Raw genomic sequence first — 48,553 nt, forward strand, 5'->3', positions numbered from 1 at the left:
ATGATCAGGTTGATAGGTTCGAGGTGGAAGCATGGTGACATGTGGAGCTGACGAATACTAATAGATCGAGGACTTAACCATATAATATGTAGCAATGTTATCTAGTTTTGAAGGAATATGCCTTCATAGTTTGGTGATGATGGCAGAGAGGTCACACCCGTTCCCATACCGAACACGGAAGTTAAGCTCTCTAGCGCCGATGGTAGTTGGGACCTTGTCCCTGTGAGAGTAGGACGTCGCCAAGCAACTAAAAACACAAGTCATTTGACTTGTGTTTTTTTGTATTGTTAAAAAGAATGGGAAAGAAGTAATGGAAATACAAACACGTTGCCCAAGAGTTAATCATATTATATAAAAGATGGGTGTATATTTTTCTGTAAATTGTTAAGGATTAGAAGTATAAAATAGGTTCACTTAAATAGGGAGGGAAGATTATGAAATTACAAAGTGAAGTTTGTATTGTTTGTGAGACAAAAAGAAAAGAAGGTATATATGTTTATAATAATTTAATATGCCATGAATGTGAAAAGGATATGGTGAATACAGAGACAGATGATCCGAAATATATATATTATTTAAAGCAGCTTCGAAAATTAGAAGTATCATATTTTTAAATAGGCATATGCCTATTATTTTTTTTGTTCTGTATAATAGATAGAGAATGAATAATAAGGAAGAGATGTAGATGAATCAAAATCGTATGCCTTTATATGAGGCGTTAATAGAGTTTAAAGAAAGAGGGCCGTTATCCTTTCATGTTCCTGGTCATAAGAATGGTTTAAACTTCCCTCAGGAGGCAATAAGAGAGTTTAAAGGTATTCTATCTATTGATGTAACTGAATTAGCAGGACTAGATGATTTGCATAGTCCGTTTGAATGTATAGATGAGGCACAACAATTATTGGCTGAAGTTTATAATACAAAGAGAAGTTATTTTTTAATTAATGGTTCAACAGTCGGGAACTTAGCAATGATTTTGTCTTGTTGCGGGGAACATGATATTGTTCTTGTACAAAGAAATTGTCATAAATCAATTATTAATGGTTTAAAACTTGCGGGAGCAAATCCCATTTTTTTAGATCCATGGATTGATGAAGCTTATAACGTACCAGTGGGAGTTCGTAATGAAATTATTAAGAACGCAATTGGAAAGTATCCAAATGCGAAAGCACTTATTTTAACGCATCCTAATTATTATGGTATGGGGATGGATCTAGAGGCAAGCATCGCTTTTGCACATGCACATAAAATCCCTGTTTTGGTAGATGAGGCACATGGGGCACATCTATGTTTGGGAGAACCATTTCCGAAGTCAGCATTAACATATGGTGCAGATATTGTAGTTCATTCTGCACATAAAACATTACACGCAATGACAATGGGTTCCTATTTACATATAAATAGTCATTTAGTAGACGAAGATAAGGTTACTACTTATTTAAGTATGCTACAATCTAGTAGTCCATCGTATCCAATTATGGCTTCCTTGGATATAGCACGCTTTACAATGGCGCGTATAAAAGAAGAAGGTCACAGTGAAATTGTTGAGTTTTTACGAAGATTTAAGGAACAATTACGTTCTATTCCCCAAATCACCATTTTAGAATATCCGTTGCAAGATGAGTTAAAGGTCACCGTACAAACTCGTTGTCAGTTATCAGGGTACGAATTACAGTCTGTATTTGAAAAGGTCGGTATATATACAGAGATGGCTGATCCGTACAATGTCCTATTTATTTTACCCTTACAAGTAAATGAGGGATATATGAAGGTTATAGAGATGATCCGAGTAGCATTGCAACATTATGAGGTGAAAGACAACAGGGAATCTATTCGTTATACTTATAATGGTGAATTCTCTCTTTTACCGTATACGTATAAACAACTAGACGGATATGAAACAAAGATAGTATCTATAGAAGAGGCTGTTGGAATGATAGCGGCGGAAATGGTGATTCCGTATCCACCTGGAATTCCATTAATTATGTATGGAGAGAGAATTACTTCAGAGCATAAAGAGCAAATTATGTATTTAGAAAGAGCAGGAGCTCGTTTTCAAGGTAATACGAAATATATGAAAGTGTATGATATAGAAAGTAGGTTTTAGGATGAAGGGATTATTTGTAACAATTGAGGGCCCAGAAGGTTCAGGTAAAACAACGTTAATTAAAAGCTTATTGCCATATTTTGAACAAAAAGCACAGAAGGTAATGGCGACAAGGGAACCAGGCGGTATTGCAATTTCTGAGGATATTAGGACGATTTTACATAAACAAGAATATACGATGATGGAAGCACGTACAGAAGCGCTTCTTTATGCTGCTGCGCGCAGACAACATTTAGTAGAAAAAGTTATGCCAGCACTTAATGAGAACTACCTCGTGTTATGTGATCGTTTTATAGATAGCTCTTTAGCATACCAAGGCTATGCAAGAGGATTGGGTATGGATAAGGTATTTGAAATAAATCGTTTCGCAACAGAGGACTGTATGCCTAGTTTAACAATTTATCTAGACATTGAGCCTGAGGTTGGTTTGGCTCGGATTGAAAAAGATGCAGGACGTGAAGTAAATCGACTAGATATGGAAGATATCTCTTTCCATAAACGTGTGCGCGAAGGGTATTTACAAGTTGTAGAACGTTTCTCGGATCGTATTGTATTGGTAAATGCTGATCAACCGATGGAAAAACTTATAGAAGAAGTTGTTCAGATTATAGAAGATAAATTGTTATAATAGAAGGAAAGAATGAAATAAGTGAGGTATGCATTATGACGAAGACGTGGGAGCAGCTTTCTGCTATACAACCCATCGGTGTAAAAATGTTGATGAATAGCATTGCAAAAGAGCGTATATCCCACGCTTACTTGTTAGAGGGAGGGAAAGGGACAGGAAAGTTTGCGACAGCAATTCAAATGGCAAAGAGTTTCCTCTGTTCTGAGCGGAATGGAGTAGAGCCCTGCCATGTATGTACAAACTGTAAGCGAATTGATTCAGGTAACCACCCTAACTTACATATTGTAAAACCAGACGGATTATCTATTAAGAAGCAGCAAATTCATGATTTACAAGAAGAGTTTTCCAAAACAGGATTAGAGGCAAATAAAAAAATATATATTATTGAGCACGCAGATCGTATGACAGCAAATGCGGCAAATACACTTTTGAAATTTTTAGAAGAACCAAGTAGTGATACAACTGCTATTTTACTTACTGAACAAAGTCATCAAATTTTAAATACGATTTTATCTCGCTGCCAAGTTGTTACGTTTAGACCGTTACCTACGGAATCTTTAATTAGAAGATTACAGGATGAAGGGATTACAGCATCTTTATCGACACTTGCTGCTCAACTTACAAATAGTTTTGATGAAGCTTTAGCTTTATGTAGTGATGAATGGTTTGCACAAGCACGAGCTTTAGTGATAAAATTATGTGAAGCGCTCGAAAAAGATAAAACCTCTATTTTTTTTGTACAAGAAAAATGGGGAAAACACTTTGGAGAGAAAGAACAATTACAGCAAGGTTTAGATATGTTACTCCTTATTTATAAGGATTTATTATATGTTCAACTTGGAGAAGAAGATCGTCTTGTTTTTCATGAGCAGAAAGAGATGTTTGAATCGTTTTCCTATGCTCAGAAGCGCATTGTATCAGCTCTCTTTAATATATTAGAGGCAAAAAATAGAATCAACGCTAATGTAAATGCGCAGCTTGTGTTCGAACAGTTAGTGTTGCGGTTGCAGGAGGGATGACCGTTTTGTATGATGTAGTAGGTGTTCGCTTTAAGAAGGCCGGAAAGGTATATTACTTTGATCCAAACCAGTTCGATATCTCTGAAAATGAGTTTGTCATTGTAGAAACGGTAAGAGGTATTGAATACGGAAAAGTAGTTATTACCAAAAAACAAGTTGATGAAAACGATGTTGTATTACCGCTAAAAAAGGTTATTCGTATTGCAAATGAAAATGATCGTACCATTGTTGAAGAGAACAAACATGCTGCCAAAGAAGCATATCAAGTCTGTCAACAAAAGGTAGTAGAGCATAATCTTGATATGAAACTTGTAGATGTAGAGTATACATTCGATCGTAATAAGATTATTTTCTATTTTACTGCGGATGGTCGGATCGATTTCCGCGAACTAGTGAAGGACTTAGCCGCAATTTTTAGAACAAGAATTGAACTAAGACAAATTGGTGTTCGTGATGAAGCGAAGATGCTAGGTGGTATTGGTCCATGTGGTCGTATGCTTTGTTGTTCTACTTTTTTAGGGGATTTTGAACCTGTATCCATTAAAATGGCAAAGGATCAAAATTTATCATTAAATCCTGCAAAAATCTCTGGTTTATGTGGTCGCTTAATGTGTTGCTTAAAATATGAGAATGATGAATATGAGGCAGCAAAGGAACAACTTCCTGATTTAGATCAACGTATACAAACCCCGCATGGTACTGGCCGTGTTATCGGATTAAATATTTTAGAAAGATTAATTCAAGTGGAACTAGTAGACAAGGAACGGATAGTAGAATATACGTTAGATGAGTTAGTGAATAAAGGGGTCGTTTCGAGTCAAACCACAGATTAATGAGGTGGGTGCTTGTGGAGAAAAAAGATATTTTTGAATCGGTTTCTAGTATGGAAGAGCAAATTGGACATTTATATAAACAGTTGGGAGAGTTAAAACAGCATCTTGCAGAGTTGTTGGAAGAAAACCAGCATATAAAAATGGAAAATAACAATTTGCGACACCGTTTTGAAGAAGTGCAGAATAAAGAAAAACAAAAAACTCAAAAACGTAAAGAAGTGAAGCCGAAAACAGATATTGGTGAAGGCTATGACAATTTAGCGAGACTATATCAAGAAGGTTTTCATATTTGCAATCTACATTATGGAAGTGTACGTAAAGAGGGAGATTGTTTGTTCTGTCTTTCATTCTTAAATAAAAAGTGAAATTACCTTTCCAATTATAATTGGAAAGGTAATTTTTTATACATGAAATAGGGTAGGTTAAGGGTAAGAAAAGGAGCAGTATATGAATTTATATGAAGATGAACGTTTAGATTACTTATTAGCACAAGACATGAAGATTATACAAAGCCCATCAGTATTTAATTTTTCTTTAGATGCCGTTTTACTCGCAGATTTTGCATGGGTACCAATTCAAAAGGGGAATTTACTTGATTTGTGTACAGGTAACGCGGTTGTTCCCCTTCTATTAAGTACAAGAACAAAAGGAAATATTACTGGTGTGGAAATTCAAGAACGCTTATATGATATGGGAGTAAGAAGTGTTCAATACAATGGGTTGGAAGAAAGAATTCACCTCATACATGGAGATTTGAAAGATATGCCAGAGAAACTTGGACGTCATCAATATGATGTTGTTACATGTAATCCACCATATTTTCAAACACCTCAAACTTCAGAGAAAAATATGAATGAACATTTAGCGATAGCTCGTCATGAAATTATGTGTACATTAGAAGATGTTGTATCTGCAAGTAGTCAGTTAGTAAAACAAGGTGGGAAAGTAGCGTTTGTACATCGTCCAGGGCGATTACTAGACATTGTCACATTAATGCGTAAATATAAAATTGAACCAAAGCGTGTGCAATTTGTTTATCCTAAGGTTGGAAAAGAAGCAAATACATTGTTAATTGAAGGAATTAAGGATGGAAATGCAGATTTGAAAATTTTACCGCCTCTCGTTGTATATGAGAACAATAACGAATATACAAAGGAGCTACGTTCAATTTTATATGGAGAAGAATAAGCACTTTTTTTATGTGGTAGAGTGCTCTGATGGAAGTTATTATGCTGGATATACAAACCATATAGAAAAGAGAATTCAGACTCATAATAGCGGCAAAGGGGCTAAGTATACACGCGTCAGGCTTCCTGTCGTTTTAAAATATGTAGAGACCCACGATGATAAGCGTACAGCTATGCAAGCGGAGTATTACTTTAAGCAATTAACGAGAAAACAAAAAGAGGCATATATGCAAAAAGGAGAACGCTATGTGGCAACAAAAAAGCTTTCAACAAAATGAAAAAGGAGTTTTATATTTAGTACCAACTCCTATTGGAAATCTAGAAGATATGACATTTCGTGCAATCCGAATTTTAAAAGAAGTTGATTTAATTGCTGCTGAAGATACGAGACAAACGAAAAAACTTTGTAATTATTTTGAAATTGAAACACCTGTCACGAGTTATCATGAGCACAATAAAGAAGTAAGTGGGAAGAAACTATTAGAGAAATTAGAGGATGGAAAGAATGTAGCACTTGTTAGTGACGCTGGTATGCCGTGTATTTCTGATCCAGGTTACGATATTGTCGTTGAGGCAGTAGCTGAGCAATATCATGTAATTCCGCTTCCTGGAGCAAATGCAGCCCTTACAGCATTAATTGCATCCGGTCTTGAAACAAAGCAGTTTTATTTCTATGGTTTCTTGCAGAGAAACAAAAAGGAACGGAAGATGGAGTTAGAAAAGCTTCGTTATGTACAAACTACAATGATGTTTTATGAAGCACCTCATCGTTTAGATGATACTTTAATTTCGATGCAGGAAGTGTTGGGAAATAGAGAGATTGTATTATGTCGAGAGTTAACGAAAAAATTTGAGGAATTTATTCGAGGAACAATCGAAGAAGCAATTGAGTGGACGAAGCAAAATGAAGTACGTGGTGAGTTTTGTATTTTAGTAGCTGGTTCAACAGAAGAACCTGATCCAGAAGAACAATGGTGGGAATCTCTTTCGGTATATGATCATATTGAATATTATATAAATGAAAAAAGTATGAATTCAAAAGAAGCGATTAAAACAGTCGCTAAAGATCGAGATTTGTCGAAAAGAGATGTATATCAAATCTATCATGTCGATAAAAAATAAGCTTCTCATAATTGAGAAGCTTATTTTGCTGTTTCGATATAATCTTGAAGTTCGTTTAAGATTTGCTCAGCGCCTTCTTTGCTTAAGATGATTTTACCTTCAGCTAAAGAAAGGTTACCGTCAGATACTTCACCAGTTACTTGGCAAGTCATGTTTGGTTTATATTTCTTTAAGATGATTTTTTCGTCATCAACATAGATTTCAAGAGCGTCCTTTTCTGCAATACCTAAAGTACGGCGTAATTCGATTGGAATTACTACACGACCTAATTCATCAACTTTACGAACAATACCAGTAGATTTCATAATTTTTTTCCTCCTAAATAAATAGTTTATAAGTTTCGAGTCTATTTTTAGATTCGTCATTTTTCGACAAAATACCCTATGGACATATGATACCAATCATTTACATTTCCGTCAATTCTTAAATTCTATATTTTTTAAAAAGATTTATAGATTTCTTATTTCTTATATATAATAGATTGAGAGGAAATTCCACAATTATTTACATTATTTTCTGAAAAAATAATAAATTAAAAGTGGATATTGTATATTTTTTTGAAATATGAGCAATAGATGATAAAGATATTGAGCATTAAGACCTAAATTGAAAATTAGGTTGGCGTAAAGAAGATAAGTTAGATTTGGGCTGCTCGTAAAAGCCCAATTAACGTAGGCTAATAATTAGTGGGGAGGAACAAAAACCCTACTGATTAAAGTTTCACTTTATATATGAGTTTTTGATATACTGTTTATAAATACATATGAGGTTATTCGGGAGGTCCAAAACAATGACAGAGGAAAATAAGTCCTTTTATATTACTACCCCAATTTATTATCCAAGTGGAAAATTACACATTGGACATGCTTATACGACAGTAGCAGGAGATGCGATGGCACGATATAAGCGTATGCAAGGTTATAATGTGCATTATTTAACAGGAACTGATGAACATGGACAGAAGATCCAAAAGAAAGCAGAAGAGTTAAATATTACGCCACAGGCATATGTTGATAACATTGTTGCAGGAATTAAAGAGCTTTGGGAGAAGATGGATATTTCTTATGATGATTTTATTCGTACAACTGAAGATCGTCATAAAGATGTTGTCGAAAAAATCTTTAAACAATTAGTAGATCAAGGTGACATTTATCTTGATGAATATGAAGGTTGGTATTCTGTACAAGATGAGACGTTCTATACAGAGCATCAATTAGTAGATCCAATTATGGAAGGCGACAAAGTAGTTGGAGGAAAAAGCCCAGATAGTGGTCATGATGTAGAACTTGTTCGTGAAGAATCTTATTTCTTTAGAATGGGTAAATATGTCGACAGACTATTAAAGTTCTATGAAGATAATCCACATTTCATTCAGCCGGAGTCTCGTAAAAATGAAATGATTAATAATTTTATTAAACCGGGATTAGAAGATTTAGCAGTTTCTCGTACTTCATTTGACTGGGGAGTTCGTGTTCCTGGTAACCCAAAACACGTTATTTACGTATGGGTTGACGCATTATCTAACTATATTACGGCGTTAGGTTATGGAACAGCAAATGAAGAGAAATATAAAAAATTCTGGCCTGCAGATGTGCATTTAGTTGGGAAAGAAATTGTTCGTTTCCATACAATTTATTGGCCGATAATTTTAATGGCATTAGATTTACCTCTTCCGAAGAAAGTCTTTGCTCATGGCTGGATTTTAATGAAGGATGGAAAGATGAGTAAGTCAAAAGGAAACGTAGTAGATCCAGTTACATTAATCGATCGTTACGGATTAGATGCATTACGTTATTACCTACTTCGTGAAGTTCCATTTGGATCTGATGGCGTATTTACACCAGAAGGATTTGTGGAGCGTATTAATTTCGACTTAGCAAATGACTTAGGTAATTTATTAAATCGTACAGTAGCTATGATTGATAAGTACTTTAACGGAGAAATCCCTGCATTTAAAGCAAATGTGACGGAATTTGATGAAACGTTAGTAGCGTTTGCACAAGATACTTTGAAAAAAGTAGAAGAAGCAATGGAGAATATGGAGTTCTCTGTAGCGTTAGGATCTATTTGGCAACTAGTTAGTCGTACGAATAAATATATTGATGAAACACAACCATGGGTATTAGCAAAAGATGAGAATGATCGTGAAAAGTTAGCCTCTGTAATGGCTCATTTAGCAGAAGTACTTCGTCAAACAGGTATTATGCTTATGCCATTCTTAACAGTAGCACCAAGCAAGATGTTTGCTCAGCTTGGCCTTACTGATGAAGCTCATAAATCTTGGGAAAGTCTATCTACAATTGGCTGCATTCCAGCTGGAACAAAAGTAGAAAAAGGAAACCCAATTTTCCCTCGTTTAGAAATGGAAGTGGAAGTAGAGTACATTAAAGAACAAATGAAAAGCTCTGCTCCTAAAGTAGAAGAGAAAAAAGAAGAAGAACCGAAGGCAGAAGAAATTACAATTGATGATTTCTTTAAAGTAGAATTACGCGTAGCTGAAGTACTATCTGCTGAACCTGTGAAAAAAGCAGACAAGCTGTTAAAAATTCAACTAGACTTAGGTACAGAAAAGCGTCAAGTTGTTTCTGGAATTGCAAAATTCTATTCGCCGGAAGACTTAAAAGGTAAAAAGGTTATTTGTGTAACAAACTTAAAACCTGTAAAATTACGCGGTGAATTATCGCAAGGTATGATTTTAGCGGGTGAAGAGAATGGCGTATTGTCATTAGCATCAATTGACCAAAATCTACCAAATGGTACAAAAATCAAGTAATTAAGACAAGAAAAGAGATGTTTCACGTGTAACATGTGTGAAGCGTCTTTTTTCTTTTTACACTCTCTATTTTTGCATTAAGATTGTAGTATTGTTATCGTTAAGTTATTAAAGAACTTATTTTTGTAGAATAAACTTGATTTCAATATAAAAGGAGTTATGTATTATGTTGTTTGATACACATTCACATTTGAATGCAGAGCAATTCGAAGGAGATTTGCAAGAGGTTATTGCCCGAATGAAAGAAGCGGGAGTTACTTATACAGTTGTTGTTGGTTTTGATGAAGTAACGATAAAAAAGGCGATGGAATTAGCTGAAGCCTATGATTTTATTTACGCTGCGGTTGGGTGGCACCCAGTTGATGCAATCGACATGACAGAAGAACATTTAGCTTGGTTAGAAGAACTTGCTTCTCATCCTAAAGTCGTTGCACTTGGAGAAATGGGCTTAGATTATCACTGGGATAAGTCTCCAAAAGAAATACAGAAAGAAGTATTCCGTAAACAAATTGCATTAGCGAAAAAAGTAAAATTGCCGATTATTATACATAACCGCGATGCAACTCAAGATATTGTTGATATTCTAGAAGAAGAGAATGCAGCTGAAGTAGGAGGCATTATGCATTGCTTTAGCGGCAGTGTAGAGGTAGCAGAGCGATGTGTTGATATGAACTTTTTAATTTCGTTAGGTGGACCAGTTACATTTAAAAACGCTAAGAAGCCGAAAGAGGTTGCTACGGAGATTCCATTAGAGAAATTGTTAATAGAGACGGATTGTCCGTATTTAACACCGCATCCATTTCGAGGGAAACGAAATGAACCGAGTTATGTAAAACTCGTAGCAGAAGAAATTGCGAATTTAAAAGGGATTTCTTATGAGGAAGTAGCAGAAATGACAACTAAAAATGCAAAAGTTTTATTTGGTGTTGAATAAAAAAGAATGGGGAAACCTGTTCTTTTTTATTTTGAGAAAAACTAGTAGAAGTGATGAAGAAAATAAATGTGAATGATGAAGTGTTACAATAAGGACAGAGAACAAAGATTTTTCTATTCTATTTTTTAAAATATAAGAATGGGGAAAATAATAATGGAAAAGTCGTCATTTTTTTGTTTTACTAAGTAGAGACGAAATGAGTGTGGAGGCAAGCATGAAAATAAAAGAGATTATCGTTGTAGAAGGTAAAGATGATACAGTTGCGATTAAGCGTGCTGTTGATGCGGATACAATTGAAACGAACGGTTCAGCAATCGGTGATCATGTTATTGAGCAAGTTAAATTAGCGCAGCAAAAAAGGGGCGTTATTATTTTCACAGATCCGGATTATCCTGGAGAGCGTATTCGAAAAATTATTTCTGACAAGGTTCCTGGCTGTAAGCATGCCTTTTTACCGAAGGAAGAAGCGCTTGCTAAAAGGAAAAAGGGTGTTGGGATCGAACACGCTTCTAATGAGTCGATTCGCCGCGCTCTAGAGAATATACATGAAGAAATGGAAGCTTACACAAGTGAAATTATTTGGAGTGATTTAGTCGATGCAGGCTTAGTGGGCGGAGAAATGGCAAAGAGCCGCAGAGAAAGAATGGGTAAGCTATTAAAGATTGGTTATACAAATGCAAAACAGTTACATAAACGATTACAGATGTTTCAAGTTTCAAAGGAATCATTTGCAGAAGCTTATAAGCAAGTAATACAGGAGGAAAAAAAATGAAGGATATCGCAACGCCAAATCGTACAAAAGACATTGTTGAAAAGTATGGATTTTCATTCAAAAAAAGTTTAGGACAAAACTTTTTAATTGATACAAATGTATTAAATCGTATTGTCGATCATGCAGAAATTGGTTCGGAAAGTGGTGCAATTGAAATTGGACCAGGTATTGGTGCATTAACAGAGCAATTAGCAAAGCGTGCTAAAAAAGTAGTGGCTTTTGAAATTGATCAAAGACTATTACCAATTTTAGATGAGACGTTAGCGCCATATGGTAACGTTACAGTTATTAATAAAGACGTACTAAAAGCAGATGTACATGAAGTATTTAATGAGCAATTTGAAGAAGGGCAAGATGTAATGGTGGTAGCTAACTTACCATACTATATTACAACGCCAATTTTATTTAAATTGCTTGAAGAAAAGTTACCAGTTCGTGGATTTGTTGTTATGATGCAAAAAGAAGTTGGAGATCGTTTAGCTGCTAAACCTGGAACGAAAGAGTATGGTTCTTTATCGATTGCTATTCAGTATTATACAGAAGTTGAAACAGTTATGACTGTACCGCGTACAGTGTTTGTACCACAACCAAATGTTGATTCTGCAATTATTCGCCTTCTAAAGCGTCCGAAACCGGTTGTAGAGGTGACAGATGAAACATTCTTTTTTGAAGTAGTACGAGCAAGTTTCGCACAGCGCCGTAAAACTTTGATGAATAATTTATCAAATAATTTAAATGGTTTCCCGAAAGATAAGGAATTATTGGATCGAATTTTAACAGAAGTAGGAATTGATCCAAAGCGAAGAGGCGAAACGCTATCTATTGAAGAGTTTGCAACATTAAGTAATGCATTAGTTCTTCATATATTATCATAAGAATATGAAAGGGACAGTTCAAGTTGAACTGTCCCTTTTGTCACCTTTCTCTCTTTAAATTCATACTTTAAAAACAGGTAAGATGGCCTAATGAGTTTGGAGGTAGGAGAATGGTTTTACATGTTGGAGAATTAGTGGAACGATATTCTCATAAGAGGGATATTCTTTTTCGTATTATAGAAATAAAAGGCGAGATAGCTATATTGTTTGGAGAGGAAATTAGACTGGTGGCGGATGCGCCACTTGAAGATTTAATTAGTATAGATCAAAGAGAACATAAAAAAAGGGTGAAGCGTGAGAAAGAAACAATGGAGCGCACGTATCGTTTGTTTCAACAAGATTATGTACTGATGAAACAAAGGCATGAACATACTTCAACTGGTGGATACACAAGTGAGGTGAATTATTTTCAAATGCCGGGACGTGTATTGCATATAGATGGAGACCCTTTATATTTGCGCAAGTGCTTAGATTTATATAATAAAATTGGCGTTCCTGTTCAAGGTATTCATTGTAAAGAAACGGAGATGCATGAAAAAGTAGTAGACTTAATAGATCACTTTCGCCCAGACATTCTCGTTATTACAGGGCATGATGCATATACAAAATCAAAAGGAGTGAAGGGAGATTTAGCGGCATATAGGCATTCAAGACATTTTGTACAGGCTGTTCGTGAAGTGCGAAAAAAATATCCATCATTGGATCAACTTGTTATTTTTGCTGGGGCATGTCAATCACATTTTGAGGCACTAATTCGTGCAGGGGCCAATTTCGCTAGTTCACCATCTAGAATTAATATTCATGCACTAGATCCTGTATATGTAGTTGGTAAAATTAGTTTTACTTCATTTATGGAGAGAGTCAATGTATGGGATGTCGTACGTAATACAATTACTGGTGAAAAGGGACTAGGTGGAATTGAAACGAGAGGGATTTTACGAACGGGATTACCTTTTCAACATTACGAAGAGTAAGCAGGATACATATGTATCTTGCTTTTTTGTATGGAAGGATTTAAATGAATTTGGATAAAAAGAGGTAAGAACGTGCAGACTACGTAATGATACTTTTACAATATAGTATTTCTTCTATCTATTCAAACGCAGGATGATATTAGCTGTGAATCGCGGTTAATAATTAGGATAGATATATCGTGCTTTAAGTGTTCAATCTAAATTACAGCGAGGTGTAGCGAAGTATATGTCAAAACGTTTAGATGAAATTAAAAGCGAATTAGATCACCATCTTGGACAGCGACTTATGTTAAAAGCAAATAGTGGAAGAAGAAAAACTGTGGAGCAATCAGGTGTACTAGCAGAAACATACCGTTCCGTTTTTGTTGTACAATTAGATCAACAAGAAGATGCGTTGCAACGTGTATCTTATAGTTATGCAGATGTTTTAACAGAGACAGTAGAGTTAACATTTTATGGAGACCCTCATAATGAGGTCATTTTATAATCCGTATATCATTACATATATTCCCATAAATGAAAAGCTATATTATTTTGCATACTAACTATACCGTAGCAAAATAAGGAGGGACTCTGCATTGAGTAGACGAAGAGGTGTCATGTCAAACCAATTTAAAGAAGAGCTAGCAAAAGAGCTTGGCTTTTATGATGTTGTTCAGAAAGAAGGATGGGGCGGAATTCGTGCGAAAGATGCTGGTAACATGGTGAAACGTGCTATAGAAATTGCAGAACAGCAATTAATGAAACGAAACCAGTAGTTGTAAGATACTTTCTATGCTACGGTAGCCGAGGAGACATTCCTCGGCTTTTTGTACTCTAAAAGGTGCCATCATTTTACATAAGTAGTTTCATTCTGAATGCTTTTCGTTATAATTAGGGAAGTGTCATCGTCTTACTATAAATTTATGGTAAAATAAACGATAAAAGATTGAGTACATAGAGTGGGTGAATAGATTGAAGCTACTAGTGAAAGCACCAGCAAAGATTAATCTGTCGTTAGATGTACTGGGAAAAAGACAAGACGGATATCATGAAGTGAAAATGATTATGACAACCATTGATTTAGCAGATCGTCTAGAACTAACGGAATTAGCAGAAGACCGTATTGAAATTTTATCCCATAATCGGTATGTCCCAGACGACCAACGAAATTTAGCTTATCAGGCAGCGAAATTATTAAAAGAGAAGTTTAATGTAAAAAAAGGTGTATCTATTACTATTGAAAAAACGATTCCAGTAGCAGCTGGATTAGCAGGTGGAAGTAGTGATGCAGCAGCCACATTACGTGGTCTTAATAAATTATGGAATTTAGGGCTTACAATTGATGAGTTAGCAGAGCTTGGCGCAGAAATTGGATCAGATGTATCGTTCTGTGTATACGGAGGCACAGCAATTGCCACTGGAAGAGGAGAGAAAATTGAGCATATAAAGACTCCGCCTTCTTGTTGGGTTATTTTAGCGAAACCACATATAGGTGTATCTACTGCTGATGTGTATGGAAATTTAAAGTTAAATCGAGTTACACATCCGAATGTAGATAAAATGGTTGATGTCATAAATTCTGGTGATTATAAAGGAATTTGTGATACTGTTGGTAACGTTTTAGAAGATGTAACATTTGGAATGCATCCTGAAGTTGCCCGTATTAAATCACAGATGAAGCGATTTGGAGCGGATGCTGTATTAATGAGTGGAAGTGGTCCAACTGTATTTGGACTTGTACACCATGATTCACGAATGCATCGCATTTATAACGGATTAAAAGGATTTTGTGAACAAGTCTATGCGGTACGTTTATTAGGAGAGCGAGAAACGCTTGAATAAAGACGTATAATACGTTATGATTTGTTTAGAATATTCGTGATTTGAGGTGAGAGTATGAAAATTAGAAGAAGTACAAGATTAGTCGATATGACTTATTACTTGCTACAAAACCCTCGTCAGCTAGTATCTCTCACTTTTTTTGCTGAAAGGTATCAATCGGCTAAGTCTTCCATTAGTGAAGATTTAGTTATTATTAAGCAAACGTTTGAACAACAAGGGGTCGGCACATTGCAAACGATACCAGGAGCAGCAGGAGGAGTGAAATATATACCGTATATAAGTGAAGAAGAGGCAGATCTAATTATTGATGAGCTTTGTGGCTTATTTGAAAACCCAGATCGTATTTTGCCTGGCGGTTACTTATACATGACAGATTTATTGAGTAATCCTCGCCATATTAATGGCGCAGGTCGTTTGTTTGCTTCTGTTTTTGCTAGGCAACCAATTGATGCAGTTATGACGGTGGCAACGAAGGGGATTCCACTTGCTTATGCAGTGGCAAATTACTTAGATGTACCAGTTGTAATTGCAAGGAAAGATAATAAGGTAACAGAAGGTCCGACTGTTAGTATTAACTATGTGTCGGGTTCTTCTAAACGAATTCAAACAATGACGTTAGCAAAACGCAGTCTTCCAGAAGGGTCGAATGTTTTAATTATTGATGACTTCATGAAAGCTGGCGGAACAATTCAAGGTATGATGAGTATGTTAGAAGAGTTCAAGGCTAATGTTGTTGGTATTGGTGTATTAGTAGAATCCACAGATATTGAAGAACGACTAATTAATAATTTTGTATCATTAATTCGTCTATCGGAAGTTGATGTGAAAGAAAAAACGATTCAAGTGGAAAAAGGGAATTATTCTCTTGCGCCATTTGATGAAGGGCTTGTAGAGGCGGAATAAAAGATAGAGCAGATAGCTCTATCTTTTTTTATTTTATTTATAGATTATAAAATAGATGGACAAACTGCCTTTCGTACACTATTTTTAAAGAGTAAAATAAATAATAAAAGGGTGAAAAGTATGAAAGTTGTTCAAACAAGCAAGGCACCACAAGCAATTGGACCTTATTCACAGGGGATTATTGTAAATAACATGCTCTATAGCTCAGGACAAATTCCATTGACGGCAAATGGGGAGCTTGTAACAGGAGATGTAACAGTACAAACAGAACAAGTATTTCAAAATTTACAAGCGGTATTAGAGGAAGCAGGTGCTTCATTTGATACAGTCGTAAAAACAACAGTATTTTTAAAGGACATGGATGATTTTAATGCTGTGAATGAAGTGTATAGCTCTTATTTCTCTACTCATAAACCAGCTCGATCTTGTGTGCAAGTAGCAAAATTACCGAAAGATGTTTCCGTTGAAATTGAAGTAATCGCCCTAGTTAAGTAACCTTTTGTAAGCGATAACCTCCACTAATCTCTATATTCAACTACTTTAAAAATTTTTATCTTAAAAATTTTTAAAAAATTAAAGGGAAAATAGAAAATTTGTGGAATTTATACAAATATATCGCTTATTTAGAAAAGGGTGGTGAACACAAGATGGAAGTGACTGACGTAAGATTACGCCGCGTAAACACAGAAGGCCGCATGAGAGCAATTGCCTCTATTACTCTAGACCATGAATTTGTTGTTCATGATATTCGTGTAATTGATGGTAATAATGGATTATTTGTAGCAATGCCAAGTAAACGTACTCCAGATGGAGAGTTCCGTGACATTGCACATCCAATTAATTCTGGTACACGCTCTAAAATTCAAGATGCGGTTTTAACAGAGTATCATCGTTTAGGCGAGTTAGAAGAGGTTGAGTTTGAAGAAGCGGGTGCTTCGTAAAATTCGAATGAAAAGGGCTTTTGACAAAAAGCCTTATAATTTTGTAGCAAACTCCTGTAAGCATTTACAGGGGTTTGTTTTTTTTGCTTTATATTTGGAAACTGCATAATTTATTAACATAAAAAGAAGAAACTACTAATTTTTTCAAAATCATTTTAAATAGTATAGCTTATTTCTTAAAAAAGATACTAAAGAGTAAAACATCTTATAAGAATTATGGTAAAATTTAATAGTTAAAATGTGTTTCTTGAAATATATGATGATTTAGGATAATATCTTTAATGGATAAATAGGTTGCGATGGAGGGTCTATATGTCAAACAGATTTGCAGTGATTCTAGCTGCAGGTAAAGGCACACGTATGAAGTCTAAGCTATACAAAGTGCTGCATCCTGTATGTGGAAAACCTATGGTACAACACGTAGTCGATCAAGTATCTCAATTAGGATTGCAGAAACTTGTAACGGTTGTTGGACATGGTGCTGAAATGGTACAAGAACAGCTAGGGAACGTAAGTGAATTTGCATTACAAGCAGAACAACTTGGTACAGCACATGCTGTAGATCAAGCTGCAAGTGTACTTGCAAATGAAGAAGGAACAACTTTAGTTATTTGTGGTGATACGCCTCTAATAACTGCTGAAACAATGGAAGCATTACTTCAGCAACATAAAGAAGCAGGAGCAATGGCGACGGTGCTAACAGCATACATAGAAGAGCCTGCTGGATATGGCCGTATTGTTCGTAATGAGAATGGTCATGTTGAAAAGATTGTTGAGCATAAAGATGCAAATGAGAAAGAATTAGCTATTAAAGAAATCAATACAGGTACGTATTGTTTTGATAATAAGGCTTTATTTGCTTCACTTTCTAAAGTTTCAAATGATAACGTGCAAGGTGAATATTACCTTCCAGATGTTATTGAGATTTTAAAAAATGAAGGTCATATCGTATCAGCTTATCAAACAGAGCAGTTCGACGAAACGTTAGGTGTTAACGACAGAGTCGCTCTATCGCAAGCGGAAATTATTATGAAAAACCGTATCAACCGAAAGAACATGGTAAACGGTGTTACAATTATTGATCCAAGTAACACTTATATTTCTGCTGATGCAGTTATCGGTAGTGATACAGTTCTTCATCCAGGAACAATTATTGAGGGGAACACTGTAATTGGCTCTGATTGTGAAATTGGACCGCATACAGTAATTCGCGATAGTGAAATTGGAGATCGTACGACAATTCGACAATCTACTGTACATGATAGTAAGCTTGGTACAGAAGTATCGGTTGGTCCATTTGCACATATTCGCCCAGATTCAGTTATTGGAGACGAAGTACGCGTTGGAAACTTCGTGGAAATCAAAAAAACTGTCTTTGGTAATAGAAGTAAAGCTTCACACTTGAGTTATATCGGGGATGCACAAGTTGGAGAAGACGTGAATCTTGGTTGTGGTTCAATTACGGTGAACTATGACGGTAAGAATAAATTCAAAACTGTGATTGGTAATGGGGTATTTATTGGATGTAATTCAAACCTTGTTGCTCCAGTAACAGTTGAAGATGGTGCTTATGTGGCAGCAGGCTCTACAATTACAGAGAATGTTCCATCAAAAGCATTATCGGTAGCACGTGCACGTCAAGTTAACAAAGAAGACTATGTTGATCAATTGCTGAATAAGAAAAAATCATAATGTGGAGGGTTAATCTAGATGTCGACTCAATATCTAAATTCTAATTTGAAAGTATTCTCTTTAAACTCTAATAAGGAACTTGCTGAGCAGATTGCAAAGCATATTGGAGTAGGGCTAGGAAAATGTTCTGTTGATCGTTTTAGTGATGGAGAAGTTCAAATTAACATTGAAGAAAGTATCCGTGGTTGCGATGTATTCATTATTCAATCTACAAGCTTCCCAGTAAACGAACATATCATGGAATTACTTATTATGATTGATGCATTAAAACGTGCATCTGCGAAAACAATTAATATTGTTATTCCTTACTATGGTTATGCGCGTCAAGACCGTAAAGCGCGTTCTCGTGAACCAATTACATCGAAACTTGTAGCAAACTTGCTTGAAACAGCAGGTGCAACTCGTGTAATCACTCTAGATTTACATGCTCCACAAATTCAAGGATTCTTTGATATCCCAATCGACCACTTAATGGGTGTACCGATTCTTTCAGATTACTTTGAAACAAAAGGTCTTAAAGATATCGTAATCGTGTCTCCTGACCATGGTGGTGTAACTCGTGCAAGAAAAATGGCAGATCGTCTAAAAGCGCCAATCGCTATTATTGATAAGCGTCGTCCTCGCCCGAACGTATCAGAGGTAATGAACATTATCGGTAATATTGAAGGTAAAACAGCGATTTTAATTGATGACATCATTGATACAGCTGGTACAATTACATTAGCAGCAAACGCTCTTGTTGAGAACGGTGCTTCTGAAGTATATGCTTGCTGTACACACCCAGTATTATCTGGTCCAGCAATTGAGCGTATTCAAAATTCAAATATTAAAGAGTTAGTTGTAACGAACTCTATCGTATTACCAGAAGAGAAGAAAATCGACAAAGTACATGAACTTTCAGTTGCTCCATTAATCGGAGAAGCAATCATTCGTGTATACGAAGAAGAATCTGTGAGTGTATTATTCAATTAATTGGATAGAATGAGACGTAACCAAAATTGGTTACGTCTTTTCGTATCGAAAAAAGAAAGTAGTGGTACAAGAATGAAATTGATAGTAGGACTTGGGAACCCAGGTAGAGAATATGAATTAACAAGGCATAATATTGGATTTATGGCCATTGATGAACTTGCGAAGCGTTGGAACATTTCTTTGAATGAACAAAAATTTAAAGGTGTATTTGGTGCAGGGTTTGTTAATGGAGAAAAGGTAATCTTATTAAAGCCGCTAACATACATGAACTTATCTGGGGAAAGTATTCGTCCACTCATGGATTATTATAAAATTGATGTTGAGGACTTCGTTGTTATGTACGACGATTTGGACATTCCTGTAGGTAAATTGCGTCTTCGCATGAAAGGTAGTGCTGGTGGACATAATGGTGTAAAGTCAACGATTTCGCACCTAGGAACACAAGAATTTCAACGTATCCGTATGGGAATCGATCGCCCGAAAAATGGAATGAAGGTAGTCGATTATGTATTAGGACGCTTTACATCTGAAGAGATTCCGGATGTTAACCATTCTATTGAAAAAGCAGCGGATGCATGTGAAGAGTGGCTAAATAAGCCTTTTCTCCAAATCATGAATACTTTCAATAGTTAAAAATGAGATTGGGAATATTTCTCTTTTGTTTTACCCATACTAGTAGTAATTGAATTTTTAGGAGGCTAGTATGGAAGGGTATTATTATTGCAGACACTGCGGAGGTAATGTAGGCTCCATTAACGCAGAAAAAGTATATAGCGACGTTTTATTTCAACTAACAGAGCAAGAAGTAGTAGAAATGATTCATTTTCATGAGAATGGAAATATATATATAAAAACGATTTGTGAATCGTGTCAAGAAACGCTCGCATCTTATCCTGAGTATTATGAGTATGAAAAATTTCTGCAATAAAATGTTGTCGCTTTGGCATGTCCAAAGCATTTTTCTGTTTTCCTTTTCCAAAATATTTGCATAAAATAGAATGACTTGCTCTTTATGTTGAGAGGAGTTTTAAAAATGATAGGTTTATTAGAGCAATTTTATAAAAATGAAGAGATACAATCGGTTATTAATGGATTAGAAGATGGGTTAAAAGAACAACTTATATCAGGGATGGCAACGTCTTCTCGTTCGTTATTAATGGCGGCTTTATATAAAAAAACAAAAAAATCACAATTAATCGTGACACATAACTTATACCAAGCACAAAAAGTACATGAAGATTTAGTGGCGTTACTTGGTGAAAAAGATGTGTGGCTATATCCAGTGAATGAACTGATAGCATCGGAAATTGGGGTTGCAAGTCCAGAATTGAAGGCGCAACGTATAGAAGTGTTAAATCGCTTGGCTGCGGGAGAGAATGGAATCATTGTAGCGCCAGTGGCAGGATTGCGTAGATTTTTACCAATAAAAGAATTGTGGAAGCAAAAGCAAGTTGAAATCAATCTAGGGCAAGAGATTGATTTAGATGCGCTCTTGCATACTTTACATCATATTGGCTATGAACGTAAGTCGATGGTAGAAGCTCCAGGGGAGTTCAGTTTGCGTGGGGGAATATTAGATATTTATCCTTTAACTGAAGAACTACCATTTCGTATTGAATTCTTTGATACAGAAGTCGATTCTATTCGATTATTTGATGTGGATGAACAGCGTTCTCAAGGTAAAAAAGAAAGCGTTAGGTTTGGTCCGGCAACAGAGTTTTTATTTTCACAGGAAGAATTAAAATCAGGAATTCAGCATCTTGAAGAAGGTTTAACTAAGACGATGCAAAAACTTTCTGATGATAAACTAAAGACTACAGTGCTTGAGACGGTAAGTCATGAAATTGAGATGTTGAAAAACGGGCAAAGTATAGAACAGATGTTTAAATACTTATCTATTTTCTATAAAGAACCTGCTAGTCTGATAGATTATTTACCAGAAGACGGTGTTGTAATTTTAGACGAGATTTCGCGTATTCAAGAAACAGCATCGCATCTTGAAACAGAAGAGGCGGAATGGTATATATCACTTCTTGGTGAAGGAACAATTATTCAAGATTTATCTTTCTCTCACCCATTCGAGGGGTTTCTTCATCATAAAAAAAGAAGTTTTGTATATTTAACGTTATTCTTGCGTCATATCGCACACACACATCCGCAAAATATTGTTAATGTAACATGTAAAACAATGCAAGATTTCCATGGACAGATGAATTTGTTAAAAACAGAAATTGATAGATGGAATGAAGGACATTTTACGACTGTTGTACTTGGAACAGATGATGAACGTGTGAAAAAATTACAACATATTTTAAGTGATTATGATATTGAGGCAGATATTGTAGAAGGTACAGATATCTTATTGCCTGGAAGGTTACAAATTGCTGTAGGTGATTTACATGCAGGATTTGAAATGCCGATGCAAAAGCTTGTTGTCATTACTGAAAAGGAGCTTTTTCATAAGAAAGTTAAAAAATCACAACGTAAACAAAAGTTATCGAATGCTGAACGTATTAAAAGTTATTCGGAATTAAAAGTTGGAGATTATGTAGTTCACGTAAATCATGGTATAGGTAAATTTTTAGGTATTGAGACATTAGAGATTAATGGTGTTCACAAAGATTATTTAAATATTAAATATCAAGGTAATGATAAGCTATACGTTCCAATTGAACAAATTGATCAAGTCCAAAAATATGTAGGATCTGAAGGTAAGGATCCGAAAGTTTATAAATTAGGCGGTAATGATTGGAAAAAGGTTAAAACGAAAGTTGAAAAATCTGTACAAGACATTGCGGATGACCTAATTAAACTATATGCTGAGCGCGAAGCTTCAAAAGGCTATGCATATACGCCAGATACGGCAGAACAACAAGAGTTCGAATCCTCTTTCCCGTATCAAGAGACAGAGGATCAGTTACGTTCTATTGACGAGATTAAAAAAGATATGGAACGCGGACGCCCGATGGATAGGCTCCTTTGTGGTGACGTAGGGTATGGAAAGACTGAAGTGGCTATTCGTGCGGCATTTAAAGCAATTATGGATGAAAAACAAGTTGCAATTTTAGTACCGACAACGATTCTTGCGCAGCAACACTATGAAACAATTCGAGAGCGTTTTCAAGATTATCCGATCAATATAGGCTTATTAAGTAGATTCCGTACGAGAAAACAACAAAATGAAACAATTAAGGGCTTAAAGGATGGAACAGTAGATATCGTAATCGGAACACATCGTATTTTATCTAAAGATGTTACGTATAAAGATTTAGGGCTTCTTATTATTGATGAAGAACAAAGATTTGGTGTAACACATAAAGAAAAAATTAAACAATTGAAGGCAAATGTTGATGTATTAACATTAACGGCAACTCCGATTCCGCGGACGCTTCATATGTCTATGCTTGGTGTGCGCGACTTATCTGTTATTGAGACACCACCAGAAAATCGTTTCCCAGTCCAAACTTATGTAGTCGAGTATAATCCAGCGTTAATGCGAGAGGCAATAGAGCGAGAGCTTGCAAGAGGTGGTCAAGTTTACTTCCTATATAACCGTGTAGAGGATATTGAAAGAAAAGCAGATGAAATTTCGATGTTAGTTCCAGATGCCCGCGTAACGTACGCACATGGGAAAATGAACGAAAGCGAATTAGAGTCTGTTATGCTATCATTTTTAGAAGGACAGCATGATGTTCTTGTAAGTACAACAATTATTGAGACGGGTGTAGATATTCCGAATGTAAATACGTTAATTGTATTTGATGCAGATCGTATGGGATTATCACAGTTGTATCAGCTTCGTGGGCGTGTTGGACGTTCTAATCGTGTTGCGTATGCATACTTTGCATATAAACGTGACAAAGTGCTGTCAGAGGTTGCAGAGAAGCGTCTACAAGCAATTAAAGAGTTCACGGAACTTGGATCTGGTTTCAAAATTGCGATGAGAGATTTATCTATTCGTGGAGCAGGTAATTTGTTAGGGGCAGAACAGCATGGATTTATTGATTCTGTCGGATTTGATCTATATTCGCAAATGTTAAAAGATGCAATTGAACAGCGTAGAGGAACAGATGGGGCTGAAAATATAGTTAATGTTGAAATTGACTTAGAGGTAGATGCATACTTACCAGATGCTTATATTTCAGATAGTAAGCAAAAAATTATGATGTATAAACAATTTAGAGGTGTTTCTGCAATTGAGGATATTGAAGAATTGCAGGAAGAAATGATCGATAGATTTGGCGATTATCCACAAGAAGTTGGTTATTTATTACAAATTGCAAATATTAAAGTGTTGGCAATGAAAGAACAAATTGAATTAATTAAGCAGAATAAATTTGAAGTAACATTCCTATTTTCTGAACAAGCAAGTCAAAATATTGATGGTGGAAAATTATTCATGCTCGGAAATAGTTTTGGACGTATGATCGGTTTAGGAATGGAAGGATCACAATTGAAAATTGTTATGAAAACAAATGGCTTAGAGACATCGAAGTGGTTAACAATTGCTGAAAATTTATTAAAAGGCTTACCAGATGTAAAAAAAGAAGTAATAAATGCCTAAAATAAGATAAAAAAATACAATTCGACGTGCATAGAAGAACTAATGTGTAAAATACTATGTCTAACAGTTGGTGATTTTTACATGAACAGGTAAATTCACCACTTTGATCATCAGTAGAAAGTGAGGCAGCATTAGAATGAAAGCAACTGGAATCGTACGTCGAATTGATGATTTAGGCAGGGTAGTAATCCCGAAGGAAATTCGTAGAACTTTACGTATTCGAGAAGGAGACCCACTAGAAATATTTGTTGATCGCGATGGAGAGGTAATTTTAAAGAAGTATTCTCCAATTAGTGAGCTAGGTGATTTTGCGAAAGAATATGCTGATGCTTTATATGACAGCTTAGGACATAATGTGCTTGTGTGTGATCGAGATTCTATCATCGCAGTATCAGGCGTATCGAAAAAAGAATACTTAAATAAAAGTGTTGGCGATCTAATTGAAAAAACGATGGAAGAACGAAAGTCTGTTATTATGACGGATGAAAGTGATATTTCCATTATTGATGGTGTAACAGAAAAGGTTCATTCTTATACAGTTGGACCGATTGTTGCAAACGGGGATCCGATTGGAGCCGTCATTATTTTTTCAAAAGAAGCCATTATAAGCGAGATCGAGCATAAAGCGGTTAATACTGCTGCCAGTTTCTTAGCGAAACAAATGGAACAGTAAGGGTATATTGATTTTAGAAGTAGCAATCTTTCCTAATTATGATCTTTCTTTTTGAGAAATCAATTATTTGGAGATATATGTATATTGAATGAAGGTAGCACTTTGCTACCTTTTTTCGTTGAATATTTTTAACATTTAGGAACTCATTATTACCCGTGTTGGTAAGGGAGTTTGTTTTTTTCTTTATGATATAATACGAGAGGTGAGAATAGAAAAAGGAGTTTTCTTGTATGGAAGCGAAGAAGTATCAAGCCTTTTGGCGTGGGGCTATTATATTAACGATTGCAAGTTTCGTTACAAAAGTATTAAGCGCTTTTTACCGTATTCCATATCAAAATATAGCGGGGGATATTGGGTTTTATATTTACCAACAAATTTACCCGTTTTATGGATTTTGTTTAATTTTAGCTACTTATGGATTTCCTGTTATCATTTCGAAAATGGTTGCAGAACGACTAGAGCGGGGAAAACAAAAAGAAGCAGAAGAAATTATTTGTGTATCTTTTTGGTTCTTATTAGGAATTGGTTTTATAGGCTTCTTTACATTGTTTTTTGGGGCCGAAACAATTGCGGTAGCTATGGGCGATATACACTTAGATAAGTTACTACGTGTTATTTCATTTTCATTCTTATTGATGCCATTTTTGTCTGTAGCAAGAGGGTATTTTCAAGGATTTAATAATATGATGCCAACGGCTGTTTCGCAAGTAATAGAACAAACAATTCGAGTTTCTATTATTGTATTTTTATCACTATTCCTAATTGCTCACGGATTTGATTTATATACAGTTGGTGCAGGGGCTATGTTAGGCTCAATTGCGGGTGGACTTATTGGGATTATTGTACTTATATTGTATATGCGTCAAGATTTTCGTTCTATATTCTTCAAAAGTGCAGCGAGAATTAAGGGTAAAAGGAAGATAGTTAAAATCCTTTTTTGGCAGGGGTTAGCGATTTGTGTTAGTAATTTAGTGCTTATTTTTATACAGATGGCTGATTCAGTGTCCTTTTACAGCTTACTTATTGGTGCGGGAGAACAGGCTGAAAATGCAAAGGTATTAAAGGGTGTTTATGATAGAAGTATTCCGCTAATGCAATTAGGTACTGTTGTGACGACTTCTTTCTCGTTGTCACTTATTCCGATTATTACAGCGGCGAAGGAAAGAGGAGATCTTTCCTTTATTCAAGAAAAGGTAAAGTTAGCAATGAAAATAACATTTGTTATTGGACTTGCAGCAGCTATTGGACTAACTTGTATTATTCAACCTACCAATATTATGTTGTTTGAAAACAGTGATGGATCAGATGTTTTATCTATTTTATCGTTATCTATTTTATTTAGTTCATTGTCAATTACGACAGCTTCTATTTTACAAGGATTAGGGCAAACGTTTAAGCCAGCGTTATTTGTTGTATTTGGAGGTTGCTTAAAGTTAGGGTTAAATTATATATTCATGCCTTATTTTGGTGTGAAAGGTGCAGCTTTTGCGACTTTATGTGCGTTAATTATAATCTCTGGATTAAATAGTTTGTTGCTTACGAGAGCTGTATCAGGGTCACTTATCAATAAGCGAAATATGTTAGGGATAGTAATTAGTGGTATCTGTATGGGGTTTGTATTAATGATGTTCACACGTGTGTTACAGATGTCTGGATTAGTAATTAATACGGAACATAGAGGAAGCGCGACGCTTGAAGCGTTGTTAGGTGTAGCCATCGGCGGATTGACATATATGTTTTTTATTTTGAAATTACGTGTATTTACAAAAAAAGAATTAGGAACCGTTATGAAACAAGAGAAAAAAGAAGGTTCATTGAAGAAGAGTGGATAGAGGTGACTGGTTGTGAGTGGAATCATTACTATTTTAGGTTTAGGAGCTGGTGAATTAGATCAGCTAACGATGGGTGTATATCGAAAAATAAAAGAAGCAGACCATCTGTTTGTTAGAACGAAGGAACATCCAGTTATAGAAGAATTGGAGAAAGAAGGCGTACAATATACGTCTTTTGATGCTGTATATGAAGCGCATGATACGTTTGAAATTGTATATGAAACAATTGCGAATAAATTGCTAGAACAAGCTGAAGGTACAGAAATTATCTATGCTGTTCCCGGGCATCCACTTGTAGCAGAAAGAACAGTTCAGCTGCTGTTAGAAAAAGGAGAAGTTTCAAATGTTGAAGTGCGAATTGAGGGTGGACAAAGTTTCCTTGATCCTATGTTTGCAAGTCTAAAGATTGATCCGATTGAAGGATTCCAATTACTTGATGCTACATCATTTGAAAGAGGGCAATTAGAACTGCGTCAACATTTAATCTTTTGCCAAGTATATGATGCATTCGTTGCATCTGATGTGAAATTAACATTAATGGAGATGTTACCAGATGATTATGAAGTGTATATCGTAACAGCTGCAGGAACTTCATTTGAACAAGTAAAGAAGGTACCGTTGTACATGTTAGATCATGAAACGGAATTGAATAATTTAACGAGTGTGTACGTGCCGCCAGTTCAGGAGCGTGCGTCCTTGTATCAACAGTTTGATGTTCTTAGAGAAATTATTGCGGAACTTCGTGGTCCAAATGGTTGTCCGTGGGATAAAAAGCAAACACATCAATCATTAAAGAAATATTTAATTGAGGAAGCTTATGAAGTGTTGGAAGCAATCGATGAAGAGGATGATGATCACTTAGTAGAAGAATTAGGTGATATATTATTACAAGTTATGCTTCATGCTCAAATCGGAGAAGATGAAGGTTGGTTCTCTATAGATGATATCATTCGAACTCTATCTGAGAAAATGGTTCGTCGCCATCCGCATGTGTTTGGAAATACGGATGTAAACAGCGCTGATGAAGTGATTGCAAATTGGGAAGAAATTAAAAAACAAGAAAAAGGATTCGTGAAAGAATCTGTTTTAAATGGCGTTCCAAAAAGTTTGCCACAGTTACTACGCGCCTATGAAATTCAGAAGAAAGCTGGTAAGGTTGGATTTGATTGGGTTGATGTGCAACCGATGATAGAGAAAGCTTTGGAAGAATGGCAAGAGTTCCAACAAGAGGTTACAAATATGGATGAGGAAAAGATGCTGGGTGAGTTTGGTGATTTACTATTTGCATTTGTTAATATAGCTCGTCATTACAAAATAGATCCAGAAGAGGCGTTACGTTCAACTAATGAGAAATTTACTGGTCGTTTTTTATACATGGAGGCAAAAGTAGCTGAAATGAATAAAGAGATGAAAGATTTATCATTAGAACAGTTAGATGTTTTATGGGAAGAAGCGAAACAAACAGAGCGTTAATAGGGGGATTTGATATGCGTCTAGATAAGTTTTTAAAAGTATCACGTTTAATTAAAAGAAGAACATTAGCGAAAGAAGTAGCTGATCAAGGAAGAATATCTATTAATGGTCAAGTGGCAAAAGCGAGTTCTGATGTGAAAGTAGCTGATGAATTAACAATTCGTTTTGGTCAAAAAATAGTGACTGTGAAAATAAATGAATTAAAAGAAACAACTAAAAAAGAAGATGCAGCAAATATGTATAGCTTAGTTCGTGAAGAAAAAGTAAAAGCGGAAGAAGGCTTGTTCTAAAATCATGTATCCCCTCATACATTACTATTAGCTAGTAAAAACCTATGGGGGGATTTACGTGAATAATGGTTACTCACCTACGTCTTCTAATCAACAAAATGTTTCTGTAGAGCATGACATTATTATGCGTGGCAGGCGTATAATTGATATTACCGGTGTGAAGCAGGTAGAGAGTTTTGATAGCGAAGAGTTTTTACTAGAGACCGTAATGGGTTTTTTAACGATTCGTGGTCAAAATTTACAAATGAAAAATTTAGATGTGGAAAAAGGTATTGTGTCGATTAAAGGGAAAGTTAATGAGATGCTGTATATTGATGAAAATCAAGGGGAAAAAACTAAAGGTTTCTTTAGTAAGTTGTTTAAATGAGCTTAACAATTCAGTTGTATACAATGCTTTCAATGATTGGAATGGGTGCTTGGATTGGAGCGTCTTTAGATACATATCAACGTTTTTTAAAGCGCCAAGAACGTAAACGTTGGCTTGTATTTATACATGATATATTATTTTGGATTGTCCAAGCATTATTCGTCTTTTATGTATTGCTTCTCGTAAATGAAGCTGAGCTACGTATATATGTGTTTTTGGCATTATTATGTGGTTTTGCGGCATATCAAAGCTTATTGAAGGCACTATACATGAAGCTGTTAAATTTTCTCATCTATATTTTTATGCAAACAACATATTTTTTTGTTCGAATTATACAGCTACTCATGATAAAACCTGTTATTATTATAGCGCAGCTATTTATTGCATTTATATTATTCTTATTTCGTATACTGCTTTCAATTGGACATGTGTTATGGAAAATGGTGATTTGGATATTACTTTTCATATGGAAAGTTTTTTTCTGGCCTGTTCGATTTATTGCTTCGCTCATATGGAAACTTCTCCCTAATCGTGTTAAACTTTTTATAGTGAAACATATAGGGTTCCTGCAATATATAGCAAAATTGAAGGGACATATCTTCCAACTATGGGAGCATATAAAAAAGAAGTTAGGGGGACCTCGGAAATGAGGGAACTGAGACAAAGAACAATCGAAAAACAGAGTCCAAATCCTGTTAAAGAGCATATAATACAAACGGATGAGAACAGGAAGCGACTTTATCGCCGTTTAGCGGTTTTTCTTGTCTTTACTTTTACAATTATTGCGAGTATTAGTGTAACGTTTTATCAACAAAACAGTTCCATTAAAGCAAAAGAAGCAAAAGTTAAGGACATGAAAAAAGAACTGGATTCATTAACGAATAAAGAAAAAAGTCTAAAAGACGAAGTTCAAAAGTTAAATGATGAAGAGTACGTATTAAAGATTGCTAGAAGGGATTATTTCTTCTCTGGTAAAGGGGAGATAATTTTTCCTGTTTCTAAGTAGAGTATGTCTTATTGACACTATATTTTAGGATTATATATAATAAAGTAAAATTTGACTTTTTAACCACTAAGGAGGAGCATTTTTTTTATGTCAATCGAGGTAGGCAGCAAGTTACAGGGTAAAGTAACAGGTATTACAAATTTTGGGGCTTTTGTGGAGCTGCCAGAGGGCTTAACGGGTCTTGTTCATATTAGTGAAGTTGCTGATAACTATGTAAAAGATATTAACGATCACTTAAAAGTGGGCGACCAAGTAGAAGTAAAAGTTATTAATGTTGAAAAAGATGGAAAGATTGGTTTATCTATCAAAAAAGCGAAAGAACGTGAAAAAACAGAAGGAGATCGTCCACGTGGTGAATACCAACGCGGTGGTGATCAACAACGTTCTGGACGTCCACAACGTAATAATCGCTCTTTCAACAGAGATAATCGCGGTGGCGGTAACGACCGAGCTCCGAAAGAAACATTTGAGCAAAAGATGGCACGCTTCTTAAAAGATAGCGAAGATCGTTTAACTTCTTTAAAGCGTAACACAGAGTCTAAACGTGGTGGCCGTGGCGCGCGTCGCGGATAATAAGGACGTTTAGTTTTTAACATATAGAGAGGTACCCAGAGTAATGTCTCAGGGTGCTTTTTTATATGTAAAAAATATTTTCAAAAAAGTTTTTGAGATGTGTTGACTTTAATTAGTATCTGATGTAAGATACTAATTGTCCGTTAAATAAGACGACATGGCGGTGTAGCTCAGCTGGCTAGAGCGTACGGTTCATACCCGTGAGGTCGGGGGTTCGATCCCCTCCGCCGCTATATTTAATTTAACGGCCCGTTGGTCAAGTGGTTAAGACACCGCCCTTTCACGGCGGTAACACGGGTTCGAATCCCGTACGGGTCATCTAAAAAGATCATGCAAATTTGCATGATCTTTTTTTGTTAAATAAATTAAGATATACAACACTTCTACAAAATCACCCTATATTTTCTGAATATTTAATTAAAATATCGAAAATAACTTACATACCCTGTATATCTGTAGAGTTATTTCGAATAAAAAGTCGAACGATTATAAAAGTGAAAACTGTTGTTTTGACAAAAAAACCAACAATCATCTTTTATAATGACAGTAATTAAACTATGCAGGTGGTGTTAAAAATATGCCTAAAGCAGGAAGGAATACTATGAATACAAGTGCATTGGCAATGAATGAGAGTCAGCTTGATGGAATAAAGTGGACGAGTAAGTTGCGAATGAAATTTGAGCAAGTTTTCTTTAGATGGGGATTTATTATTGTTGTTATTGGTTTTCTTTTGGGACGAGCATATATATTAACAAATATTTTACCGTTTGCACTGCCATTTTTTGCTGCTGTTTATGTTATGAAGCGGGATAAGATGCCGCTAGCATTTTTAGCTCTAATGGGAGGAGCTCTTTCAGTATCGATAGATAATTTGTTTTTTACCTTTGCATCTATCTTTACCTTCTTCATTTATAATATCTTCTTTAGTCGATTTACACGTAAAACTGTTGGACTTGTTCCATTTCAAGTATTTATCTCCGCATTAACCGCACACTTAGTTGTTGTATATTTTGCGCAACAAACTGTCACCATGTACGATTTACTCGTTAGTACCATTGAGGCTGGGCTTAGTTTTGTATTAACTATGATATTTTTACAAAGTGTCCCACTTTTAGTGGAAAGGAAAGGAAAACAACAGGCATTAGAGACGGAAGAAATTGTTTGTTTGATTATATTACTAGCATCTGTTTTAACGGGTACAACAGATTGGTTTGTATATGATGCTTCTATTCAACATATTTTTACAAGGTATTTAGTGCTAGTATTTGCATTTATTGCGGGTGCTGCCACAGGGTCTACAGTGGGGGTTGTAACAGGACTAATATTAAGTTTAGCAAATGTGTCTAGCTTGTCTCAGCTTAGCCTTCTTGCTTTTTCTGGATTGCTTGGTGGATTGTTAAAAGAAGGAAAGCGTTTAGGTGTTAGTTTAGGTTTATTAATTGGGACAAGCTTAATTACATTATATGTAGACAAACAGACAAATATTGTAACAACTTTAATTGAGTCAGGTGTAGCGATTGTTATCTTCTTATTAACACCGAAGCTTGTTTTGGATCGTATTGCTAAATTTATGCCAGGTACACAAGAGCATTCGCAAGATCAACAACAATATTTAAGAAGGATGCGTGATGTTACAGCAAATAAAATCAACCAATTTGCAAATGTATTTGCTGCTTTATCTAATAGCTTTTCTGTATATGGGTATGTAGAGGAAGAAGATAAAGAGACAGAAGCAGATTTGTTTTTGAGTACAATTACTGCGAAAACATGTCAAACATGCTTTAAAAAGGATCAATGCTGGGTAGTGAATTTTGATAAAACGTACGATTATATGAAACAAATAATGAATGAAACGGAAGAAGGAACCCTGCAACATAATCGTAAATTAGTTCGTGAGTGGGACAAGCATTGTGTGAGAGGGAAAAAAGTGACGGATTTAGTAGCCGGTGAATTAGATCACTTCTATGAGGGACAAAAATTACGAAAACAAATGAAGGAAAATCGTAGAATAGTAGCGGAGCAACTATTAGGTGTATCAAAGGTTATGGAGGATTTTGCTAAGGAGATACAACGAGAGCGTGAAAATCATCAAGTGCAGGAAGAACAGATTATGCAAGCGTTCCGAGATTTTGGTGTCGAAGTAGAGCATGTTGATATTTATTGTTTAGATAGAGGAAGTATTGATATTGAAATGTTAATTCCAGTTGCATCTAATGAACATGGTGAGTGTGAAAAGTTAGTTGCACCGATGCTTTCAGATATCCTTAAAGAAAATATTGTCGTTAAACATGAAGAAAAGTCTTCTTATCCAAATGGCCATAGTTTAATATCATTTGGTTCGGCGAAGACGTATTCTCTTGATACAGGATTGGCTACAGCTGCAAAAGGCGGTGGATTTGTTTCGGGTGACTCTTATGCGATGATGGATTTAAGTGTTGGTAAATATGCACTTGCGATTAGTGATGGTATGGGTAATGGGCAAAGAGCTCATATGGAAAGTAAGGAAACGGTGAAATTATTACAAAAAATACTCCAATCAGGCATTGATGAAGAAATAGCAATTAAGTCTATCAATTCAATTCTTTCTTTGAGAACGACAGAAGAAATGTTTACGACATTAGATTTAGCTATGGTAGATTTGCGGGATGCGAGTGCAAGGTTTTTAAAGATTGGATCGACGCCGAGTTTTGTTAAACGCGCAAATAATATTTTGAAAATTGAAGCAAGTAATTTGCCGATGGGAATCATCGAAGATGTTGAAGTTGATGTGGTGGGTGAACAATTAAAAACGGGCGATATTCTTATTATGATGAGCGATGGGATTTTTGAAGGAGCACAGCATGTGGAGAATCATGAATTGTGGATGAAACGAAAAATTAAAGAATTGCAAACCGAAGACCCGCAAGAAATTGCTGATATCATTATGGAAGAAGTGATTCGCTCTTGTGATGGTTATATAAATGATGATATGACTATTGTAGTGGCAAAAGTGAAGAAAAATATGCCGAAGTGGGCTACGATTCCGATTGTAGGAATGCAGGCGCAGTAAAATATAAGTGGAATGTTTATCTATAATTTGATTTTAAAAACCTAGGTGAATACCTAGGTTTTTTTGTGGGAAAAGGTAATGTTATTAATTTTGTGAATATACACGGAGGATGTAAGATAAAAATGTAATTTTTGTATATCTTTTTTTTGCACAATGTTTGTAAAAGTTGTACCATTGTAGACAAGGTGACTAAGGTTGCTGTTCTTGTTTAATGAAAGGTGATTGCGAAGTTGAAAGATACATTTGTTGAAAAAGTAGATGACTTTGTAAAGCAGCATGATGTATTAAAGAATGATTCAACAATTGTTGTGGGAGTTTCTGGTGGTCCTGACTCGTTAGCGCTTTTATATTATTTATTAGAAAAAAGAGCGGAAAAACAGTTGGAAATTGTAGTTGCTCATGTGGATCATATGTTTAGAGGTGATGAATCTTATGAGGATTTACAGTTTGTGCAGGGCCTTTGTGAAGAACTGGGAATTATTTGTGAAACGATAAGGATTAATGTATCACAATATCAACAGCAATACGGAATGAATGCACAGGTTGCTGCGAGAGAATGCAGATATGCATTTTTGGAAAGAATAATGAAGAAATATGATGCGAGATATGTTGCTCTTGGACATCATGGAGATGATCAAGTCGAGACAATTTTAATGCGTCTTGTAAGAGGGAGTACTCCGAAAGGATATGCAGGAATTGCAGTGAAGCGTCCTTTTCATAATGGATATTTAATTAGGCCGTTACTTGGCGTAACGAAGGAAGAAATTGTTGATTACTGTAATAAGCTAAATTTAATGCCACGTATAGATCCGAGTAATAAAAAGGAAGTATATACAAGGAATCGATTACGTAAATATGTCCTTCCTCATTTGAAAGAAGAAAATCCACAAATGCATGAGAAATTCCAAAAATTTAGCGTGCAGATGCAAGAGGATGAGGCTTATTTGCAGGAATTAGCTTTTGAGAAAATGAATAAAGTAATTACAAAAAAAAGTGATAAACAAATTAGCTTATCAATTCCTGCCTTTGAATCCATGTCTATGCCTTTACAAAGAAGAGGGATTCAACTAATATTAAACTATCTTTATGAATATAAGATTCCATCTTCTCTTTCTTCTATACATATTGACAAGTTGATTGAGTTTTTTAAGCGGACACAACCTTCAGGTTCACTTGATTTTCCGGGTGATTTGAAAATTGTTCGTTCATACGAGGAGTGTAGCTTTAGATTTAAACAAGAAATTGTCTCTCCTTTTTCACAAGATTTATTAGTACCCGGGACCATTACGCTATTGAACGGGGATGAATTTGTAACAGAGGTGAGCGAAGATATACCAAGTAACATGAATGAAACAGTATTTGTTGCTAAGTATAATGATATATCATATCCACTTCGTATTCGTTCTAGAGAAAATGGAGATCGCATGTCAATACAAGGTATGAATGGCACGAAAAAGATAAAAGCTATTTTTATCGAAGCGAAAGTACCGAAAGAAAAAAGAGAAGAATGGCCGGTCGTTTGTGATGCAAGTGGGACTATTATTTGGGTACCCTTGTTGAAACGATCTGCATTTGCAATTTCGAAAGAGATGGCAAAGAAGGATAAATATATGATTATTCACTACAAAAGCAAGGAGTCTTCCGGGAGGATAATGAAATGATGAATCAAGATATCGAAAAAGTATTAATTTCTGAAGAGCAAATACAAGAAAAGGTGCGCGAACTAGGTGCAATTATTGCAGAGGATTATAAAAACACAGTACCTCTTGCAATTGGTGTACTAAAAGGCGCAATGCCATTCATGGCAGATTTATTAAAGAGAACAGATACATATCTTGAAATGGATTTTATGGCTGTATCTAGTTACGGTCACTCTACAGTTTCAACAGGCGAAGTGAAAATTTTAAAAGATCTTGATACTTCTGTAGAAGGTCGCGATATTTTAATCGTCGAAGATATTATTGATAGTGGTCTTACACTAAGCTACTTAGTAGACTTATTCAAATATCGTAAAGCGAAGTCTGTAAAAATTGTTACATTATTAGATAAGCCAACAGGCCGTAAGGTTGATTTGAAAGCGGATTATGTTGGATTTACTGTTCCACATGAATTTGTAGTAGGATATGGATTAGATTATAAAGAGCAATACCGTAATCTTCCTTATGTAGGCGTATTAAAACCAAGCGTTTACTCAAATTAATTAAATATAGGCTTCACAATTGTATAGGAAAGTTTTTCTATGTTACGATTTACTATAGTGTTTATGCCGTGAGAGGAGGTTAGGAATGAATCGTATCTTCCGTAATACCATCTTTTATTTACTGATATTCTTAGTAGTAATTGGAATCGTGAGCTATTTTAATGGTTCGACACAAAAAACGACATCAGTTAGCTACGACAAATTCATTACTAAACTAGAAAGCGGTGAAGTGCGTAATGTGCAACTTCAACCGAAAAATGGTGTATTTGAGGTAAAAGGACAATTTAATAACTCTAGCCAAGGAGAACAATTTGTTACTTATGCACCAAATACTGAGGAATTACAAAAGAAAATTAATGATAAAGCGAAAGGTGCCGAAGTTAAGTATCAACCAGCAGAAGAAACAAGTGCTTGGGTAACATTCTTTACTTCAATCATTCCATTTGTCATCATCTTCATTTTATTCTTCTTCTTATTAAACCAAGCTCAAGGCGGCGGTAGCCGTGTTATGAACTTCGGGAAAAGTAAGGCGAAGTTATATAATGATGAAAAGAAAAAAGTTCGTTTCAGAGATGTTGCTGGTGCGGATGAAGAGAAACAAGAACTTGTTGAGGTAGTTGAATTCTTGAAAGACCCTCGTAAGTTCTCTGAAGTTGGTGCTCGTATTCCAAAGGGTGTCCTATTAGTTGGACCTCCAGGTACAGGTAAAACTTTATTAGCACGTGCTGTTGCAGGTGAGGCTGGCGTTCCATTCTTCTCTATCAGTGGTTCTGACTTCGTAGAGATGTTTGTCGGTGTCGGTGCATCACGTGTACGTGATTTATTTGAAAATGCAAAGAAAAATGCTCCTTGTATCATTTTCATTGATGAAATTGATGCAGTAGGTCGTCAACGTGGCGCAGGTCTTGGTGGTGGTCATGATGAGCGTGAGCAAACATTGAACCAATTACTTGTTGAAATGGATGGATTCGGTGCAAACGAAGGTATTATTATCGTTGCTGCGACAAACCGTCCAGACATTCTTGACCCAGCGTTATTACGTCCAGGTCGTTTTGACCGTCAAATTACAGTAGATCGTCCAGATGTAAATGGCCGTGAAGCTGTACTGAAAGTACATGCGCGTAATAAACCACTTGATGAGCATATTAATTTAAGAGCAATTGCGACTCGTACACCAGGATTCTCTGGTGCGGATCTTGAAAACTTATTAAACGAAGCTGCTTTAGTAGCTGCACGTCAAGATAAGAAGAAAATTGATATGAGTGATATCGATGAAGCGACGGATCGTGTTATTGCAGGTCCAGCTAAGAAAAGTCGTGTTATCTCTGAAAAAGAACGTAATATCGTTGCTTTCCATGAAGCAGGTCATACTGTAATTGGTGTTGTTCTCGATGAAGCAGATGTCGTTCATAAAGTAACAATTGTCCCTCGTGGTCAGGCTGGTGGATATGCGGTAATGCTTCCGAAAGAAGATCGTTACTTCATGACGAAACCAGAGTTACTTGATAAAATCACTGGTTTACTTGGTGGCCGAGTAGCTGAGGAGATTGTATTTGGTGAAGTGAGTACAGGTGCTCATAATGACTTCCAACGTGCGACTGGTATTGCAAGACGTATGGTTACGGAATTTGGTATGAGTGACAAACTTGGACCGATGCAATTTGGTAGCTCGCAAGGTGGTCAAGTGTTCTTAGGAAGAGACTTCCACTCAGAACAAAACTATAGTGATGCGATTGCACATGAAATCGATATGGAAATGCAATCAATTATGAAAGAATGTTATGCTCGTGCAAAACAAATTCTTACTGAAAACCGTGATAAACTAGATATTATCGCACAAACGTTACTTGAAGTAGAAACGTTAGATGCAGAGCAAATCAATCATTTATGTGATTACGGCAGATTGCCAGAACGTCCAACATCTTCAGATGATGTGAAAGTAAACATCAACATGAAGAAAGACGATGAAGATAAAGAAGATAAGTAAGAAGTGAAGGAGTGACTATCGTCACTCCTTTTTTGTTTGTTAAAATCTTTGTTAATTACTATTGAGAACTTAGTGGATAAAGTAATTTAAGTAAAACTAGTATTAAAAATTGAAATAGAGAGCAATCTTTTTGTAAAATGATGAGGATAGGAAAGCTGATTATATAAGTATGTGTGATATGATGTTTTTATAAGTTTTATACATACTGCACAAATATAGATTAAATAAGATAAGTGGTGAGAATATGATTTTTGTATTGGATGTAGGGAACACAAATGCTGTACTAGGTGTGTTTGAAGAGGGGGAACTTCGTCAGCATTGGCGCATGGAAACAGATCGTCATAAGACAGAAGATGAATATGGAATGCTTGTAAAGCAATTGCTTGAGCATGAGGGTCTTTCGTTTGAAGATGTGAAAGGTATTATTGTGTCTTCAGTCGTACCACCAATTATGTTTGCTTTAGAGCGCATGTGTGAAAAATATTTTAAAATTAAACCGCTTGTAGTAGGGCCTGGGATAAAAACAGGACTAAATATTAAATATGAAAATCCGCGTGAAGTAGGCGCAGACCGAATTGTAAATGCAGTAGCAGGAATCCACTTATATGGAAGTCCGCTCATTATTGTTGATTTTGGTACGGCTACTACATATTGTTATATTAACGAAGAAAAACATTATATGGGTGGAGTTATTACGCCAGGAATTATGATTTCAGCAGAGGCTTTATATAGCAGAGCAGCAAAACTTCCTCGTATCGAAATTACAAAACCAAGCAGTGTTGTTGGGAAAAATACAGTAAGTGCGATGCAATCTGGTATTCTTTATGGTTATGTTGGACAAGTGGAAGGTATTGTTAAGCGTATGAAAGAAGAAGCTAGACAAGAACCTAAAGTTATTGCAACAGGTGGATTGGCAAAATTAATTTCCGAAGAATCGAATGTAATTGATATTGTAGATCCGTTTTTAACGTTAAAAGGTTTGTATATGTTATATGAACGTAATGCAAATTTACAGCATGAGAAAGGTGAATAAATACGTATGAAAGATTATTTAGTAAAAGCGTTAGCATTTGATGGAGAAGTGCGTGCGTATAGTGTGCGTACAACAAATACAGTAAGTGAGGCGCAAAGACGTCATGATACATGGAGAACAGCTTCAGCAGCACTAGGGCGTTCTTTGACTGCGGGTACAATGATGGGCGCAATGTTAAAGGGCGAGCAAAAGTTAACGATTAAGGTAGAAGGTAACGGTCCAATTGGCCCTATCTTAGTAGATGCTCATGCAAATGGAGATGTACGTGGTTATGTAACGAATCCGCATGTTGATTTTGAAGGAACAGAACAAGGGAAGTTACGTGTATATCAAGCGGTAGGTACAGAGGGGTTTGTAACTGTAATTAAAGATATTGGAATGCGTGAGCCGTTTATTGGTCAATCTCCAATCGTTTCAGGAGAATTAGGAGAAGACTTTACGTATTATTTTGCAGTTTCTGAACAAACGCCTTCTTCTGTAGGTGTTGGTGTTCTTGTAAATGGAGATGATAGCATATTAGCGGCAGGTGGATTCATCCTTCAAATTATGCCGGGTGCGCAAGATGAAACGATTTCATTTATTGAAGACCGTTTACAAAAGATTCCACCTGTATCAACGTTGATTGAACAAGGTCTTTCTCCGGAAGAGCTACTATATGCAGTTCTTGGAGAAGATAAAGTAAAAGTATTAGAAACAATGGATGTTCAATTTAATTGCACATGCTCACGCGAGCGTATTGAGAGTGTATTAATTAGTTTAGGTAAAACAGAGTTAGAGCAAGTTCGTGAAGAAGAGGAAGAGACAGAAGTTCACTGTCATTTCTGTAATGAACGATACAAGTTCTCTAAAGAAGATATTACAAATTTAATCGAGAATTTGTAATAAGGGAATTAAGAGGAGCAATCCTCCAAATGAATTGACAAACAGGGAATTTTCTGACAAAATCTAAATATAGATAAAACCAATAAAAATACTCGGTGTTAGGAGTGACAGGAATGCGAGTGGCACAATCAGTTTCAGAATTAATCGGGAAAACGCCGATCGTTAAGTTGAACCGCATCGTAGAATCAGACAGCGCAGATATATACTTAAAATTAGAATTTATGAATCCGGGGAGTAGTGTTAAAGATCGTATCGCATTAGCTATGATTGAAGATGCTGAAAAAAAGGGATTATTAAAAGAGGGCGATACAATCATTGAGCCGACAAGTGGTAACACAGGAATTGGTTTAGCGATGGTAGCGGCTGCTAAAGGATATAATGCAATCTTAGTAATGCCAGAAACAATGAGTATTGAGCGTCGTAATTTATTACGTGCTTACGGTGCGGAATTAGTATTGACTCCAGGGCCTGAAGGAATGGGTGGAGCAATTCGTAAAGCGACTGAATTAGCAAAAGAACATGGCTACTTTATACCACAACAGTTCAAAAACCAATCGAATCCAGAAATTCACCGTTTAACAACAGGTCCAGAAATTATTGAACAAATGGGCGACCAATTAGATGCGTTTATTGCAGGTATTGGTACAGGTGGAACGATTACTGGTGCTGGTGAAGTACTGAAGGAAGCGTATAAAGATATTAAAATTTATGCAGTAGAACCTGCAGATTCACCAGTATTATCTGGTGGGAAGCCAGGTCCACATAAAATCCAAGGAATTGGGGCGGGATTTGTTCCGGAGACGTTGGATGTAGAAGTATATGATGAAATTATTCAAGTGAAAACAGAGCAAGCATTTGAATATGCGAGAAGAGTGGCTAAAGAGGAAGGTATTTTAGTTGGTATCTCTTCAGGCGCAGTTATTTATGCAGCAACAGAGGTTGCGAAAAAGTTAGGTAAAGGGAAAAAGGTACTTGTTATTATCCCGAGTAACGGTGAACGTTATTTAAGTACACCACTTTATCAATTTGAATCCTAATTAAACGCGATTGAAAAAGCATCCTTGAAAAAGGGTGCTTTTTCTTTTGGGATTGGAAATAGGAAAAGAGTGAATGACTAGAAAACTTCATGTAAAATAAGAGGTAGTATAATTAAATTATTTTCACTAGCCTTCGAGTATAATCAATCTCTATATAAATAACTTATGTAGTTTGAGCTGGTTTATCTAAGAGGGTGGGATAAAAGAAGACGGGGTGTTGATATGCAACGAAGAAAATCTTTAGCGCTTTCTATTCCATATCAGTTAGATTTCTTTAAGCAATATAAATTTCTTTCTCAGGGTAAATCGCAACATATTTTGTTAGAAAGCGGCCGTGGCGGTCGTTATAACATTGTAGGGCTGAACCCAGTAGCGGTAATCCGAGGGAAGGGTGAAATGTTACATATAAGTGAAAGTGGTAAGGAAACAATAAAACGAGGGAATCCGTTAGATTTAATGCAAGAATATATGGAACAATGGAAGACGGACTATAACCCAGAGTATCCGCCTTTTCAAGGTGGTGCAATTGGCTATTTCAGTTATGACTGTATCCGTTATATTGAAAAGCTGCCTTCTCTTGCGGAAGATGATATTGATATACCTGACATCTTCTTTTTATTATTTGATGACGTATTTGTCTATGATCAAAAAGAACAAGTGTTATGGGTTATTACGCATTATGTAGATGAATATGAAGAGGCGAAAGAACGGCTAAATGAGTGGAAGAGTCTTTGGATGACAGAAGCGCCTGAAGTGACCGTGCCCTTTGAAAGTCCTGAAAAGAAAAGTGAAGCAGTTGCTTTTACTGAAGCTGGCTTTATGAAGGCAGTTGAATGTATTCAAGAATATATTGGAGCGGGTGATGTGTTCCAAGTAAACTTGTCGACGAGACAAGAAAGAACGTTACAGACACACCCACTAGAAATTTATACAAGTCTTCGTGAAATTAATCCATCTCCATATATGGGTTACCTGGAGCTTGGGGATTTTCAAATCGTTAGTGGATCGCCAGAGTTGTTAATTAAGAAACAAGGAACTGAAGTAAGTACAAGACCAATTGCTGGAACGAGATCTAGAGGCGCGGATGAGCAAGAGGATGAAGAATTAGCAAGAGAATTAATTGAGAACGAAAAAGAAAGAGCAGAGCATGTAATGCTTGTGGATTTAGAAAGAAATGATTTAGGACGTGTTTGTAAATATGGCACTGTAGAAGTAGATGAATTTATGGTAATTGAGAAATACTCACATGTTATGCATATTGTTTCTAATGTGCGTGGTGAGGTAGAAGAAGATAAAGATGCTTTTGATTTAGTGAAGGCTGTATTCCCTGGGGGAACAATTACTGGTGCCCCAAAAATACGTACGATGGAAATTATTGAGGAATTAGAACCTGTTCGAAGAGGGATTTATACAGGTTCAATCGGTTGGATTGGTTATTCTGGAGATACAGAATTGAATATTGTAATTAGAACACTTCTTGCTAAAGATGGAAAAGCTCATGTACAAGCAGGGGCGGGAATTGTAATTGATTCAAATCCGGAAAATGAATATAAAGAGTCGTTAAAAAAGGCGATTGCTTTATGGCGTGCAAAAGAACGTAGTGAAGAAACGGTTAGGTGAGAGAAATGATATTAATGATTGATAATTATGATTCTTTTACATTTAATTTAGTGCAGTTTCTTGGAGAACTTGGACAAGAGCTCGTTGTTAAACGTAACGATGAAGTGACTATTTCAGATATTGAGAATATGAAACCAGATTTTCTAATGATTTCTCCAGGTCCGTGCAGTCCTAATGAAGCTGGGATTAGTATGGAAGTTATTAAATACTTTGCTGGAAAGATTCCGATTTTTGGTGTTTGTCTAGGGCATCAATCCATTGCACAAGTGTTTGGTGGAGAGGTTGTCCGTGCAGACCGATTAATGCATGGAAAAACGTCGCTTATGCATCATGATGGAAAGACGATTTTTTCGGATATTCCTAATCCGTTTACTGCGACGCGCTATCATTCCCTTATTGTTAAGAAAGAGACGTTACCCGATTGCTTAGAGGTAACATCTTGGACAGAGGAAGGGGAAATTATGGCACTTCGTCATAAGACATTGCCGATAGAGGGTGTGCAATTCCATCCAGAATCTATTATGACTTCTCATGGGAAAGAGCTGTTGCAGAATTTCATTCGTAAATACAGTCCAAGTGCGACATTATGTTAATTTACGTAAATGGTCAGTATGTAGAAGCAAGTGAAGCGAGAATTTCTCCTTATGATCATGGTTATTTATATGGTCTTGGAGTTTTTGAAACGTTTCGTATTTATAATGGTCATCCTTTCTTATTGGATGATCATTATAACCGTTTAATAGAGGCGCTGGATACATTGCAAATTAAATGGACAATGACAAAAAATGATGTGATGCTTATTTTGAAAGATTTACTCGCTAAGAATGAATTGAAGCATGCATATGTACGTTTTAATGTATCGGCGGGTATAGATGAAATAGGATTACAAACGGAAATGTATGAAGAGCCTTCTGTTATTGTTTTTATAAAACCTTTAACAGCTCCAGGGGATGTAGTGGAAAAAGAAGGTGTTATTCTAAAACAAGTGCGAAATACACCGGAAGGGACATTTCGCCTGAAGTCTCATCACTATTTAAATAATATTTTAGGGAAGCGTGAAATTGGAAATGTTGTGAGTAAGGAAGGTATTTTCCTCACTGAAGCAGGTTATGTTGCAGAGGGCATTGTTTCGAATCTATTTTTTGTGAAAGGTGATGTTTTATATACACCTTCGTTAGAGACAGGGATTTTAAATGGTATCACTCGTGCGTTTATTATAAAGAGTGCTGAAGAATTAAATATAGAAGTAAAGGAAGGTTTCTTTACAAAAAATGAGCTACTTTCAGCGGATGAAGTCTTCGTAACAAACTCCATTCAAGAAATTGTTCCGCTTTATCGTATAGAAGCGCAGGATTTCCCGGGTAAAGTAGGAGTGGTTACAAAAAGTTTAATGTACCTTTATGGAATGCAAAGAGAGAAATTATGGAGCAGAAATGAACTACGAAGAGGAGATGTGTAGTTTGAAGTGGGATTATGATTTGCGCTGCGGCGAATATACATTGAATTTAAATGAAAAAACATTAATTATGGGGATTTTAAATGTAACACCAGATTCGTTTTCTGATGGTGGGAGTTACAACGAGGTAGATGCTGCGGTACGTCACGCAAAAGAAATGCAAGGTCAAGGTGCTCATATTATTGATATTGGTGGCGAATCTACTCGCCCAGGTTTTGCTAAAGTATCAGTAGAAGAAGAAATAAAGCGAGTTGTCCCGATGATTCAAGCAGTTTCAAAAGAAGTAAAATTGCCTATATCTATCGATACATATAAAGCTGAAGTTGCAAAGCAAGCAATTGAGGCTGGTGCTCATATTATTAATGATATTTGGGGAGCGAAGGCGGAGCCAAAAATTGCTGAAGTCGCAGCTCATTATGATGTACCTATCATTTTAATGCATAACCGCGATAATATGAATTATCGTAATTTAATGGCGGATATGATTGCTGATTTGTATGACAGTATTAAAATTGCTAAAAATGCTGGTGTGCCAGATGAGAATATTATTTTAGATCCAGGTATCGGTTTTGCTAAAACACCTGAGCAGAACTTAGAGGCGATGCGTAATTTAGAACAGTTAAATGTGCTAGGTTATCCAGTTCTCTTAGGTACTTCGAGAAAGTCCTTTATTGGGCACGTATTAGATTTGCCAGTGGAGGAACGCCTTGAGGGAACAGGAGCTACCGTTTGTCTTGGGATTGAAAAGGGCTGTGAGTTTGTTCGTGTCCATGATGTGAAAGAAATGGCGCGTATGGCTAAAATGATGGATGCGATGATTGGTAAGGGGGTAAGGTAATTGGATAAAATTTATATCCATGATATGGAGTTTTATGGTTATCATGGTGTGTTCCCAGAGGAGAATAAATTAGGTCAGAGATTTAAAGTTGACTTAACGGTGGAGTTGGATTTAAAGCTTGCAGGGGAAAGTGATGACTTAGAGCATTCGGTCAATTATGGAGAGCTTTTCGAATTATGTAGAAAAGTTGTTGAGGATAGAAAGTATAAGCTTGTGGAGAGTATCGCTGAAAATATTGCTGCAGATATATTAAAACAATATGAAAGTATTTCACGCTGTACAATTAAGGTAATTAAGCCGGATCCACCGATACCGGGTCATTATCGTGCTGTAGCAGTAGAAATTACGAGAGAACGTCCATGAACAATATAGCTTACATTGCATTAGGGTCAAATATTGGAGAGCGTTATACGTATCTAACTGAAGCGATTCAGTTTTTAAATAAAAATCCTTATATTCAGGTTGATGATATTTCATCTGTATATGAAACTGAGCCAGTTGGCTATACTGACCAAAGTTGCTTTTTAAATTTAGTTATAAAAATTTCTACCAATTTATCACCACAAGAGTTATTGAAAGTAACACAAAAAGTAGAAAATGACCTAGGAAGAAAAAGGGAAATTAGGTGGGGGCCGAGGACTATCGACCTTGACATTTTACTTTATAATCAAGAGAATATTGAAGCAGAGAATCTTATTGTTCCGCATCCGCGGATGTTTGAAAGAGCTTTTGTTATCGTTCCGTTGTTAGAGATTAATCAAGACATAAAACAAAACATTTCACGTTCACAAGTAGAAGAAATGAAAAGGCGAGAGGGAGTAACGGTATGGAAGCAGAAAAATGGGGAAGACGCATTCGTGCTTTTCGAAAGCTAAAAGGCTATACACAAGAAGGTTTTGCTAAAGAACTAGGGGTATCTGTATCTGTTTTAGGTGAGGTTGAGAGAGGGAATAGATCGCCTTCTCAAGATTTTGTAGTAGAAGTTGCTAAGGCATTAAATGTTTCGATAGAGGAATTAATGCCAAAGTGATTGTACAGGAAGGAGTAGGTTGATTGTTAAAGATTGCAAATATCGAGATGAAAAATCCGGTTGTACTAGCACCGATGGCGGGAGTGTGTAACTCTGCATTCCGTTTAACAGTAAAAGAATTTGGTGCCGGCTTAGTTTGTGCTGAAATGGTAAGTGATAAGGCAATATTACTTAATAATAAAAGAACATTAGATATGTTATATATCGACGAGAGAGAAAAGCCATTAAGTTTACAAATTTTTGGTGGAGAGAAAGAAACTCTTGTAGATGCTGCGAAATATGTAGATAAATATACGACAGCAGACATAATTGATATTAATATGGGTTGTCCAGTGCCGAAAATCGTTAAATGTGATGCGGGGGCAAGGTGGCTTTTAGATCCGAATAAAATATATGAAATGGTAGCAGCGGTTGTAGATGCTGTAGAAAAGCCGGTTACAGTTAAAATGCGTATCGGTTGGGATGAAGAACATATTTTCGCAATAGAAAATGCTAGGGCTGTTGAGCGTGCTGGTGGCCAAGCTGTGGCGGTTCACGGACGTACACGAGTGCAAATGTATGAAGGAAAAGCGGATTGGGATATTATTAAACAAGTAAAACAATCTGTAAATATCCCGGTTATCGGAAATGGTGATGTCGCAACGCCGCAAGATGCAAAGCGTATGCTTGATGAAATTGGTGTAGATGGTGTTATGATTGGTCGTGCGGCTCTTGGAGATCCGTGGATGATTTATCGTACGGTAAAGTATTTGGAGACAGGTGAATTAATGCCGGAACCAACAGTGCGCGAGAAAATTGATGTATGTATGTTACATCTAGATCGTCTTATTGACTTGAAGAACGAAAGTGTCGCTGTAAGAGAGATGAGAAAACATGCAGCTTGGTATTTAAAAGGTGTTCGTGGTAATGCTAGTGTACGTAATGGTATTAATGCTTGTAACACACGGGAAGACCTTGCGAATGTGTTAGGTACATTTGTAGAAGAAGTGGAAGCGAAACAACAAACAATTTACGTTGGTTAATAATGGACATAGGAGATTGACATTCTTCTATACACTTCCTATAATTACGTGAAAGAAAGAAGAGCTGCCAGTTAGTTGCTGGCAGTTTTTCTAGTTGAGTAGAAAATGCTATACTGTATATATTGTAAAATTAAATAGAGCTGGAGTGATATCAATATCATGGATAACATGAACCACGAAGAATTAAACGACCAATTGATTGTTCGTCGTGAAAAGCTACATAATTTACGTGAACAAGGAATTGACCCGTTCGGTAAAAGATTTGAACGCACAAATTCAACAACTGATTTAGTGAGTCTATATGGAGAGTTCTCTAAGGAAGAATTAGAGGAGAAGGAAATCGCTGTTTCTATCGCTGGTCGTATTATGACAAAACGCGGAAAAGGGAAAGCTGGATTTGCACACGTTCAAGATTTACATGGACAAGTTCAAATTTATGTTCGTAAAGATGCTGTTGGAGATGACGAGTACGAATTATTTAAAACAGCAGATTTAGGTGATTTAGTAGGTATTGAAGGTAAAGTGTTCAAAACAAACGTTGGAGAACTTTCAGTAAAAGCAACAGGCTTTACGCTATTAACGAAATCTCTTCGTCCATTACCAGATAAATACCATGGGTTAAAAGATGTTGAACAACGCTACCGTCAACGTTACTTAGACTTAATTACAAGTATGGAAAGTCGTGAAACGTTCGTTACTCGTAGTAAAATCATTCGTGAGATGAGAAGATACCTAGATGACAACGGTTATCTTGAAGTGGAAACACCTATGATGCATGCAATTGCAGGTGGAGCTTCTGCGCGTCCTTTCACTACACATCATAATGCGTTAGATATGGAATTATATATGCGTATCGCAATTGAGCTACATTTAAAGCGTCTTATTGTGGGTGGTTTGGAAAAAGTATATGAGATCGGCCGTGTATTCCGTAATGAGGGTGTATCAACTCGTCATAACCCTGAGTTTACGATGATTGAATTATATGAAGCATACGCTGATTATAAAGATATTATGAAGTTAACAGAAGATATGGTTGCTCATATCGCGAAAAAAGTACTGGGTACAACAACAATCCAGTATGGTGATTATGAAATTAATCTAGAACCAGAATGGACACGTCTTCATATGGTAGATGCGATTAAGCAATACTCTGGAGCTGATTTCTGGAATCCGATGAGTGTAGAAGAAGCGCGTGAGCTTGCAAAAGAACATAATGTAGAAATTAAAGATACAATGGAAGTTGGTCATATTATAAATGAATTCTTCGAACAAAAAGTAGAAGATAAATTAATCCAACCAACATTTATTTACGGTCATCCGGTAGAAATCTCGCCGCTTGCGAAAAAGAATGATGAAGATCCAAGATTTACAGATCGTTTCGAATTATTTATCGTTGCGCGTGAACATGCAAATGCATTCACTGAGTTAAATGATCCAATCGATCAAAAAGAACGTTTTGAAGCGCAATTAAAAGAGCGCGAACAAGGTAATGATGAAGCTCATATGATGGATGACGATTATATTGAAGCTCTTGAGTACGGTATGCCTCCTACGGGTGGATTAGGAATCGGTATTGATCGTCTAGTTATGTTATTAACAAATGCACCATCTATTCGTGATGTATTATTATTCCCTGCTATGCGCCATAAACAAGACTAAGCTTTGGAGATTTCTCCAAAGCTTTTTTTATTTGAGCATGAGTTGCGTGGGTATAGTAAATCTTGATAGTGTGAGAAATTATATTTATATAGAAGAAATGTGCTGTTTTTATACTTTTTTACTAAGTTAAAAATTTTATTAGAAAAACTATTGCATTTTAATAATCAAACTGGTATATTTATATTCGTTGCCACGAAAGGTAACAAACAAAACAAACGAAAAACAACTTATTGAAAAAAGTTGTTGACGAAAATATAACGAAATGTTATATTGATAAAGTCGCTTCTGAGCGACGAAGTAGTTCTTTGAAAACTGAACGAAACAAACAACGTGAAACGTCAATTTTTATTTTAGATGCTAGACAAACTAACTTTATTGGAGAGTTTGATCCTGGCTCAGGATGAAC

50 protein-coding genes, 2 tRNA genes and 1 rRNA gene are annotated in these 48,553 nt (G+C 36.0%); 52 read left to right on the forward strand and 1 reads right to left on the reverse strand.

The features are described 5' to 3' along the window. The first annotated feature begins 129 nt into the window (after nucleotides 1-129). From rrf to rsmI, 10 genes are all read left to right on the forward strand, one after another. Nucleotides 130-245 (forward strand): 5S ribosomal RNA (gene rrf, locus MR136_RS27205). Between the two features lie 189 nt (nucleotides 246-434). Next, the gene (locus MR136_RS27210; protein ID WP_000776278.1) at nucleotides 435-614 is read left to right on the forward strand and encodes a sigma factor G inhibitor Gin; all 180 of its coding nucleotides are present in this window, start codon (nucleotides 435-437) and stop codon (nucleotides 612-614) included. A 71-nt stretch (nucleotides 615-685) separates the two neighbouring features. Further along, nucleotides 686-2,107 carry an aminotransferase class I/II-fold pyridoxal phosphate-dependent enzyme gene (locus MR136_RS27215; RefSeq protein WP_017674245.1) on the forward strand — a complete coding sequence of 474 codons (1,422 nt, stop codon included), beginning with the start codon at nucleotides 686-688 and terminating at the stop codon, nucleotides 2,105-2,107. A gap of 1 nt (nucleotide 2,108) precedes the next feature. After that, entirely contained in the window at nucleotides 2,109-2,735 is a 627-nt protein-coding gene (gene tmk, locus MR136_RS27220; RefSeq protein WP_000677218.1) for a dTMP kinase, read from the forward strand. Nucleotides 2,736-2,770: 35 nt separating this feature from the next. Further along, nucleotides 2,771-3,754 carry a DNA polymerase III subunit delta' gene (gene holB, locus MR136_RS27225; protein WP_000169561.1) on the forward strand — a complete coding sequence of 328 codons (984 nt, stop codon included), beginning with the start codon at nucleotides 2,771-2,773 and terminating at the stop codon, nucleotides 3,752-3,754. Nucleotides 3,755-3,759: 5 nt separating this feature from the next. Further along, entirely contained in the window at nucleotides 3,760-4,587 is an 828-nt protein-coding gene (locus MR136_RS27230) for a PSP1 domain-containing protein (RefSeq protein ID WP_000272429.1), read from the forward strand. Nucleotides 4,588-4,601: 14 nt separating this feature from the next. Beyond that, nucleotides 4,602-4,952 (forward strand): DNA replication initiation control protein YabA, encoded by a 351-nt coding sequence (gene yabA / locus MR136_RS27235; protein ID WP_000412063.1) that lies wholly within the window; start codon nucleotides 4,602-4,604, stop codon nucleotides 4,950-4,952. An 82-nt stretch (nucleotides 4,953-5,034) separates the two neighbouring features. Then, entirely contained in the window at nucleotides 5,035-5,775 is a 741-nt protein-coding gene (locus tag MR136_RS27240) for a tRNA1(Val) (adenine(37)-N6)-methyltransferase (protein ID WP_001055366.1), read from the forward strand. Then, nucleotides 5,762-6,052, forward strand: coding sequence for a GIY-YIG nuclease family protein (locus MR136_RS27245; RefSeq protein ID WP_000414350.1), 291 nt, complete (start codon nucleotides 5,762-5,764; stop codon nucleotides 6,050-6,052). Before MR136_RS27240 ends, MR136_RS27245 begins: the two co-directional genes overlap by 14 nt. Next, nucleotides 6,021-6,896 (forward strand): 16S rRNA (cytidine(1402)-2'-O)-methyltransferase, encoded by an 876-nt coding sequence (rsmI, locus tag MR136_RS27250; protein WP_242259697.1) that lies wholly within the window; start codon nucleotides 6,021-6,023, stop codon nucleotides 6,894-6,896. The genes MR136_RS27245 and rsmI overlap by 32 nt, the downstream gene beginning before the upstream one ends. Nucleotides 6,897-6,916: 20 nt before the next feature. Here rsmI and MR136_RS27255 read toward each other — a convergent pair whose 3' ends face one another. After that, nucleotides 6,917-7,201 carry an AbrB/MazE/SpoVT family DNA-binding domain-containing protein gene (locus MR136_RS27255; RefSeq protein WP_000843036.1) on the reverse strand — a complete coding sequence of 95 codons (285 nt, stop codon included), beginning with the start codon at nucleotides 7,199-7,201 and terminating at the stop codon, nucleotides 6,917-6,919. 485 nt (nucleotides 7,202-7,686) lie between these two features. Between MR136_RS27255 and metG the strand changes: the two genes are divergently transcribed. From metG to lysS, 42 genes are all read left to right on the forward strand, one after another. Beyond that, the gene (gene metG / locus MR136_RS27260; protein ID WP_000134132.1) at nucleotides 7,687-9,669 is read left to right on the forward strand and encodes a methionine--tRNA ligase; all 1,983 of its coding nucleotides are present in this window, start codon (nucleotides 7,687-7,689) and stop codon (nucleotides 9,667-9,669) included. A gap of 166 nt (nucleotides 9,670-9,835) precedes the next feature. Next, nucleotides 9,836-10,603: a TatD family hydrolase gene (locus MR136_RS27265; protein WP_000895851.1), complete on the forward strand. Its 768-nt coding sequence runs from the start codon at nucleotides 9,836-9,838 to the stop codon at nucleotides 10,601-10,603. Between the two features lie 214 nt (nucleotides 10,604-10,817). Further along, nucleotides 10,818-11,375, forward strand: coding sequence for a ribonuclease M5 (gene rnmV / locus MR136_RS27270; protein ID WP_017674246.1), 558 nt, complete (start codon nucleotides 10,818-10,820; stop codon nucleotides 11,373-11,375). Next, nucleotides 11,372-12,250, forward strand: coding sequence for a 16S rRNA (adenine(1518)-N(6)/adenine(1519)-N(6))-dimethyltransferase RsmA (rsmA, locus tag MR136_RS27275; protein WP_242259698.1), 879 nt, complete (start codon nucleotides 11,372-11,374; stop codon nucleotides 12,248-12,250). Before rnmV ends, rsmA begins: the two co-directional genes overlap by 4 nt. 110 nt (nucleotides 12,251-12,360) lie before the next feature. Next, complete coding sequence (yabG, locus tag MR136_RS27280; protein WP_000242868.1) at nucleotides 12,361-13,224, forward strand: sporulation peptidase YabG; 864 nt, start codon at nucleotides 12,361-12,363, stop codon at nucleotides 13,222-13,224. 226 nt (nucleotides 13,225-13,450) lie between these two features. Next, on the forward strand, nucleotides 13,451-13,711 hold the full coding sequence (gene veg / locus MR136_RS27285) for a biofilm formation stimulator Veg (protein ID WP_000044347.1): 261 nt from the start codon (nucleotides 13,451-13,453) through the stop codon (nucleotides 13,709-13,711). A gap of 91 nt (nucleotides 13,712-13,802) precedes the next feature. Then, nucleotides 13,803-13,982 (forward strand): acid-soluble spore protein SspF, encoded by a 180-nt coding sequence (sspF, locus tag MR136_RS27290; RefSeq protein WP_002094215.1) that lies wholly within the window; start codon nucleotides 13,803-13,805, stop codon nucleotides 13,980-13,982. A gap of 196 nt (nucleotides 13,983-14,178) precedes the next feature. Further along, entirely contained in the window at nucleotides 14,179-15,048 is an 870-nt protein-coding gene (gene ispE, locus MR136_RS27295; RefSeq protein WP_000772104.1) for a 4-(cytidine 5'-diphospho)-2-C-methyl-D-erythritol kinase, read from the forward strand. Between the two features lie 54 nt (nucleotides 15,049-15,102). Further along, nucleotides 15,103-15,951 carry a pur operon repressor gene (gene purR, locus MR136_RS27300; protein ID WP_000702466.1) on the forward strand — a complete coding sequence of 283 codons (849 nt, stop codon included), beginning with the start codon at nucleotides 15,103-15,105 and terminating at the stop codon, nucleotides 15,949-15,951. Nucleotides 15,952-16,071: 120 nt separating this feature from the next. After that, entirely contained in the window at nucleotides 16,072-16,446 is a 375-nt protein-coding gene (locus tag MR136_RS27305) for a RidA family protein (protein WP_017674247.1), read from the forward strand. A gap of 152 nt (nucleotides 16,447-16,598) precedes the next feature. Further along, nucleotides 16,599-16,892: a septation regulator SpoVG gene (gene spoVG, locus MR136_RS27310; protein ID WP_000454041.1), complete on the forward strand. Its 294-nt coding sequence runs from the start codon at nucleotides 16,599-16,601 to the stop codon at nucleotides 16,890-16,892. Nucleotides 16,893-17,204: 312 nt separating this feature from the next. Further along, nucleotides 17,205-18,584 carry a bifunctional UDP-N-acetylglucosamine diphosphorylase/glucosamine-1-phosphate N-acetyltransferase GlmU gene (gene glmU, locus MR136_RS27315; RefSeq protein WP_000071041.1) on the forward strand — a complete coding sequence of 460 codons (1,380 nt, stop codon included), beginning with the start codon at nucleotides 17,205-17,207 and terminating at the stop codon, nucleotides 18,582-18,584. An 18-nt stretch (nucleotides 18,585-18,602) separates the two neighbouring features. Next, the gene (locus MR136_RS27320; protein ID WP_000107420.1) at nucleotides 18,603-19,556 is read left to right on the forward strand and encodes a ribose-phosphate diphosphokinase; all 954 of its coding nucleotides are present in this window, start codon (nucleotides 18,603-18,605) and stop codon (nucleotides 19,554-19,556) included. 72 nt (nucleotides 19,557-19,628) lie between these two features. Then, on the forward strand, nucleotides 19,629-20,189 hold the full coding sequence (gene pth, locus MR136_RS27325) for an aminoacyl-tRNA hydrolase (protein ID WP_000767702.1): 561 nt from the start codon (nucleotides 19,629-19,631) through the stop codon (nucleotides 20,187-20,189). Nucleotides 20,190-20,259: 70 nt separating this feature from the next. Further along, a complete protein-coding gene (locus tag MR136_RS27330; protein ID WP_000399438.1) occupies nucleotides 20,260-20,484 on the forward strand; it encodes an anti-sigma-F factor Fin family protein in 225 nt (74 codons plus the stop codon). Nucleotides 20,485-20,589: 105 nt separating this feature from the next. Further along, the gene (gene mfd, locus MR136_RS27335; protein WP_000579688.1) at nucleotides 20,590-24,120 is read left to right on the forward strand and encodes a transcription-repair coupling factor; all 3,531 of its coding nucleotides are present in this window, start codon (nucleotides 20,590-20,592) and stop codon (nucleotides 24,118-24,120) included. A 136-nt stretch (nucleotides 24,121-24,256) separates the two neighbouring features. Beyond that, nucleotides 24,257-24,793, forward strand: a complete 537-nt coding sequence (spoVT, locus tag MR136_RS27340) for a stage V sporulation protein T (RefSeq protein WP_000648302.1) — start codon at nucleotides 24,257-24,259, stop codon at nucleotides 24,791-24,793. Between the two features lie 230 nt (nucleotides 24,794-25,023). Beyond that, on the forward strand, nucleotides 25,024-26,625 hold the full coding sequence (locus tag MR136_RS27345) for a putative polysaccharide biosynthesis protein (protein WP_103621431.1): 1,602 nt from the start codon (nucleotides 25,024-25,026) through the stop codon (nucleotides 26,623-26,625). A gap of 12 nt (nucleotides 26,626-26,637) precedes the next feature. After that, nucleotides 26,638-28,098 (forward strand): bifunctional methyltransferase/pyrophosphohydrolase YabN, encoded by a 1,461-nt coding sequence (yabN, locus tag MR136_RS27350; RefSeq protein ID WP_000014239.1) that lies wholly within the window; start codon nucleotides 26,638-26,640, stop codon nucleotides 28,096-28,098. A 14-nt stretch (nucleotides 28,099-28,112) separates the two neighbouring features. After that, on the forward strand, nucleotides 28,113-28,388 hold the full coding sequence (locus MR136_RS27355; protein WP_001234876.1) for an RNA-binding S4 domain-containing protein: 276 nt from the start codon (nucleotides 28,113-28,115) through the stop codon (nucleotides 28,386-28,388). Nucleotides 28,389-28,446: 58 nt separating this feature from the next. After that, the gene (gene yabP, locus MR136_RS27360; RefSeq protein WP_001059104.1) at nucleotides 28,447-28,755 is read left to right on the forward strand and encodes a sporulation protein YabP; all 309 of its coding nucleotides are present in this window, start codon (nucleotides 28,447-28,449) and stop codon (nucleotides 28,753-28,755) included. After that, nucleotides 28,752-29,405, forward strand: a complete 654-nt coding sequence (gene yabQ, locus MR136_RS27365; protein WP_000059772.1) for a spore cortex biosynthesis protein YabQ — start codon at nucleotides 28,752-28,754, stop codon at nucleotides 29,403-29,405. The genes yabP and yabQ overlap by 4 nt, the downstream gene beginning before the upstream one ends. After that, on the forward strand, nucleotides 29,402-29,761 hold the full coding sequence (gene divIC, locus MR136_RS27370) for a cell division protein DivIC (protein ID WP_001208739.1): 360 nt from the start codon (nucleotides 29,402-29,404) through the stop codon (nucleotides 29,759-29,761). The genes yabQ and divIC overlap by 4 nt, the downstream gene beginning before the upstream one ends. Before the next feature lie 87 nt (nucleotides 29,762-29,848). Next, nucleotides 29,849-30,334 (forward strand): S1 domain-containing RNA-binding protein, encoded by a 486-nt coding sequence (locus MR136_RS27375; RefSeq protein WP_000021451.1) that lies wholly within the window; start codon nucleotides 29,849-29,851, stop codon nucleotides 30,332-30,334. Between the two features lie 159 nt (nucleotides 30,335-30,493). Further along, nucleotides 30,494-30,567, forward strand: a tRNA-Met gene (locus tag MR136_RS27380). Nucleotides 30,568-30,580: 13 nt separating this feature from the next. Continuing rightward, nucleotides 30,581-30,652, forward strand: a tRNA-Glu gene (locus tag MR136_RS27385). A 259-nt stretch (nucleotides 30,653-30,911) separates the two neighbouring features. Next, the gene (spoIIE, locus tag MR136_RS27390; RefSeq protein WP_001123541.1) at nucleotides 30,912-33,383 is read left to right on the forward strand and encodes a stage II sporulation protein E; all 2,472 of its coding nucleotides are present in this window, start codon (nucleotides 30,912-30,914) and stop codon (nucleotides 33,381-33,383) included. 230 nt (nucleotides 33,384-33,613) lie between these two features. Continuing rightward, the gene (tilS, locus tag MR136_RS27395; protein ID WP_000655463.1) at nucleotides 33,614-35,044 is read left to right on the forward strand and encodes a tRNA lysidine(34) synthetase TilS; all 1,431 of its coding nucleotides are present in this window, start codon (nucleotides 33,614-33,616) and stop codon (nucleotides 35,042-35,044) included. Next, nucleotides 35,041-35,583 (forward strand): hypoxanthine phosphoribosyltransferase, encoded by a 543-nt coding sequence (gene hpt, locus MR136_RS27400; protein ID WP_000981842.1) that lies wholly within the window; start codon nucleotides 35,041-35,043, stop codon nucleotides 35,581-35,583. Before tilS ends, hpt begins: the two co-directional genes overlap by 4 nt. Before the next feature lie 85 nt (nucleotides 35,584-35,668). Further along, nucleotides 35,669-37,570: an ATP-dependent zinc metalloprotease FtsH gene (gene ftsH, locus MR136_RS27405; protein ID WP_001079674.1), complete on the forward strand. Its 1,902-nt coding sequence runs from the start codon at nucleotides 35,669-35,671 to the stop codon at nucleotides 37,568-37,570. A gap of 244 nt (nucleotides 37,571-37,814) precedes the next feature. Then, a complete protein-coding gene (locus MR136_RS27410; protein WP_000578368.1) occupies nucleotides 37,815-38,603 on the forward strand; it encodes a type III pantothenate kinase in 789 nt (262 codons plus the stop codon). A 6-nt stretch (nucleotides 38,604-38,609) separates the two neighbouring features. Then, the gene (gene hslO, locus MR136_RS27415) at nucleotides 38,610-39,485 is read left to right on the forward strand and encodes a redox-regulated molecular chaperone HslO (protein WP_000656372.1); all 876 of its coding nucleotides are present in this window, start codon (nucleotides 38,610-38,612) and stop codon (nucleotides 39,483-39,485) included. A gap of 113 nt (nucleotides 39,486-39,598) precedes the next feature. Beyond that, entirely contained in the window at nucleotides 39,599-40,522 is a 924-nt protein-coding gene (gene cysK, locus MR136_RS27420) for a cysteine synthase A (protein ID WP_001261712.1), read from the forward strand. Between the two features lie 222 nt (nucleotides 40,523-40,744). Beyond that, on the forward strand, nucleotides 40,745-42,142 hold the full coding sequence (pabB, locus tag MR136_RS27425) for an aminodeoxychorismate synthase component I (RefSeq protein ID WP_098771332.1): 1,398 nt from the start codon (nucleotides 40,745-40,747) through the stop codon (nucleotides 42,140-42,142). A 5-nt stretch (nucleotides 42,143-42,147) separates the two neighbouring features. Further along, a complete protein-coding gene (gene pabA, locus MR136_RS27430) occupies nucleotides 42,148-42,735 on the forward strand; it encodes an aminodeoxychorismate/anthranilate synthase component II (protein WP_000602293.1) in 588 nt (195 codons plus the stop codon). Continuing rightward, complete coding sequence (pabC, locus tag MR136_RS27435; RefSeq protein ID WP_017673493.1) at nucleotides 42,729-43,601, forward strand: aminodeoxychorismate lyase; 873 nt, start codon at nucleotides 42,729-42,731, stop codon at nucleotides 43,599-43,601. Before pabA ends, pabC begins: the two co-directional genes overlap by 7 nt. Continuing rightward, nucleotides 43,576-44,436, forward strand: coding sequence for a dihydropteroate synthase (gene folP / locus MR136_RS27440; RefSeq protein WP_002164656.1), 861 nt, complete (start codon nucleotides 43,576-43,578; stop codon nucleotides 44,434-44,436). The genes pabC and folP overlap by 26 nt, the downstream gene beginning before the upstream one ends. Next, nucleotides 44,437-44,799, forward strand: coding sequence for a dihydroneopterin aldolase (gene folB / locus MR136_RS27445; protein WP_017673494.1), 363 nt, complete (start codon nucleotides 44,437-44,439; stop codon nucleotides 44,797-44,799). Next, complete coding sequence (gene folK, locus MR136_RS27450) at nucleotides 44,796-45,311, forward strand: 2-amino-4-hydroxy-6-hydroxymethyldihydropteridine diphosphokinase (RefSeq protein WP_001059450.1); 516 nt, start codon at nucleotides 44,796-44,798, stop codon at nucleotides 45,309-45,311. The genes folB and folK overlap by 4 nt, the downstream gene beginning before the upstream one ends. Further along, entirely contained in the window at nucleotides 45,263-45,466 is a 204-nt protein-coding gene (locus MR136_RS27455) for a helix-turn-helix domain-containing protein (RefSeq protein WP_000387031.1), read from the forward strand. The genes folK and MR136_RS27455 overlap by 49 nt, the downstream gene beginning before the upstream one ends. Before the next feature lie 23 nt (nucleotides 45,467-45,489). Beyond that, nucleotides 45,490-46,488 carry a tRNA dihydrouridine synthase DusB gene (dusB, locus tag MR136_RS27460; RefSeq protein ID WP_000912251.1) on the forward strand — a complete coding sequence of 333 codons (999 nt, stop codon included), beginning with the start codon at nucleotides 45,490-45,492 and terminating at the stop codon, nucleotides 46,486-46,488. 159 nt (nucleotides 46,489-46,647) lie between these two features. Next, nucleotides 46,648-48,147 (forward strand): lysine--tRNA ligase, encoded by a 1,500-nt coding sequence (gene lysS, locus MR136_RS27465; RefSeq protein ID WP_000369668.1) that lies wholly within the window; start codon nucleotides 46,648-46,650, stop codon nucleotides 48,145-48,147. Nucleotides 48,148-48,553: the final 406 nt, after the last annotated feature.

The organism is Bacillus cereus group sp. BfR-BA-01311 (assembly GCF_022664295.1).
Classification (GTDB): domain Bacteria; phylum Bacillota; class Bacilli; order Bacillales; family Bacillaceae_G; genus Bacillus_A; species Bacillus_A cereus.

Bases quoted from the DNA above. Each gene is read 5' to 3' on its own strand.
- MR136_RS27210 (WP_000776278.1), top strand. From the start codon at position 435: ATGAAATTACAAAGTGAAGTTTGTATTGTTTGTGAGACAAAAAGAAAA.
- MR136_RS27215 (WP_017674245.1), top strand. From the start codon at position 686: ATGAATCAAAATCGTATGCCTTTATATGAGGCGTTAATAGAGTTTAAA.
- tmk (WP_000677218.1), top strand. From the start codon at position 2,109: ATGAAGGGATTATTTGTAACAATTGAGGGCCCAGAAGGTTCAGGTAAA.
- holB (WP_000169561.1), top strand. From the start codon at position 2,771: ATGACGAAGACGTGGGAGCAGCTTTCTGCTATACAACCCATCGGTGTA.
- MR136_RS27240 (WP_001055366.1), top strand. From the start codon at position 5,035: ATGAATTTATATGAAGATGAACGTTTAGATTACTTATTAGCACAAGAC.
- MR136_RS27245 (WP_000414350.1), top strand. From the start codon at position 5,762: ATGGAGAAGAATAAGCACTTTTTTTATGTGGTAGAGTGCTCTGATGGA.
- rsmI (WP_242259697.1), top strand. From the start codon at position 6,021: ATGTGGCAACAAAAAAGCTTTCAACAAAATGAAAAAGGAGTTTTATAT.
- MR136_RS27255 (WP_000843036.1), bottom strand. From the start codon at position 7,201: ATGAAATCTACTGGTATTGTTCGTAAAGTTGATGAATTAGGTCGTGTA.
- metG (WP_000134132.1), top strand. From the start codon at position 7,687: ATGACAGAGGAAAATAAGTCCTTTTATATTACTACCCCAATTTATTAT.
- MR136_RS27265 (WP_000895851.1), top strand. From the start codon at position 9,836: ATGTTGTTTGATACACATTCACATTTGAATGCAGAGCAATTCGAAGGA.
- rnmV (WP_017674246.1), top strand. From the start codon at position 10,818: ATGAAAATAAAAGAGATTATCGTTGTAGAAGGTAAAGATGATACAGTT.
- rsmA (WP_242259698.1), top strand. From the start codon at position 11,372: ATGAAGGATATCGCAACGCCAAATCGTACAAAAGACATTGTTGAAAAG.
- yabG (WP_000242868.1), top strand. From the start codon at position 12,361: ATGGTTTTACATGTTGGAGAATTAGTGGAACGATATTCTCATAAGAGG.
- veg (WP_000044347.1), top strand. From the start codon at position 13,451: ATGTCAAAACGTTTAGATGAAATTAAAAGCGAATTAGATCACCATCTT.
- purR (WP_000702466.1), top strand. From the start codon at position 15,103: ATGAAAATTAGAAGAAGTACAAGATTAGTCGATATGACTTATTACTTG.
- MR136_RS27305 (WP_017674247.1), top strand. From the start codon at position 16,072: ATGAAAGTTGTTCAAACAAGCAAGGCACCACAAGCAATTGGACCTTAT.
- spoVG (WP_000454041.1), top strand. From the start codon at position 16,599: ATGGAAGTGACTGACGTAAGATTACGCCGCGTAAACACAGAAGGCCGC.
- glmU (WP_000071041.1), top strand. From the start codon at position 17,205: ATGTCAAACAGATTTGCAGTGATTCTAGCTGCAGGTAAAGGCACACGT.
- MR136_RS27320 (WP_000107420.1), top strand. From the start codon at position 18,603: ATGTCGACTCAATATCTAAATTCTAATTTGAAAGTATTCTCTTTAAAC.
- pth (WP_000767702.1), top strand. From the start codon at position 19,629: ATGAAATTGATAGTAGGACTTGGGAACCCAGGTAGAGAATATGAATTA.
- MR136_RS27330 (WP_000399438.1), top strand. From the start codon at position 20,260: ATGGAAGGGTATTATTATTGCAGACACTGCGGAGGTAATGTAGGCTCC.
- mfd (WP_000579688.1), top strand. From the start codon at position 20,590: ATGATAGGTTTATTAGAGCAATTTTATAAAAATGAAGAGATACAATCG.
- spoVT (WP_000648302.1), top strand. From the start codon at position 24,257: ATGAAAGCAACTGGAATCGTACGTCGAATTGATGATTTAGGCAGGGTA.
- MR136_RS27345 (WP_103621431.1), top strand. From the start codon at position 25,024: ATGGAAGCGAAGAAGTATCAAGCCTTTTGGCGTGGGGCTATTATATTA.
- MR136_RS27355 (WP_001234876.1), top strand. From the start codon at position 28,113: ATGCGTCTAGATAAGTTTTTAAAAGTATCACGTTTAATTAAAAGAAGA.
- yabQ (WP_000059772.1), top strand. From the start codon at position 28,752: ATGAGCTTAACAATTCAGTTGTATACAATGCTTTCAATGATTGGAATG.
- divIC (WP_001208739.1), top strand. From the start codon at position 29,402: ATGAGGGAACTGAGACAAAGAACAATCGAAAAACAGAGTCCAAATCCT.
- MR136_RS27375 (WP_000021451.1), top strand. From the start codon at position 29,849: ATGTCAATCGAGGTAGGCAGCAAGTTACAGGGTAAAGTAACAGGTATT.
- spoIIE (WP_001123541.1), top strand. From the start codon at position 30,912: ATGCCTAAAGCAGGAAGGAATACTATGAATACAAGTGCATTGGCAATG.
- hpt (WP_000981842.1), top strand. From the start codon at position 35,041: ATGATGAATCAAGATATCGAAAAAGTATTAATTTCTGAAGAGCAAATA.
- ftsH (WP_001079674.1), top strand. From the start codon at position 35,669: ATGAATCGTATCTTCCGTAATACCATCTTTTATTTACTGATATTCTTA.
- MR136_RS27410 (WP_000578368.1), top strand. From the start codon at position 37,815: ATGATTTTTGTATTGGATGTAGGGAACACAAATGCTGTACTAGGTGTG.
- hslO (WP_000656372.1), top strand. From the start codon at position 38,610: ATGAAAGATTATTTAGTAAAAGCGTTAGCATTTGATGGAGAAGTGCGT.
- cysK (WP_001261712.1), top strand. From the start codon at position 39,599: ATGCGAGTGGCACAATCAGTTTCAGAATTAATCGGGAAAACGCCGATC.
- pabB (WP_098771332.1), top strand. From the start codon at position 40,745: ATGCAACGAAGAAAATCTTTAGCGCTTTCTATTCCATATCAGTTAGAT.
- pabA (WP_000602293.1), top strand. From the start codon at position 42,148: ATGATATTAATGATTGATAATTATGATTCTTTTACATTTAATTTAGTG.
- pabC (WP_017673493.1), top strand. From the start codon at position 42,729: ATGTTAATTTACGTAAATGGTCAGTATGTAGAAGCAAGTGAAGCGAGA.
- folP (WP_002164656.1), top strand. From the start codon at position 43,576: ATGAACTACGAAGAGGAGATGTGTAGTTTGAAGTGGGATTATGATTTG.
- folK (WP_001059450.1), top strand. From the start codon at position 44,796: ATGAACAATATAGCTTACATTGCATTAGGGTCAAATATTGGAGAGCGT.
- MR136_RS27455 (WP_000387031.1), top strand. From the start codon at position 45,263: ATGGAAGCAGAAAAATGGGGAAGACGCATTCGTGCTTTTCGAAAGCTA.
- lysS (WP_000369668.1), top strand. From the start codon at position 46,648: ATGGATAACATGAACCACGAAGAATTAAACGACCAATTGATTGTTCGT.